This is a genomic window from Segetibacter sp. 3557_3, assembly GCF_004354985.1.
In the GTDB taxonomy this organism is placed as follows: domain Bacteria; phylum Bacteroidota; class Bacteroidia; order Chitinophagales; family Chitinophagaceae; genus Segetibacter.
Genome location: NZ_SMSK01000009.1, coordinates 57,672 through 115,342, shown reverse-complemented (window position 1 = coordinate 115,342; position 57,671 = coordinate 57,672). Strand labels below are relative to the sequence as shown.

39 protein-coding genes (1 of these 39 only partly in view) are annotated in these 57,671 nt (G+C 46.4%); 16 read left to right on the top strand and 23 right to left on the bottom strand.

What is annotated here, in order from left to right; genetic code table 11:
* Window positions 1-390: 390 nt before the first annotated feature.
* The 3 genes from EXU57_RS14680 (at window position 391) to EXU57_RS14670 (ending at window position 2,541) form a co-directional block, all read left to right on the top strand.
* Window positions 391-693 (top strand): hypothetical protein, encoded by a 303-nt coding sequence (locus EXU57_RS14680; protein ID WP_133268980.1) that lies wholly within the window; start codon window positions 391-393, stop codon window positions 691-693.
* Window positions 694-1,027: 334 nt separating this feature from the next.
* On the top strand, window positions 1,028-2,194 hold the full coding sequence (locus EXU57_RS14675) for a hypothetical protein (RefSeq protein WP_133268979.1): 1,167 nt from the start codon (window positions 1,028-1,030) through the stop codon (window positions 2,192-2,194).
* A gap of 32 nt (window positions 2,195-2,226) precedes the next feature.
* The gene (locus tag EXU57_RS14670; RefSeq protein ID WP_133268978.1) at window positions 2,227-2,541 is read left to right on the top strand and encodes an HPF/RaiA family ribosome-associated protein; all 315 of its coding nucleotides are present in this window, start codon (window positions 2,227-2,229) and stop codon (window positions 2,539-2,541) included.
* A 503-nt stretch (window positions 2,542-3,044) separates the two neighbouring features.
* Here EXU57_RS14670 and EXU57_RS14665 read toward each other — a convergent pair.
* The 12 genes from EXU57_RS14665 to EXU57_RS14610 all read right to left on the bottom strand — a co-directional run bounded on the left by EXU57_RS14665 (window position 3,045) and on the right by EXU57_RS14610 (window position 23,269).
* On the bottom strand, window positions 3,045-4,112 hold the full coding sequence (locus EXU57_RS14665) for an SDR family oxidoreductase (RefSeq protein WP_133268977.1): 1,068 nt from the start codon (window positions 4,110-4,112) through the stop codon (window positions 3,045-3,047).
* A 537-nt stretch (window positions 4,113-4,649) separates the two neighbouring features.
* Complete coding sequence (locus tag EXU57_RS14660) at window positions 4,650-6,482, bottom strand: CocE/NonD family hydrolase (protein WP_133268976.1); 1,833 nt, start codon at window positions 6,480-6,482, stop codon at window positions 4,650-4,652.
* A gap of 266 nt (window positions 6,483-6,748) precedes the next feature.
* Complete coding sequence (locus EXU57_RS14655) at window positions 6,749-8,386, bottom strand: serine hydrolase domain-containing protein (protein ID WP_133268975.1); 1,638 nt, start codon at window positions 8,384-8,386, stop codon at window positions 6,749-6,751.
* Window positions 8,387-8,437: 51 nt separating this feature from the next.
* The gene (locus EXU57_RS14650; RefSeq protein ID WP_133268974.1) at window positions 8,438-9,535 is read right to left on the bottom strand and encodes a mandelate racemase/muconate lactonizing enzyme family protein; all 1,098 of its coding nucleotides are present in this window, start codon (window positions 9,533-9,535) and stop codon (window positions 8,438-8,440) included.
* A gap of 15 nt (window positions 9,536-9,550) precedes the next feature.
* Complete coding sequence (locus EXU57_RS14645; RefSeq protein ID WP_243745604.1) at window positions 9,551-11,077, bottom strand: serine hydrolase; 1,527 nt, start codon at window positions 11,075-11,077, stop codon at window positions 9,551-9,553.
* Between the two features lie 211 nt (window positions 11,078-11,288).
* Window positions 11,289-12,455, bottom strand: a complete 1,167-nt coding sequence (locus EXU57_RS14640) for a serine hydrolase domain-containing protein (protein WP_133268973.1) — start codon at window positions 12,453-12,455, stop codon at window positions 11,289-11,291.
* A 170-nt stretch (window positions 12,456-12,625) separates the two neighbouring features.
* The gene (locus tag EXU57_RS14635) at window positions 12,626-14,047 is read right to left on the bottom strand and encodes a RagB/SusD family nutrient uptake outer membrane protein (protein WP_133268972.1); all 1,422 of its coding nucleotides are present in this window, start codon (window positions 14,045-14,047) and stop codon (window positions 12,626-12,628) included.
* Between the two features lie 20 nt (window positions 14,048-14,067).
* Entirely contained in the window at window positions 14,068-17,106 is a 3,039-nt protein-coding gene (locus EXU57_RS14630; protein ID WP_133268971.1) for a SusC/RagA family TonB-linked outer membrane protein, read from the bottom strand.
* 344 nt (window positions 17,107-17,450) lie between these two features.
* Entirely contained in the window at window positions 17,451-18,710 is a 1,260-nt protein-coding gene (locus EXU57_RS14625; protein ID WP_133268970.1) for a DUF819 domain-containing protein, read from the bottom strand.
* 134 nt (window positions 18,711-18,844) lie between these two features.
* Entirely contained in the window at window positions 18,845-20,656 is a 1,812-nt protein-coding gene (locus tag EXU57_RS14620; RefSeq protein WP_133268969.1) for an NUDIX hydrolase, read from the bottom strand.
* A 549-nt stretch (window positions 20,657-21,205) separates the two neighbouring features.
* The gene (locus tag EXU57_RS14615) at window positions 21,206-21,868 is read right to left on the bottom strand and encodes a hypothetical protein (RefSeq protein WP_133268968.1); all 663 of its coding nucleotides are present in this window, start codon (window positions 21,866-21,868) and stop codon (window positions 21,206-21,208) included.
* Window positions 21,869-22,069: 201 nt separating this feature from the next.
* On the bottom strand, window positions 22,070-23,269 hold the full coding sequence (locus EXU57_RS14610; protein ID WP_133268967.1) for a hypothetical protein: 1,200 nt from the start codon (window positions 23,267-23,269) through the stop codon (window positions 22,070-22,072).
* Window positions 23,270-23,625: 356 nt separating this feature from the next.
* Between EXU57_RS14610 and EXU57_RS14605 the strand changes: the two genes are divergently transcribed.
* The 5 genes from EXU57_RS14605 (at window position 23,626) to EXU57_RS14585 (ending at window position 35,879) form a co-directional block, all read left to right on the top strand.
* Entirely contained in the window at window positions 23,626-24,576 is a 951-nt protein-coding gene (locus EXU57_RS14605; RefSeq protein WP_133268966.1) for a UTP--glucose-1-phosphate uridylyltransferase, read from the top strand.
* 396 nt (window positions 24,577-24,972) lie between these two features.
* Entirely contained in the window at window positions 24,973-28,305 is a 3,333-nt protein-coding gene (locus EXU57_RS14600) for a UTP--glucose-1-phosphate uridylyltransferase (protein WP_133268965.1), read from the top strand.
* A 2,792-nt stretch (window positions 28,306-31,097) separates the two neighbouring features.
* The gene (locus EXU57_RS14595) at window positions 31,098-34,253 is read left to right on the top strand and encodes a kelch repeat-containing protein (RefSeq protein ID WP_133268964.1); all 3,156 of its coding nucleotides are present in this window, start codon (window positions 31,098-31,100) and stop codon (window positions 34,251-34,253) included.
* A gap of 473 nt (window positions 34,254-34,726) precedes the next feature.
* Window positions 34,727-35,143 (top strand): SRPBCC family protein, encoded by a 417-nt coding sequence (locus EXU57_RS14590; RefSeq protein WP_133268963.1) that lies wholly within the window; start codon window positions 34,727-34,729, stop codon window positions 35,141-35,143.
* 157 nt (window positions 35,144-35,300) lie between these two features.
* A complete protein-coding gene (locus EXU57_RS14585; protein ID WP_133268962.1) occupies window positions 35,301-35,879 on the top strand; it encodes a DUF1572 domain-containing protein in 579 nt (192 codons plus the stop codon).
* A gap of 948 nt (window positions 35,880-36,827) precedes the next feature.
* Here the strand turns inward: EXU57_RS14585 and EXU57_RS14580 are convergent.
* Together EXU57_RS14580 and EXU57_RS14575 are read right to left on the bottom strand one after the other, a co-directional pair.
* Window positions 36,828-37,229 (bottom strand): DUF4260 domain-containing protein, encoded by a 402-nt coding sequence (locus tag EXU57_RS14580; protein ID WP_133268961.1) that lies wholly within the window; start codon window positions 37,227-37,229, stop codon window positions 36,828-36,830.
* A gap of 66 nt (window positions 37,230-37,295) precedes the next feature.
* A complete protein-coding gene (locus EXU57_RS14575) occupies window positions 37,296-37,883 on the bottom strand; it encodes a Crp/Fnr family transcriptional regulator (protein WP_133268960.1) in 588 nt (195 codons plus the stop codon).
* Between the two features lie 491 nt (window positions 37,884-38,374).
* On the opposite strand from EXU57_RS14575, the gene EXU57_RS14570 reads away from it, so the two are divergent.
* Complete coding sequence (locus tag EXU57_RS14570) at window positions 38,375-41,161, top strand: outer membrane beta-barrel protein (RefSeq protein ID WP_165958150.1); 2,787 nt, start codon at window positions 38,375-38,377, stop codon at window positions 41,159-41,161.
* 33 nt (window positions 41,162-41,194) lie between these two features.
* Here the strand turns inward: EXU57_RS14570 and EXU57_RS14565 are convergent, their stop codons facing one another.
* Entirely contained in the window at window positions 41,195-42,154 is a 960-nt protein-coding gene (locus tag EXU57_RS14565) for a TIM barrel protein (RefSeq protein ID WP_133269067.1), read from the bottom strand.
* A gap of 405 nt (window positions 42,155-42,559) precedes the next feature.
* Here EXU57_RS14565 and EXU57_RS14560 point away from each other — a divergent pair, with 405 nt between their 5' ends.
* Both EXU57_RS14560 and EXU57_RS14555 read left to right on the top strand, forming a co-directional pair.
* Complete coding sequence (locus EXU57_RS14560; RefSeq protein ID WP_165958149.1) at window positions 42,560-43,303, top strand: methyltransferase domain-containing protein; 744 nt, start codon at window positions 42,560-42,562, stop codon at window positions 43,301-43,303.
* 78 nt (window positions 43,304-43,381) lie between these two features.
* Window positions 43,382-43,948 carry a hypothetical protein gene (locus tag EXU57_RS14555; protein WP_133268957.1) on the top strand — a complete coding sequence of 189 codons (567 nt, stop codon included), beginning with the start codon at window positions 43,382-43,384 and terminating at the stop codon, window positions 43,946-43,948.
* Between the two features lie 180 nt (window positions 43,949-44,128).
* Here EXU57_RS14555 and EXU57_RS14550 read toward each other — a convergent pair whose 3' ends face one another.
* Window positions 44,129-44,614: a hypothetical protein gene (locus EXU57_RS14550; protein ID WP_133268956.1), complete on the bottom strand. Its 486-nt coding sequence runs from the start codon at window positions 44,612-44,614 to the stop codon at window positions 44,129-44,131.
* A gap of 126 nt (window positions 44,615-44,740) precedes the next feature.
* A complete protein-coding gene (locus tag EXU57_RS14545; protein WP_133268955.1) occupies window positions 44,741-45,292 on the bottom strand; it encodes a cupin domain-containing protein in 552 nt (183 codons plus the stop codon).
* A 52-nt stretch (window positions 45,293-45,344) separates the two neighbouring features.
* On the opposite strand from EXU57_RS14545, the gene EXU57_RS14540 reads away from it, so the two are divergent.
* The gene (locus EXU57_RS14540) at window positions 45,345-45,980 is read left to right on the top strand and encodes a TetR/AcrR family transcriptional regulator (RefSeq protein WP_133268954.1); all 636 of its coding nucleotides are present in this window, start codon (window positions 45,345-45,347) and stop codon (window positions 45,978-45,980) included.
* Window positions 45,981-46,581: 601 nt separating this feature from the next.
* Entirely contained in the window at window positions 46,582-48,753 is a 2,172-nt protein-coding gene (locus tag EXU57_RS14535; RefSeq protein ID WP_133268953.1) for a GH92 family glycosyl hydrolase, read from the top strand.
* 79 nt (window positions 48,754-48,832) lie between these two features.
* Here EXU57_RS14535 and EXU57_RS14530 read toward each other — a convergent pair whose 3' ends face one another.
* The gene (locus tag EXU57_RS14530) at window positions 48,833-49,273 is read right to left on the bottom strand and encodes an SRPBCC domain-containing protein (RefSeq protein ID WP_133268952.1); all 441 of its coding nucleotides are present in this window, start codon (window positions 49,271-49,273) and stop codon (window positions 48,833-48,835) included.
* Entirely contained in the window at window positions 49,270-49,764 is a 495-nt protein-coding gene (locus tag EXU57_RS14525) for an SRPBCC domain-containing protein (RefSeq protein WP_133268951.1), read from the bottom strand. Before EXU57_RS14525 ends, EXU57_RS14530 begins: the two co-directional genes overlap by 4 nt.
* Before the next feature lie 358 nt (window positions 49,765-50,122).
* Between EXU57_RS14525 and EXU57_RS14520 the strand changes: the two genes are divergently transcribed.
* Window positions 50,123-51,121 carry a GlxA family transcriptional regulator gene (locus tag EXU57_RS14520; protein WP_133268950.1) on the top strand — a complete coding sequence of 333 codons (999 nt, stop codon included), beginning with the start codon at window positions 50,123-50,125 and terminating at the stop codon, window positions 51,119-51,121.
* Between the two features lie 28 nt (window positions 51,122-51,149).
* Here the strand turns inward: EXU57_RS14520 and EXU57_RS14515 are convergent, their stop codons facing one another.
* The 4 genes from EXU57_RS14515 to EXU57_RS14500 form a co-directional block, all read right to left on the bottom strand.
* On the bottom strand, window positions 51,150-52,064 hold the full coding sequence (locus EXU57_RS14515) for a helix-turn-helix domain-containing protein (RefSeq protein ID WP_133268949.1): 915 nt from the start codon (window positions 52,062-52,064) through the stop codon (window positions 51,150-51,152).
* A gap of 2 nt (window positions 52,065-52,066) precedes the next feature.
* The gene (locus EXU57_RS14510) at window positions 52,067-52,975 is read right to left on the bottom strand and encodes an NmrA family NAD(P)-binding protein (protein ID WP_133268948.1); all 909 of its coding nucleotides are present in this window, start codon (window positions 52,973-52,975) and stop codon (window positions 52,067-52,069) included.
* A 245-nt stretch (window positions 52,976-53,220) separates the two neighbouring features.
* Window positions 53,221-53,985, bottom strand: coding sequence for a type I methionyl aminopeptidase (map, locus tag EXU57_RS14505; RefSeq protein ID WP_133268947.1), 765 nt, complete (start codon window positions 53,983-53,985; stop codon window positions 53,221-53,223).
* 825 nt (window positions 53,986-54,810) lie between these two features.
* Window positions 54,811-55,065 carry a hypothetical protein gene (locus EXU57_RS14500; protein ID WP_133268946.1) on the bottom strand — a complete coding sequence of 85 codons (255 nt, stop codon included), beginning with the start codon at window positions 55,063-55,065 and terminating at the stop codon, window positions 54,811-54,813.
* Between the two features lie 470 nt (window positions 55,066-55,535).
* Between EXU57_RS14500 and EXU57_RS14495 the strand changes: the two genes are divergently transcribed.
* Together EXU57_RS14495 and EXU57_RS14490 are read left to right on the top strand one after the other, a co-directional pair.
* Window positions 55,536-55,829: a hypothetical protein gene (locus tag EXU57_RS14495; RefSeq protein ID WP_133268945.1), complete on the top strand. Its 294-nt coding sequence runs from the start codon at window positions 55,536-55,538 to the stop codon at window positions 55,827-55,829.
* A 144-nt stretch (window positions 55,830-55,973) separates the two neighbouring features.
* Window positions 55,974-57,671, top strand: the 5' portion of a protein-coding gene (locus EXU57_RS14490; protein WP_243745603.1) for a right-handed parallel beta-helix repeat-containing protein. Its footprint extends 339 nt past the window's final position; only the first 1,698 of its 2,037 coding nucleotides appear in the window; the start codon lies at window positions 55,974-55,976; its stop codon lies beyond the right edge, outside the window.

Sequence of the window (57,671 nt, the reverse complement as noted above, 5' to 3'; positions counted from 1 at the left end):
CTTAATGCATCAACTATTAGGTTTAACAAAGGAGCTTCAAGAGGGATGATAATACCATAGCGTTTTTTTGCGAAATCTCCATTGCTTGTGGCAGGCACGGCTTGTTGTTATTGTACTTCTTGATTTAATCTTATAAGTCGATGACTGCCCGAACGAGATATTACAACTGCATCGTGCCCGAAGTTAGATGGGTATTACCTATGCAGGTTAGCAATTTAAGGCTATTATAACGATATGCTTAGGCTGTTAGTTCAAAGCTCAGTTTTCCCCCAGGTGGCAAGCAGGATGCCATGCACTTGCGTACTATCCGGTATTTAGCCCGGTTTAGTGATTGCGCATACCCTTTAGAATCACCCACTACATTTCAGTTAATCTTCAAACTACAATTCTATGAACAGGTTTCTTGTTATTGGATTTGAGTTTCGTCAATCACGTTATCATTCACTTATTCTGTGTAAAACAAAAGATGATGGCGCAGAGTACCGCATTACAGTAATGCATGGCGACATCGAAAAGCAGCTATGCAATGATAACATCATCAGGGAAGTAAACGGCTGCCTTCAATTCGAACGTTCCGGCAATGAATTACAGAACCAGGTTAAAACGGAGATCGCCAGGGCTCTTGGTAACAGGATTGGAATACCCGTAAGAAACCCGGAAGGAATGGCTGACTCAGCCTTTATGGTCTCATGACCTGGGAATCTGCCGTGCCATCATGAATTGTCGCCAGACAGGAATTTGGACTTTGATTGGTCAGTTTCAATGAGAAACCAGGGTGGACCTTATGGCTGGTTGTTTAATTTATCGGCGGGTTGCTTTAAGGTGTTGTCACCCGTCTGCTTGTACACCGGGCCTGATCGACCTTACCAGCTACAATAGCCAACAATCAACCTGTTTAAGCACCATTGTTTTTCTACTTCTAACACAAAAACCTGGTGCTGGCGGCATCAACAATCAGGTCACTTACCGTAAACAGGTAATTGAAATATCAAACCCATTTTTAGATTATCATAAACCAAGAGGTTATATGGAAAACTTAAATCAAAATACCATAAACGAGTTAAAGACGGTAAGTACCGCGCCGTGTTTGTCGCTTTATATGACGACACATCGAAATCATCCCGATAATTTGCAGGACCCGATAAAGTTTAAAAACCAGGTGAAGCAATTAGAGGAGTCGATAGCACAATATAATTCTGCTGATGATTCAGCAGTGCTTCTTGCTCCTTTTGAAGCTTTGCTGGCCGATAAACAGTTTTGGGCTCATACGCTGGATGGCCTTGCAGTGTTTAGTGCCAGAGATTATTTTAAAGTAGTACGGGTTCCTGTTACATTTAATGACCTCGCAGTGGTTGCGGATAATTTTCATATTAAGCCATTAAAGAAATACCTCCAATCAGCAGACAGGTTCCAGGTACTTGGCTTAAGCCTTCGCGACTTCCAGCTATACGAGGGAAACCGGCACGCAATTGCCCAAGTTGATTTACCCGAAGACTTTCCCAATACAATTGAAGCAGCACTTGGAGCAGAACTAACCGAAGAACATTTAACGGTTGCTTCTTATGGTGGGGTAGGTGGAAACCAGGGAAACATGGTGCATGGTCATGGAAGTAGGAAAGACGAATTGGATATAGATGCAGAGCGTTTTTTTCGTGCCGCTGCGGATGTGGTTTATAAGGAGATATCCAAGCCATCTGGTCTCCCGCTTATTTTGGCAGCACTCCCTGAACACCATAGTCTTTTTCAAAAGGTGAATAAAAATCCCCTGCTCTTAAAAGAAGGTATAATGGTGAATCCAAAATCAGTAGATACTGAACGATTTTTACAGATGGCCTGGGATGTTATGAAGGTCGCTTATACGGAAAACCTAAAATCGCTGGCGAATGCTTTTGAAGAAGCAAGTTCGAAAAATCTGGGAAGTGATGCAATTGACCATGCTGCAAAAGCCGCGGCAGAAAGCAGGGTGGATGTTTTACTCGTAGAAGCAGATAAAGTGGTGCCGGGCATGCTGGACGAGGAGAACGGTACTATTAAAAAAGGAAGCCTGGAGCACCCCGAGGTGGATGATTTGCTGGATGATATCGGCGAATTGGTTAGCGCAAGAGGAGGAAAAGTAGTTGTAGTTCCAAAAGAATTCATGCCGACCGCCACCGGACTAGCAGCCACGTATCGCTTCGAGCTTGCAGGAAACTAAAAATATTATTACAAACAAATAAATACAAGCAAATGCATATTCAATTTAATACCGACAATAGTATAAAAGGAAGTGAAGCATTTAGGGCTCCATTAGAAGACACGCTTAATAAATCGCTTACCCGTTTTGCCGAACGTATCACAAGGCTTGAAGTACATATCAATGACGAGAATAGCCATAAACCTGGTCAGGATGATAAACGTTGTATGCTCGAAGCGCGACTGGAGGGAATGCAGCCGATTGCTGTTACCAACAATGGTGCTACAGAAGAACATGCACTTGATGGAGCAATCGATAAATTAAAGGTTGCACTTGATACTACCATCGGGCGGTTGAGGAACTACTAAGGAAGAAACCATGAGCCGTTTCCGGACACAAAGCCCTCATCAAAAATCATCTCCTGTTTCAGGTGTTCCTAAGAATACCTGAAACAACGGGGTGAGCTTTCCCGCGCACAAGCTGCTCTTCAGAAATGGATTGCTTCCATAAAAGATCAAGCTCCACAACCTATCAACCTTTCAACTTATCAACTTATCAACCTTCCTTCCCAATACCTCAATACCCAATAACTCAATACCCCAATACCTTATACCTATTGTTATGAAAGTATCAACATTTTCGTTTACGTAATTGAAGCGCAAGGGATTGAAGCGGCTACCCCGCTGAAGGCACTGCAGGGTTGCCCTGTGGCGGAGTAGTAGCGAAAAGCCCGACCCCTTGCGCAGCTTGGGGTTGCGCCCAATTACATTAGCGCACGCGCACTTGTAAGAGCAGTCATCCGACAGCTATTACCTGCAAATCCCCATACCCCATACCTTATTACCTTAATACCTTAAAACCCAATCTCCAATTACGGAATAAATCGATCTTCCCGCATCTGTGCAAACAAGTGGTAAAAAGAGTCCTCAGTTTTTTGGTAGGTTAAAAAGCCAAGCTTCCTGCTTTTAGACATATCTGTCATGACCTCGATCGGGCGCCCCAGATCAAGGTCGGTATGCCAGGCGGATGCCAGCTTGTTGAGATTGGATTCGGTTAAATTGTGTCTGCTTGCTATGCCCGACCATACTGCGTTGTATTTAGCCATTTCAATTTCCAATGGAACGATTGATCCTTCCCATCCAATCGCATCTATTTCGAACCAATTGGCTAGCTTAAACCAGAGTGAGCTCCAGCGAAAATAGTCACCGTTAACAACATTGAACGCCTCGTTATGTGCTGCTTGTGTCGTTGCTGCCCACATAAGGTGTTTGGCTAGTACACGGGCATCAGTTACATCGGAAAGCCCTTTCCATTGCGCTTCCGACCCGGGCCATCTGAAAGGCAATCCCTCTTCTTTGCAAATAGCAGCATAAACAGCGAGCGTAGAACCCATGTTCATCAGGTTGCCTATAGCCATACCAATAATTGTGTGGGGTCGATGAATGCTCCATGTAAAATTATCACGCGCGGCTGCGGCGTAAACTTCATCTTCCTGTGCATAGTAAAAGTTCTCTAAATCGAGCCTTGGTTGCGTTTCGGATAAGGGTGTTTCGGGTAAAGTACCCTCGCTGGCATAAGCATCGAAAGGACCGAGATAATGCTTAAGACCAGTTACAAGTGCAACATGTTGAACACTGCCTTTTGATGATAACGCATGAAGCACGTTACGGACCATGGCGCCGTTGACCCGAATGTTTTCCGCTTCAGTATCATTGCGCATCCAGCTGGTTATAAAAACATGGGTAGGATAAATGTCTGCCAGTGCCTGCGCAAGACTTTCGGGATTGAGCAAGTCGGCTGCAACAGGTTGGAGACCGTGGATGCTATTTCTACCAGCTCGCGATAAGCCATAGGTTGTGCAACCATTTGCAATAAGTTCCGTGGCAAGGTTGCTACCCACAATACCGGTTGCACCTACTACCAATGCAGTTTCAATCATAGAAAGTTGTTTGCCGCAATGATGCAATATCCACACCATAGCTTTTGGTGATAGCCAGGTATAAAGCAAAGACATGATCAACCCTGTTCTTTTTCTTCATAACATTTTGAACTGGCCCCAAAAAAATAAGATACACGCGCAACTTCAATAGTGCTGCGGGTATCCTTTAAGTACAATATCTTTCCCTTTCTACTAAAGCATTAAAGAACTTCTACCTAAAATGAAAAAAACACTCACCTGGTCACTTGCGGCAGTTTTGATGACATTCATCTTTGCACCGGTGGAAAGTAAAACCTTAAGGGCGACTTGCAGCGCCGAGTGCAAAGCCTGCAGCAATTGTAAGTACTGTAAACGTTGTTCAAAAGACGGAGGCACCTGCAGCGTTTGCAAGTAAGGTGCTTTCCCAAATAACCCGGAAGATCCCGACCAGCAGAGATCGTTAGAAACCCCTTGATGAAAATCTATAAATAATGCAGATTGCGGGGCCTGCACAACGCTAAAAATAAACTTAAGGATTGGTTACGGTAATCGCGTGATTTATGATTTTACAACCGGCAATTCGAGATAGGTGGCAAGCTGACTATTACAATGAATGGTTTGGGTGGCTTTTATAAAATCAGACGTTTTTGCTTCGAAGATATTAGGTACAAACTTCTGCGGATTGCGATCGATAACAGGGAACCAGGTACTTTGAATTTGTATCATCAGTTTATGACCTTTCAAAAAAGTGTGGTTGATATGGTGCAGATCAATCACGATTTCTTCGGGTTTACCCGGTACCATTGGCTGAGGTTTCTCGAAGCTTTTTCTAAACCTGCCCCTGAATACTTCCATTGCAACCGGGAACTCATAACCACTCATTTCAATATTGCGTGCGTCAAAGCCGGGGTACACATCAATGAGCTTTACAACAAAGTCGGCATCGGTACCAGTGGTGCTTACAAACAGGTGGGCCTTTACGTTTCCCGTGACCGTTAAGTCAGCTTGCAGGCTATCAGCCGTAAAGCTTGCCACGTCCGGACGTGTGCTTACAAAACGTTGGTCTTCTACCTGCCAGATCTTCCACCTGCTACCGGGAAAATAAGTTGGTTCAATGGGCTGTGTTCGATAGGGGACAGGTTTAGCAGGGTCGCTAATATAGCTTACGGCCGCTGTTGCCCCGGGTGGTTTGTTGAAACTGCAGGTGCCATCTGCCTGTGTAAACAGTCGCTTGATTTCAGCATCTTTTGGTGGCCATGCATTATACGATTTCCAGGTATTGCTGCCGGTTTGAAAAGCCGTAACCTCGGGTAATTTTTCTTTTTCAATTCCTTTTAGCCAAAAGTCAAACCATCGCTTTTGCATATCCTGGAAATATACCGCTGTTTTACTCCCAAAATCTATTTTGCCAAGGCTATCGCCTTTAGCTCCCGCCCACTGACCATGGTACCATGGTCCAAGCAATAAATAGTTCCGGTTTGATGTATCCCGCTTCTCAAGCTGACTATACATAACCTGCGGACCGTTCAGGTCTTCCTGGTCGTAGTAACCGCCTACATGCAATATGGGTATCTGCGGGTAAAGAATGCTGGAAAGCCTTGTTTGTCGCTTCCAGAAAGAATCATAATTGGGATGTGCTGCAAAATTGTTCCAGGAAGGAAGCCGGTTTTTGAAGTGGGTGGGGTTGACGTTTTTAAGCGGGCCCAGGTTCAGGTACCAATGGTAAAGATCATATTGAGGGAAAGGAAAACTGCTGTTCTTTTCTTTGTCGTTTTCAACCATGTAACTGTATTCAAAACCATAACTCAAGCGGAAGGCCCCGTTGTGGTGCATATCATCGCCCAGAAACCAATCAGCCGGAGAGGCCTGGGGAGAACTTGCTTTCAGTGCCGGATGTGGATCCGTGGTGGCATCGAGTGCGGTCCAGCCAAGATAGGAGATACCAAAAATGCCAGCCTTGCCATTGTTGTTCGGTACATTTTTTACCAACCAGTCTACGGTGTCGTAGGCGTCGGTGCTTTCATCAACCTTAGTCTTGTCCGTTAAGTGGTACAATGGCTTACTCATTTCAAAAAGGCCTTCACTTTTAAACTTGCCACGCATATCCTGGAAAACAAAAATGTATCCCTCCTTTGCCATTGCAGCAACATAAGGCACCTTAAGAATATCGTAACTATCGGGAACATCTGCACCATACGGCGTGCGTTGGATCACGATGGGAAAAGCCGTTGTGGTATTTGCCGGTGACAATACCACGGTAAAAAGTTTCACCCCATCGCGCATCGGGATCATGAACGTTTTCTTCGTGTATGACTGAATCGTTGCCTGTTGCGCATCCAGGAAACTGAAAGTTGTTACTACAGAAAATATAAGGCAAAAAAGCTTTTTCATAATGAGTTCATCTTGGTGATTTCCAATTTAATCTTGCCGATAAAACCATTGGTTAAAGGTCGGCAATGAAGTAAATAGCCTATGAAACAGGGTATTAAAGCCAATGGTAATTGTTGGCGGGTCGCACGCTTGTACTTTCAATCCCTACTGGCCAAGTCAATTAACGAGCAAGCCTAACTAATAACATTAATTGATGACTACTTATATCTGTCAGTGGTTTAGGAAGACTCATCCTTTCAACCCGTGCAATCCGTGTTCCGTTCTATTTATCTTTTTACAAAGGGGATATCCTTTATTCTTCCAGCAGATAACCCAAAACCACTAACCTTTTTGCTTGCCCGGTCGAAACGAATTTCACCAATGGCATTGCCGAAAAATTCATCGTTGCCGATTGATTTTAATTCATGTTCGCCATGGCGCATATGCTCGATAAATAGTTTATCTGCTTTGCGGTATACCCGGTACACGGCACTTAATTCGGAACTGTAATATTCACCCTCGTAGTCGCTGAATGTTTTTGGATTGGCAACAAAGGGAACGACCCGTGGCGCTTTGATGGCTTTATAGCTGAGTTGGTATACTTTACCGCGGCTGTCTTTATTAAAGGTCATTGCGGCGCCATAAGCGGGTACCCAAAAGCTGGAATCATTTTTTGCATCGAGCTGGTATTTATCTTCGTCCGTAGCCCGTGTCATGAGCACGCCGTTCTCGAAAGTGATGTTCACCAGCCAGCCCGGTCCGAGCTTGTATAAACCGGTATATGATTTCATGCGTGTGGAGTCGACCACTACGGTTGAGTCGGTATTGCTTACCCCCGGGGCAGCACTCGTTGACTGTGGTTTCAACTGATCCTTTAAAAACAACTCCGCCACTTCATCGGCTGAGGAGCGCGAAAAGGTAGCATGATTGGCCAATACAACTATGCCCAGGTTTTGATCAGGATAATAGTTGCTTACGCTACGATATCCCGCCCAAGAACCCGTATGCGACACATGCTTCACACCTTTGTATTCGCCCACGACCAAACCAAATGCATAAGGTATTCTTTCGCCATTATCCAAAGTGCCTGTTTCCAACATTCTTTTGTAAATGGGTTTGTTATCGCGTAAGGCTTGCAGAAAATGGATCATCCATTTGCCAAAATCATTTGCCGATGTAAACATAGAACTCGAGCCAAGTGCAGTCAGCTGGCTGTTTGCTTTAACATAGGTAGCATTCGCGGGATAATACGAATACGCGATGTTCTTAATGATCTTTCTATGGTTCTCGAGAAACTGGGTTGAACTCATACCGAGGGGAGTATAAATGTTATCCTGTGTCCAGCTACCAAAAGTTTTTCCGGAAAGCTTTGCAACCACCTGGGCGAGTAAATTATAGCCGGTATTTGAGTACTGGTATTTTGAACCCGGCGGGAAGTCGAGTCCATTTTGGCGTTTTACCATGCGCATGATGTCAGCCATGGAATACACCTCTTCTCCGCGCCACCCGGCAACAGCAAGCGCTTCGGTCCAGTCGCGCAAACCACTGGTATGATGTACCAGGTGATCAATGGTGATCGTCTTTCCAAAATCAGGTACTTCGGGAAGATACTTGCGGATATCATCTTTAAGCGACAGCTTTCCTTGTTCGATTAAGGTGGAGATGGCATATGCGGCAAATTGTTTCGAAACAGAGGCGATGTCGAATACGGTGTTGGCTGTATTGGGAATATCGTAGTCGAGACTCGCCAAACCATAACCTTTCGAAAAAACCATTTTACCTTCTTTTACAACTGCAATGGCGCAACCGGGGGTATTTGACTGGTATGCTTTAAAAATTGAGTCTATACGGTTGGCAATCTCATCAGGGCTTTGCCGGGCAAACAGGTTGGTCGAGATCAACAACAAAAAAATAAGCTTTTTCATTTCGTTTGAGCGTATAATGGAACGGTAGGGCTGGCAGGCCGGGTTTGTTGATTAGATAGAAAAGTTCTCGCACTTTTTCAAAAATGCTTCGTCAACATCGGCGCCGATGCCGGGGGTATCGTCGATGTCGAGAAAGTAGCCATGGTATTGCACCCCGCCGGTAATGGGGTCTTCCAGGTGACCCACCATACAGGTATCGAGATCGAAATACTGAATGGCAGGGCTGGCATAAACTACGTGAAGTTTGGCCGACAATGCAAGCCGGCTCTCCAGCATTCCGCCCATCATACATGGGATTGATGCCTGGGCCGCGAGTTCCTGGATCTTAAGCGCTTCGCTAATGCCGCCTGTTTTTGCCAGCTTTATGTTGATGGAATCACAGGCATTTGCAGCGATCAGTCGTTTTGCATCATGGTGATCATAGCAACTTTCATCAGCCATAATCTTCACCGGTGATCGCTTAACCAGCGCCGGTAACAACCCATCGTCATAGGCCCTTAAAGGCTGCTCACAAAATTCGATATTGTATGCCTGTAAAGCATCAAATGCGGTAACCGCTTCATCAAAGGTCCAGCCCTGGTTTGCATCCAGTCGTAGCGTCATTTCTGCACCTACCGCTTCCCTGATCCTGCTTACTCTGTCTATATCTTCGTTTACCTTTTTGCCTATTTTAATCTTCAGGATGCTGGCACCACTTTCCTTGAATTTCAGTGCGCTTGCCGACATCTCACCAGGGGTGCCAATGCCAATGGTAATATCAGTTTCTACGGTTCGTTTAGTACCTCCCAGGTATTGGTAAAGGGGTTTTCCGGCACTCTTGGCAGCGAGGTCATAGAGAGCCATGTCGAAGGCGCTTTTGATCGTTGTATTGTAAGCGCAATAATCATTGATCTCTTTCATCCTGGCTGAAATATCAGCCGCATCTTTGCCTTTGATAATGGCGGCGAAATCTTTAGCCAGCGCAAGGCAGGTGTCCTGTGTTTCACCTACGATCATAGGAAAAGCCGAACATTCTCCCAGACCATACAAGCCATCTTCCGTATGTATCCTGATCAGCACGTTTTGCGCAAATTTCATGGTGCCGGTTGCAATCGTAAACGGTTCCATGGGAATACTAAATCGAACGATGTCGGTGTGCCTGATCTTCATTCTTGCCTTGTTTAATTAGTTCTTCTTTGTGTAGTTATACGTATCGTAATCAACGAAATCACTTACCCTAAGCGGAAGTGAGCGCACCTTTCCTCCTGAAATGTCGAATGCGGTTTTAAAAAAACCATAATCGATATTATCGTAAGTGATCAGCCATTCGCCACCATCCATATACTGCAAGGTTGCACTTAAGTTAACATGGTTGTCAAAGGTCACTTTCAGTTTGTTTGCATCCACGGCTTTGATGCTGAGGTTGCCATCCAATGTATTGGCATAAGTACCTTCATAAGCTTTCATCGGCAGAGCAGGCTTTGCTTTGCCGATCCGGCTTTGATAAGCCTTAAGTGCTGTTTTTTCTGCTTCCATTTTCTCTAGGTGTGCAGGTAGTATGGTCTTACTTCTATTTCTATAAGGAACACCAAGGTAGGCATCGAGGATCTGGACCCTCAACATCTCAAAGAAGTTCTGGTTATCGTTATTGGTCATGATAACAATCCCCAACTTTTCCTCGGGAACAAAGCAGGTGTTGGTTAGAAAGCCAAAGACCCCGCCGGTATGCCGGTAAATTATCCTGCCTGCAAAATCCGATACGTTTACACCAAGTCCGTAACCAACAAAGCCGGATGGAAGCATGGGGTTTTTTTCGCTCGAAATGATCGTATTGATTTTCCGGGTTTCCTTCAGCACCTCCCACGGCAGAATTCTTTTACCCTGGTAATTGCCGCTATCCAGCTGCATTTGTATCCACTTACTAACGTCTTTTATGTTGCTGACTATGCCACCGGCCGGACCCAGGTTGTCGATTTGGTCGTAAGGCAATTCAGTAAGCACACCCGTAAAGGCGCTGGTGTAGGGTTTGGAAACATTCCGGCGGTTTTCAATACCGGCAATTACAGGATAGGTATTGGTCATACCCAATGGTGTAAGTATGGTCTCCTGTACATAGTTGCTCCACGATTTGCCGGTTACAACAGGAATGATTTCACCTGCGGCAACAAAAGCGCTATTTGAATATCCATAGTCCTGCCTGAACTGGCCTACGGGCTTCAGCAACCGCATATTCGAAATAATGTCTTTGCGGGAATACTTGGTGTTCCAGTTTGCAAGATCACCATGAAATGTTTTCAACCCGAGGCGATGACTGAGCAGGTCACGGATGGTGACCATGCCGGTAGTTAGCGTATCATAAAGGCGAAACTCGGGGTGATACCTGGTAACCTTATCGTCGAGCGAGAGCTTCTTTTGGTGCTGCAGGTTAGCCATTGCGGTACCGGTCACCAGCTTCGAATTGCTTGCGATGATGAAAAGGGTATTTTCATCCACCGGCTCCTGGGACTTTAAATCTCTCACGCCATAACCTTTCATCACAACAGTTTTACCGTCCTTGATGATGGCAATGGCCAGGCCCGGAATGTTCCAGTCTTTCATGCCGGTGGCGATATACTGGTCAAGGCTGTCGGTAACAAAGCGGGGTGTTTGTGCAAACAAACTACTGCAAAATAATGTTGCGGCGACCAGAAAAACAATGTGTCTAAGCTTCAACTGTAATACGTTTATAGGCTGATATAGGCTGAACAATTCTTCCAGAAAGGTTTTGGAGACCAGCTGAATCAATACTATGATGCTCCGGTTGTGTCACTCACTTGTACGGCAACAATGCTGTTGAGCGATGTTGACGATAGCCCTTGCGATATGTGCCGCCAAAACAAACAAAGCCCTTCAGCAACATTTATCAGTTCAACCGACGCATCATTTAGAACAGGTCTTTAGTGGGCCATTGCGTATTTGGGTTGTTGATGGCCCGCCAAATCAACTGGTCCATTTCATTTCCAAAGTTGGCGTCCATGCTGCGGGTGTTAGTGAGTATAGCCCAGCTGAAACCATTTGAGGCGCGTGCCAGCATGGTAGCGGTACCAGGCAGTGCGCCTGTATGCCACCAGTTGTTGGAGCTGTTTACCATCCAACCCATTCCATAGCTTGGGTTAGCGGATGAGCCCGTCGTCATGGTTTGAATAGAGGCAGCACTAAGGATATCAGGCCTGGTATTAAACCCATCTGCAGCAACAACCAGTTTCATCAGGTCTTTTGCCGAACCGATCCATCCACCATGGGCATCCATACGTGCGATATTATAGATATAGGGGTTTTGGCTGCTTTGCCCATAATACTTTACCTCATCGGTTTTACGCTCTGCTTCGGTGTTGCCACCGATTTGCATCCTGGTAATACCTAACGGAGCAAGAATAGCTGATTTTACATGTTCTTCATAGGTCTTGTTGCTCACCTTCTCGATTATTCTTCCGAGTATATTGTAGCCAAAATTTGAGTAAGCATAAGTTGTACCTGGTGTTGTGGTTAAGGGACGATTGTCGATCGTCCAGGAGATCAGCTCCCTTGAACTCATATTGTTGGCGGTAAACATCGGGTCATTTGCATCGTTTGTCCAGCCACCCGCGGTATGCTGCAACAATTGCTGAACCGTGATGTTGGTGATATTATTTTGATACGGTTGGCCGCCATATTCTGTTCCAAGCACGCCTCCGGGTCCAAACACCTTCGCTGACAAGGATAGCTTTCCTTCTTCAACAAGTTTTAAAATGGTTATAGCGGTTATTGGTTTAGAGAGACTCGCGATACGGAAAAGGCTTGCCGTGTCAACAGCCCTGGCAGTAGTCTGATCGCCAAAACCATAACCCCTGGCATAAATCAGTTTGCCATCCTTTACAATCGCCAGCGATAATCCGGGAACATTAAACCGGGCCATAAAGTCGCGCACACCGTCATCCACCTGAGGGATCGTATTACCTGTATTCACCGGTGGGGGAGGGTCAATAATCGGGTTTCCTCCGCCACTATCTTTTGAGCAAGCGGCAAATTGTACGGCTATCATTAAAACCAATAGCCACCTCAAATTTCTCATATCAGAATAAGTTTGTTCTTCTTTAAACTAGTGCGGTTAAAAATACAATACTGTACACTTCATCAGGCCGAAAAGAAAAGGAAAAAGCGGTTTTCCCGTTAAATTAACAAGGCAAACCGCTTTTCCATTGATCCGGGTGCTTCGGGAGCGTGACAAGTGTTTTGCTATCCTTAATAACCCGGGTTTTGCGCTATACCCGGATTTGCATTTTTTTCAGCAAGCGGGATTGGCAGTATTAATTTATTTGATGGGTAGGTGATAACCGTTGACTTATCGGACTGGATTAGGTTTACATTCATCTTTCTCCGGGTAAGATCAAAGAGTCGATTGCCTTCAAAGGCCAGCTCTTTCCTGCGCTCAAGCATGATCCGGTCGATTAATGCCTGGCCGGTTAGTGTTACTGGTGCAGCGGTGGGTTCAGCCCTTTGAATGATGGTATTCAGGTCGGCCTGCGCCAACGCATCTTTGCCGCCCTGTGCAGCTCTTGCTTCCGCACGAATGAGGTAAACTTCGGCGAGGCGGATTACTTTAACGTTGTCATCCTGTGTTGTTAGTCCTTTTGGATACTTCTTAACAATGTACGCTGGGTTTTCGGCATTTGCACGAACGCCCGGTTGTATCAGCTGCCTTCTAATATCAGTGGCAGCGTAGGTATCGTAAAGGTCTTTTGTTGCAAGTGCATCACCATAAGCAGTTTGCTCGTAAAAGAAACCTATACCATTAACCGCTGGGCGGTCTGTTGGTGTATTCTCTATCTCAAACAACGACTCAACACTAAAATCATTAGCCCAACTCGCGATATACTGTGCATTGGTCAAAAGGGAATGATTTCCACTGGCTATTACCTGGCTGGCAAAACTTTCGGCATTGGCCCAATCACCTTTGTACAGGTATACTTTAGCTAAGAGGGCTTTAGCTGCATCCGGGGTAAAGTAGCCACCCTTCTTTGCCACATTAAGCAAAGTGATTGCTTTGGTAAAATCGGCAATCACCTGGTCATATACCTCTTTAACCGTATTCCGTGCAGGAGAGATAATCGCCTTTTGCGCTGTAGTAATGATGGGCACCCCGGGATGGTTAGCGTCTGCAGTAAAGCTATAGGGCTGCGCAAACAGGCGAACAAGGTCGAAATGCGCCAGCGCCCTTGCTGCATACATTTCGCCGATTGCTTGTTTTATACCCCCCTCGGTAGCCGAATTAACCGGGAGTGCCTCGCCTGCTGCAATAGCAAGGTTAGCATTCGAGATCACGTTGTACATGGATGCCCATGCGCCCAACGCATTTCCATCATTACTCGAAACCGCAAGGTTATCGTAGTTCAGGTAAAATCCTACATTTCTCCTGCTAATGTATACGTTGTCAGCCATCAGCTCGGGCAGTAGCACAAACGTGCGGTTGTAGTAATCGATGCTTTGAAAATAGCTGTAAACGCCATTGGTGGCATTGGTTAACGATTTCAGATCGGTGATCGTGCCGTTAAGCGGGAGGCTTTGCGGATTGGTAAGATCAACAAAATCTTTGGAACACGATCCGGCCCCTGTAATGAGCAGTCCGACAATAGCCGTTTTATAAATAAGTTTTTGAAGCGCCATGATTTCGGGAATTATCTGAATTAGAATGAAAGGTTTAAGCCGGCAACAATTTGTTTGGATACAGGCACCTGCCCGTTGTTAAGCCCACCAAGGTATCCTTCAGGATCGTAAGGCAGCCTGTCGTCTTTTACATAGGTGATCAGGTTGTTGCCCCTCAGGTAAATCTGGGCATTTGTAACGAAACGCTTAATAGGAAGGTCATAGGAAATAGTGATATCGCGTAAACGGATATAGTCACCATCGTATAACCAACGGCTTGAGTGTTGTTGCGCTACTCCAGTCTGGGTTCCACGAAACACCATTTTAGGCGCGAATGCGATATCACCTGGCTTTCTCCACCTGTTCTCATACGTGGTACGGTCGATTGAACCATAAACATTTGTTCCCTGCGCTGCGTCTGACGATGTGAAATGGCCATAGTTATCGTATAGCTTGTTGCCGAAGTTGTAGAAGATCAAAAAGGAAAGGGAAACACCTTTATAACTAAAGCTATTGGTCAATCCGCCAAATACTTTCGGAAGCGCAGATCCCTGTTTTGCGAAGGCAGCATCGTTGTACACCTTTGTGGTGGTTTTTCTTCCTTCGTCGAGATACCACATGCCTTCTCCTGTTTGCGCGTCTACTCCTGCCCAACCGCGCATATAGAATTCATACATTGATCCACCTTGCTCATGCACAAAGAAGCCGTCAACAATCCGGTTCTGCTGCTGGGTAAGCGATACGATCTTGTTTTTTTGTGTGCTGATATTAAAGCTGGTGGTCCAGTTGAAACCGTTGCTGGTTGTCGACCTGATGTTTTGAGCCGTCAGGGAAACTTCCACACCCTTATTGTCGAAAGCGCCGATGTTATTAAACACCGAAGCAGGTCCGCCATTGGTGTACGATACCGGAACGCTGAACAACAGGTTAGAAGTTCTGCGCTGGTAATAGTCTACCGTACCGCTTAGCCTGTTCTTTAGGATAGAGAAGTCTACACCAATATCAAAAGGTTTGTTTTTTTCCCAGGTAAGTGATGCGTTTGCGAGACCTGAAACGGCGTAGCCAGGAACATTACCGTAGTTGAAGCCGGCGCTGTAGAATCCTTGCGCAGCATACCAGTTAGAGGGTTGGTTACCCGTTACACCATAACTCGCACGCAACTTCAGGCTGTTTACAAAACCAACAGACTCCATGAAAGCTTCTTTCTCCATATTCCAGGCAAAACCGATAGAACCAAAGTTGCCAAATCTCCTGTCTGCACCAAATGGTGACGCGCCATCACGACGACCGGTAAGGTTAACGAAGTACCTGTTTTTGTAGTTGAAACTCGTATTGAGGAAATAGGAGACCAGCGAACGTTCGAGCACAGCCGAACCTACAGCCAGTAACTGTGAAGCCGCATCCAGTGTTTCTAAACCTTGAGCAGCAAAATTCGCTTTTTCTGCCACCAACAATTTCCGATGGGTTCTCTGTGCTTCTTGACCCAGGATTGCTTCCGCGCCAAAGTCGCCAAACTGTTGCCGGTACTTCAGCAAGTTGGTAATGTTCCAGTTGCTTACCTTGGTAGAATAGTTTCCACCAACCCCATTCAATGCCTGTGCATCCACCCACTGGGGATCCCAATAAAGTTCTTCGTCACCAAAGTTGAAGTCGATAGATCCGCGGGACTCAATGGACAGCTGATCAAGAATTTTAAACTCGGCACCGAGGTTGCCCAGTGTTTGGTAGACCATCGAGTTTTTCTTATTCTCATTAATCAGTACTTCATTGTTGTAAGCTATACCGAGGTTATAACTGCCATCAGCATTATACGGTGAGTAAAACGGAGAGGTAAGCCGTAGGTTCCTGATAGGGTTTTCGCCCCACCATGCGGCCCGTACGGTATTCATGTCCTGGTAATTGAGTCCCAGGCCACCATTGATATTTAAACGTCTGTTTGCTTTATGCGTAAAGTTGATCCTGGTGTTCATTCTTTCGTAGTCAACTCCTTTTACAACTGCATCCTGCTTGAAGTAGCCTGCAGATACAAAGAAGGTTGTTTTCTCATTTCCACCTGAAGCGGACAGGCCGTATTGTGAAAATTTACCGCGGCGGATGATCAGGTCCTGCCAGTCGGTACTCACATTAGGGTTAAGCCCCTGTGCAACCAGGTAGGTTCGGGCGGCTTCTGGGGTTGAAATGTTTAATGACGGATTGTTCAAAACCCCTTCGGTTAGCAACTCGGTCATTTCCGCTGTATTTAAAGGCTTGTTCCGGTCCTTGCGGGTCATCTCGTTGTAGCCATGCTGAACGGTAGCTTCAATCTTGGTGCTGCCGGCAGCGCCTCTTTTTGTAGTGATCAGGATAACGCCATTACCACCTCTTGATCCATAAATGGAAGTAGCCGAGGCATCTTTCAAAACCGTGATGGACTCGATATCATTCGGATTAATACCGGCAAGGGTATTCGACGACCATGCATAAGCCGTAGCCGGAACGTCAACAACAGGGATACCATCAACAACGAACAGCGGGCTGTTTGATGCAGAGAACGAGCCTAACCCACGGATGTTGATATTAAGCGCTGCACCAGGCTGGCCGGAACCCTGGGAAACGATAAGGCCGGGCACATTTCCCTGTAAACTTTCCTGGAAGGAAGCTCGGGAGCGATTGGCAACAACTTCCGGTGCCACAGTGGTTAAGGAACCTGTATACGAGGCTCTTGTCTGCCTGCCATATGGAACGGTTACCACCACTTCATTCAGGGTGCGAGCAGTGGTCACAAGCCGGATCGTAAGATTCGACTGGTCGCTTACGGGAACCTCCTGGTCAACAAATCCAACAGATGTGAACAGCAGGGTGGCGCTACTGGCGGCACTAATCCTGAAATTTCCGTTTACATCGCTAAGGGTCATCTGGTTTCCGCCCTTAACGGAAACGGTAACCCCTTTCAAGGGTAATTCTTCCTTGTCAGTAATTACTTTTCCGGTTACCAGGCTACCGCCCTGTGCAAACAAGGCATTAACCATAAAGAGACTACAAAGCAACAGGAGTGCATTTGTTAGTCGCTTTGACAAATACTGTCTTTTTTCTTCAAACATGATTTCAGTTTTGTTTTGATAGATCAATTATTTATTTACCTGGAATATTGAATGCGAACATAAAAGTAGCACCAGCTTATGATCATCCATTTAGGGACAGACATCCGCTGCAATTAATTTGATGCTCTTAAGAATGAAATAAGAAAGAAATTTTTCTCGCCAAATCAATCGGGTAACTTGATTAGGAAAATAGCTGTTGGAATACATCCGCCTTCTTGTACCTGAGGTTATGATGCCAGCGCTTGTGGTAACAATATTAGCTAAAAAAAAGATTTAGAAATTCTTTTCACATATAATATCTTTTTTGAAGAAACCAAATGTTGTGGCTCCTTTTATTGGTACATCTATTTCGGCGCAACCAATTGCATCAATAAACCACATATATAGCCGGCATACGTGCCGATTGCCAGACCGATAATTGCCAGCAAAACCCCGATTGGTGCGAGCGAGGGATGAAAAACGGATGCAACAATCGGCGCCGATGCCGCTCCTCCAATGTTGGCTTCACTGCCAACAGCCATAAAAAAGAAAGGGGCCTTTATAAGCCTGGCCACGATGAACATCAGCACCAGGTGAAAGGATACCCATATAAAGCCGACCAAAAACAAACCAGGGTTACTGAAAATGGATCGTACGTCCATTTGCATCCCAATCGTGGCCACGAGAAAATACAGGAAAATGGTACCAATCCTTGACGCACCTGCTTCCTCGAGCTTTCGTGCTCTTGTCAGCGACAGTGTAATGCCTATGGCAGTTGAGATGATCACGATCCAGAAAAACCCGGAGGTCAGGTTGAATTTCGCAAGGTAAGGTGCGTTTGCGGTAATCCACGGAGCGATGATGTCGGACAGGAAATGTGCAAGCCCGGAAACGCCAAGCCCCAGGCCAACAATGACCATCAGATCGGTTATTGATGGAACACGGTCGCTTTTCTTGTACTGTCCAACCCTTGTAACAAGGTTGTCGAAATCGGTGGTATCCGCCTTAAATAACCTGTTTAATTTTTCCGCTTTACCCGCACCATATAAAACAAAGGCAAGGTTAAGTCCGGAAATAATGATGTCAACAGCAATGGTAGCTGTAAAGATGGCCGGGTTTGGTTTAAAGATTTCGAATAGGGCCACCTGGTTTGCTCCACCACCGGTCCATGTACCGGCAAGGGTGGCAAGCGCTTTCCAAACTTCGTTAGGGGGAGCGCCGCCCACAATGCCGGGTGCGAAGGCAGAAACGATTAACACAGCAATAGGCCCGCCGATAACAATGCCTATTGTACCGGTTATAAACATAAGCCCTGCTTTTTTCCGCAGCTTCCAGAATTCTTTAAGATCGAGACTGAGTGTAAATAACACAAGACTTGCCGGCAGCAAATAGCGTGAGGCAACAAAATACACCTGCGACTTATCGCCAGCGATGAGTCCCGTTGAATTAAAAAAACTTGGGATCAGGTAGCATAATAAAACGGAGGGAATAATTGCGTAGAACTTTTTGAAAAAGGGGTGATTGCTCTCAGCGGTTTTAAATACAAAGGCAAGTGTAATGGCCAGCAGGCCAAGTACTACAGCATCATTGGTAATAACAAGTAATTGAACAAGGGGGATAGCCATAAGCCGCGAAATAAAACGAATTTGAATTAGGGGTTTGCCGGTTTATTCCGGTCGGTTAATCAAAAGCATTCGACGTAACGCAAATGAAGATAATTATTCCGGTTAAGTGGATGTAAGACAAATTAAATAACGTGCTAATGATGCTGTTTTTCTCCGAGCGCAGCATATTTAAATAACCGGAAAGTAAAAGTTTGCTGGTCGCGAATATTCTTGGCAATTACCTCATGCAATTGCTCGTTCCATTTTGTGTATTGATCGATGAACTGATCCGATGCGCTTTTGTTGCCCTGGTATTGGATATCCAAAACTTTGGTCAGCAGTTTAGCAACCACCGGATGATATAGATCATAGTTTATGCGCATTTTTTGACTGGCAGCATCGTATTCCAACAATCCATTTTCAAGGTAAAAGTTCCACTGCATCAATTGCATGGTATTATACGGTTGGCTGCGACGGGGCTTATTGGTTTGAAGAACACGCCGTATGCCCGCAGCATATACTGACCGCAACTGTTCCCTGGTATAGTAGCCTTGTTTATGTAGTGCATCTGCAACAAACAGCGAAACCAGGTCTGCTTTCATTTCCTCGTAAACATCCCCGTTTTCTTGTAGGGCAGCATCGAGTTCCTCGCCATCTTTGGTTTTATCCACGCCCAGGTAATGCCCGATCTCGTGCCATAAGGTATAGTAAAACCCGCCCTCATAGGTTAGGTCGCCGGAATGTGCAGCTTGGGTGGCCACCTGGAACGACTTCAGGTTGGCGTTAAATACGTCGGGGTTTTGCAGGATGTTTGCCCGGATCATAATGGTGCGCCCGTACCGTCGGCCATATAAACTTTCATTGGGCAGGATAGTGGCAGAGTTGCCGCCCCGTGATTGCCCGAAGTCGGATATAACGTCGTAAACACCCACGGAGATATCTTCCTTAACCCGCTTGTGATTTTCATATGGAAGGGCATTTTCCAACGCCTGTATTCCCTGCAGCGCCTTCCTGAGGTTTTGGGTTTCTTCGCGACGGCTCTTTAAAACATTTAACGAGAAAAACGTCTTTACTCCATAAAGCGGATCATCATAGGTTTCGTATGAGCCGATCTGGCTATTCAGGTTTTTGAAGTTGCCGGTTACCCATGCTGCATCACCAGACTCGTAATCGTTGGAAAGCAGGTCGCGGCCGCGGTTTCTGAGAAAGCCGGCATATTCAGGATCATCTTTTTCAACAGCGATCGCCGCCTCGGTTAACAGCGTGTAGGCCCTCACCAGCTCATCTGCATAGGCAAGCGAGTACGGGACCGCATAAAACGCCTTCGGATTTACTTTAAGTTTTTGTAATTGATTTTTCAAGCCAAGGTGCAGCACGTCCAGCACCGGGTACTGCTGTAATTTACTGAGGTCCGACTGCAGGTTTGCGGCAGTGGTACGGCGCACCATTGTTCTTGGATGCAGGATCATGTTTCTTGCGGCGGGGTTAGCATTGAGAAACGCATCTAACTCCGCCTTTGTAGCATCAGCAGGATACATACCGCCACCATCGGGAGCATCGCCAACGGGTAAGAAGGGTAAGCGTTTGTTGTCGGTGGTTACTGCCACCGGGCCCTGGTTAAGCCGGTAAAGGCTCAAAAGATTTTGTGTGAGGATTGGCGAGCCCAAACGTTTGTCCCATTGTTCCAGCTGCGTGGCTGCCTGAACAGCGTTAGGATGACGCTGGCGTTCATACAGCGATTGAAATAGCTTACCCACTTCGTTTAACTTATCAAGCGCTTTTAGTTCACCCTGGCTTAAACCGGTAAGGTCAGGCCCGAGGTAGACCGTTTGCGTTTTATCGATAATAGGTTGACTCTTATCCAGTCCCCAGTAGCCCTGGGGCAGCTTTCCCGCGCGGGGTGAACCTGGCTGGGCAGGTAAATTCAATGTGCAGGCAAGGAAAAAAGGTAGAAAGATGGGTCTCATGAATCATTAAATCTGCTTGGTTTGCAACTTATAGCCGGTCTGAACCCAATATTAAACCATTTTCCTGGGTACAAGCGCCCAAATCAATACGGATCGATGCCGCCTATGGAAATTGCCCCCGTGTCGGGCGGTGATTATAACAAGCGTGCTGTTTTGCAGCCAACCAGTCAACATCAAATAGCCCGATGCCGGCGGTAAGCCTGGTTGATTACAAGCCGCATATTTCCTGGTGCTGGTCATTCGACGGACACGGTGAATGACCAGGCTGCAATGCATGAAGGGGGATGGCGATTGCTGGGTCGGAGTTGTTCGCGCAAGGGATTGGCAGTAGTAGCCTGGTGTGCGTTGGCGATTGTGCCTGGCCACCAGCTACTACAGAAAGCCCGGGCCCGCCATGGCAATTTTGCGGGCTGCGCCCAAACCGTTTTCCAAAAGGTTAAAAAATTCCCGCGGCAACCCCCCATTTTTTAGTTAGCGTTTGCAAGAGATTGCCAGGATACTTACATGACTAAGTACCCATTGTATATAATTGACCCTTGGCTGACTCGCCTATAGGTTCTTAATCCAGATATTAATATCGTGCGGCGCTACCTCATCGCCGCCAAAGTAGGGGTATAGCTGGTAGCCGGATGCCCGGGAGGTTGAGGTTGCTCTCGGAACCGTAACCGAAATACCATTAACCGTAAACACATAGGTATTACCCGCCAAACGAATGCTGCAAGTATTAGTTGCGCCGAATGTTACCGTGGTAATTTCCCGCTCGGGCTCGCGTACGCCGGCATTATACACGTATGCAAACAGGCGTAGCGCCCCGTCGCTCCACCGCCAGCCGATACGTGCACTTTGATGCTGGTGAGCATAGCCCTCCGAAAAGCCATAAAGTTTATTAATGTCGTATTGATTGATATTTCCAGGTCCAAGATCATATTGGGCCGTTTCGTCGAACCTGGCGGTAAACCGCATTTCGCTGACGGTGACCAATTTTAGCACGTTAGGCGTGCAATAATGCTGACCCCTATAAATCGTATACCTTACCTCAGTTGTAGTAGCGGGCGCTTTAGCTCCGGGAGGGGTTATGTCGACAGGGGTAGCGGGTTTTGAGGCTACTTCAGCAATGGTTTTGGCTCCGGATGGACCTGCAACTTCTTTCATATTGTTACTGCAGGCACACATAAAGAAGGCGATGAGCACGAGGCTGAACAGCTTTTTCATATAGCAATCGGGTTTAGTGTATGGGGATATGTTGAAAAACCGACCTTTAATCTAATCGTTTTATCGGGTTGATCCAAGCTTTGAAGGTGCAAATTTTAATGGGCTTTGGGGCTTAAAGCGCTTGAACGAAGCACAATCTGTGGCCGGGGTCAATGCACCGTTGACAATGGAAACGCCTTGTTAGCGATAATTACGGGGATGTCAGAGGCGACCAGGGGGTAGTTTACCTGCTTTTAGTAAGGCAACTTGCTCCTTGCTAAAGGCCGGATTAAAAAGGTGAGCGTTTTCATGATAACACCTGAACAGGTCGGTAATGTAATGCATACGTTCTTTCAGGTCGGCCCAATCGGTGGCTCCGCTTTGGAGCACGCTGTCGCGGGTAGGATCTACAATGGCCAGCAACGCAAGCAAATCCTGGTTGGTTACCTGCAGCAGGCTTGCCGGATAAGCCGCCAGCAGATCGCGGCCAAGTTGCAGGCGTAAATCAGGCGGAAAGGTAAGTGACATGAGGCGACCGGTAAGCATTTTGCGCAACAGGTGTTGTGCCCTTTGAACAAGCGCTTCTATGGCATGATCGAGTATTGCGGTTTTTCGAAAAAAGCTGATTAAAAACAAACCGGGGCTGCTGTTGAACCGGGTGTTTGGAAAAAGTATAGCCAGCAGGTTGTTTTTAACCCATTTGGGATCGATGTCGGCCGTGTTTAGCGACTCGAAAATTTCCGGCTGCAACCTGTTTTGTTCATGAAATCCAATTTCGATGTTGGCGAGGAACTGCGCTTCCGCCTTCTTCTTTACATCAGTTTCAAATAGTGAAGCATAGTAGCGGGTGAAAGCCCGCCTTAGGTATTCCTGGCCATCGGGGGGATTCCCGGGTTTAAGCTGGCTGCAAAAAGCATCGATATGTGCCTTGTTGTATACAGGATCGTAAATACAATGCGCCAAAAACGAAGCAAACAATCGCCCGATTTCCTCAAACACTTTTTTGTTGCCGCGACTAACCGCATTACCCGCCCTTTCTGCGGCAGCAGCAACCAGGCTACCCAGGGCAGACTGCCGGATCTGCTCTGCTGTTTGAGCTGCTCCCAACTGTTTAGCGAGCCTTGCAATAAGCGACAAGGCCTCACCTAGCCCAGGTTCTTTGTCCAACAGTGCCGCCAGCGTACGTTTCAGATCTTCGGTTCTGATGGTTTGCCCTGCCTGTTTCGATGCCCAGGTGGCGAACGTACACCAATTGGCGACCGGGCCGGTACGGGCTGCAATTGCAGCAGACAACTCCGAATAACATTGCGTAATCTGCAGGTTGCGAATAAAGGGGTTTGTAATTTCCGCAATCCTGCTTACTTCGTCAACAGTAGGTACGGGTGGTTCAGCATTGGCCGTTTTACTTACAACAGGAGACATTTTATGGGGATTTAATGATTGTTAGCAGCCAACCTGGTCCACAATCCGCATAGCCACCGATAAATATAATCAAATCAACACCATTTACTAAACAGCTTTAAGTTGAAATTTAAACAGCTGACAGACCAAATCATCCCCTTATTCGTTATTACACGAAAATAAAAAGCAAAAAAGAAAGCGGGTGAATGCGACGGGCTTGTTACGGGTGGCTCCGCCATATAGCAGTACCCAGGCAAGAACCCCGAAACAGCATTTGCTGTATCGGTCCGGTAGTGTAAAAACATTTTTACATTAAACAGGCTTCACTTTTCTTTGCTTCCACGAATCTCCATTTCCCAGTAACCCATTGTAGAAACATGAAAATTAAAAAGGCCGTAATAACTGCTGCGGCAAGGGGCGAACGACTGTACCCCGTGGCCGACACCATTCAAAAGGCCATGCTGCCTGTGATTGATACTGACGGCCTGCACAAGCCGGTGATACAGATTATTTGTGAAGAAGCATTTTCGAGTGGTATTGAAGAGATCTGCATCATATGTGCTCCCGGTGATGGAGAGCGGTACATCAACGCCTTCAAGTCTTTAAAAGACAACCTGAGCAATTCGTTCAAACAGGTGGAATGGGCACAAACCGAGTCGGGCAAAATCGATTATCTGTTGTCGAACATTCGCTTTATTGAACAACAGGAGGCACTTGGTTACGGTCATGCTGTTTATTGTGCAAAAGACTTTGTAGGTGATGAGCCATTTTTATTGTTACTGGGCGATTACCTGTATGTATCCAACCTGCTGCAGAAGCGATGCGCGCGGCAATTGATCGACCTTGCATCCCAGGAGCAATGTTCGGTTTCGGCGGTTAATCCCACCATCGAGCACCAGGTTACCCGTTATGGCACGCTTACAGGCAAACAATTGCCAAATACCCAGGGGGTTTACCAGATCGAAAAAATCATTGAAAAGCCTTCGTTGAGTGTTGCTGAGCTTGAGCTGCAAACACCCGGGCTGCGTGTGGGTTATTACCTGTGCTTTTTCGGTATGCACGTTTTTACCCCTGCAGTATTCGACCTGTTGCAAACCGAAATGGCGCAACAACCCGCCAACATACTGCTGACCCCGGTTTTGCAGCAACTGGCCCAAAACGAAAAATACCTGGCGCTGGAGATGAAGGGTAGCCGCTACGATTTAAGCGGCAGGCATGGTTACCTGCGTGCACAGGTTGCATTAGGTTTGGCTGGTGAAACGCATAATGAAACGCTTACTACCCTGGTTGAACTACTTGCCGAAGCAAACGGACGAAATTTCAGGTAATGCTTTTTTAAACAATAATACCAGCCGTAACAACACAGGCAAATGGTTAGCAGGATCACTGCAAACAAGGGAATGAATAGCGTGCTGACCTGTTTTTTTGGGCTCCCGGCATTTGCTTTCTGGTTATCATCGTTGCCGGCCGACTGCGCCGGTCGGACGCCCGCCCGGATGAACCGGTTCGGACGGGGGCGTCGCACTCTTGTACGGCAAACCAATGCTGAGCTGTGCCAATACAAATGGAGAATAGCAGGTGGAAATACGAGCAATGCAACAAACCGGGTAATGGCGGGCCTGAACGACACGCGATACTGCTTTGCAAGGTGTAACCACCCGGACTAAAGAATCGATTGACCGCGGAACGTATCAAATACCGGCGGTAATTACAACATATAACACATGAATGTTTTTATAGAAACCATAACCGCTGTAGACACCAGTAAGCGTAACCGTTCTTTTTTTGAGTTGAGCAAAACACTCACTCCAAAGGCACTGTTTGCAGCGCTTGTAGAGCTGGATGCCTTTCGGAAGTCGACGCCGAACCTGTACGATAAGGTAAGGGCAATCCTGTTTCTTTATGCTGGATTCCGGTTCTTTTTGCAGGAAGATGGGAGCACTCCTGCTGCGGGCAAAATTCCGTACGCCGGCTTCGAGGACCTGCTTGCGCGTCGCTTCGAACATGCGATCACTACTTTCCTCAAAGAGCTTGAACAGCATGGTCCGAATGCTACCCTGTTTAGTGCGCTTGCAGAAAGCTATCACCAGCTATCTTTCCAGATCCTCGCCGACCAGGTACGAAAAAGTGTGCGCTCGAGTAAAGGCAACCAATGGATGTTCAGGGTTGGCCACGAGCAGGAACATCCTATCCGGATACATCAGAAATTGTTTAAAAAAGAAGAGGGCTCGATATACTACCCGGTGCTGCACGAACATACTTCCGTGCGTATGGACCTTACCCATAGCGGCTGGTCCGACATATTTTTCCTCGGCATGGACTATCCCGAAGGTGCAAGGGTAATCAACCTTTCTATAAACCTGGGTGTGTTTGGCCGTGATAAAGACATTCGTCCACCATTACACAGTTATGTAAGGGTTATTTCCGAACCCGTACTGCGGATCACCAGTATCGACCTGAACACGACCAAAGACATTACCGACCTTGCAGACCTGTTCAACTTTGGTAATGACTACCTCAGCCTCATCAAGGCAGGAGTAATCGCCTCGGGGTTAATACCACCATCTTTTGAAGGAACCAACCAGTCTTTACCCAACATACTTGCGCGTATTGTTTCGCCGGGAATGGGCATCGAACTCGTGACCAAGGTAAACGACATTCCAAAAGGCTCGCGTTTCGCTGTTTCTACCAACCTGCTGGGCTCAATCATCAGTTTGCTGATGCGTGCAACAGGACAAACCCAGCAGCTTGAGGGCGGACTTACCGAAAGTGAACGCCGGCTGGTTGCATCACGGGCAATCCTGGGAGAATGGATCGGCGGGTCGGGAGGGGGCTGGCAGGACTCCGGAGGTGTTTGGCCAGGGATCAAAGCGATACAGGGCACATTTGCACAGGAGGGTGATCCGGAATTCGGTATCAGTCGCGGTACCTTACTGCCGCGGCATCGCGTATTGCAAAACGGTGATGTTCATCCCGAGATGGCTGAAAAAATCAACCAGTCACTCGTATTGATGCATGGTGGAATGGCGTCAAATGTTGGCCCGGTGCTGGAAATGGTAACCGAAAAATACCTGCTTCGTGGCGAACGGGAGTGGAGTGCCCGCCAGCAAACCAACCAGATTTTTGATAACATCCTTGCTGCGATTAAAGAAGGCGATATCAAAAAACTCGCTACCAATACGGAGAACAACTTTTTCGGGCCCATCAAAACAATTATCCCATGGGCCACCACTTATTATACAGAGCAAATCATCAGCAAAGCAAAGCGTGAATTTGGCGACGATTACCTCGGCTTTTTGATGCTGGGCGGTATGTCTGGCGGGGGTATGGGTTTGTTCGTAAACCCGGCCCGTTACGAGGAATATAAGGTCAGGGTGCTTGACATATTGGGTAAGACCAAATCTGAGTTGTCTTCATCATTGCCGTTTGCCATGGAGCCTGTGGTGTACAATTGGAACATCAACGAAAAAGGTACCTGGTCAACCCTGCATACTGGTGGCGACGCGCTGATGCCTGAGCAATATTATGCCATCCAGGTGTCGGAACTGGTGCGTAAGGATCCCGCTACAATTGCTTACCTGCGAAGGGCCGAGATCGATTATTTTACCACGCACTGCGAAGAAAATAATCTTGCTTACCCGTTGTTGCGCACGATCGTGAGCAACTTGTTTAAGGTTTCCGATCCTACATCGCAAACCAACCGTGGAAACGAAAATGATAATGCTGACCGGATCAAAAAAGAAAACGGCTTCGACTTTATACAACACGAAGAACTGCGTGCCGACCTTCAAAAGGGTAGGATAGGGCTTTCGCGCAACCGCCTGCCCGTTGATACGAGCATTGAAGATATACAACTGGGAGATGTTGGATTACTCGAGGAACAACCCAACCGGGGTTCCGGCACTTCGGCCATTAAAACGGGCAAGGTTGCCGTGATGAGTTTAGCCGCGGGTATTGGTACCCGGTGGACCAAGGGTGCCGGGGTAATTAAAGCGATTAATCCCTTTGTTGAAATGCAGGGTGTGCACCGCAGCTTTCTTGAAATTCACCTCGCCAAAACAAAAAAGGTTGCCGCCGAACATGGGGCCACCATCCCGCATATTGTAGCTACCAGTTATCTTACCCATGCTGCCATCGGTAAAAAGCTGGGTGAAACCAACAACTTCGGTTATGCCGGGCCGGTGTATCTTTCTGAGGGCAGGTCGATCGGGCAGCGTTATGTACCTATGGTTCGCGACCTGCACTTCCTTTACGAGGAAATGCCGCAGGAAACACTGGACGAGAACAAGCAAAAGGTTCGCGACGCAGTGCGCCGCACCATGATGGGATGGGCAACAGCGAAAGGCGAAGGTTCCGACTATGTTGACAATATCGCCGCGCAGCGCTTTTCACCATTGGGACATTGGTACGAAGTATCGAACCTGCTTCGCAACGGAACACTGGCAAAACTGTTAGCGCAACACCCTGAGGTGGAGACCATGATGTTACATAACATTGATACCCTTGGTGCGGATGTGGATCCTGCCGCGCTGGAATACCATTTAAACTCCGGCAACGTGCTCACCTTCGAAGTAATTGCCCGGCGGATCGAAGACCGGGGTGGTGGACTGGCGCGTGTAAATGGCCGTCTTCGTTTATTGGAAGGATTGGCGCAGCCAAAAGAAGAAGACGAACTGTCGCTAAGTTATTACAACTCCAACACCACGTGGATACAGATAGACCCGCTGCTAAAGTTGTTTGGACTCAACCGGAACGATCTGCAGCGAAATGACCCTGACCAGCTTTCGAAAGCGGTAAGAAGTGTTGCCCAGCGCATACCAACTTATGTAACGATTAAAGATGTGAAATACCGTTGGGGCCATGGGCAGGAAGATATTTACCCTGTGGCGCAGATGGAGAAATTGTGGACCGATATGACGGCGCTCCAGGATCTGAAATGTGGTTACCTGGTGGTTCCGCGCACACGTGGCCAGCAGATGAAAGACCCTGCACAACTCGACTCCTGGGTTACCGATGGAAGCAAGGCTCATGTTGCGGGCTTGTGCCATTTTGATTAACGCTCAGGCAGGTTTTGCAATAACAAAACGCCCAGGACCATATCAATTAACTGATTGCAAGAACCATCAGGCGCCCTGTTGCCGTATTCATTTTTTTTATGGACCGGGCATTGTTGCATGGATCAACTTTTCTTGCCCGCCCGGATGAACCCGGTTCGGACGGGCGTCGCACTCTTGTACAATTTGTCCATTATTCGACGAAGCATTTTTGCGCAGTAATATGCCTGTTTGTAGTAAGCGGCTGCGATACAAAATTATCTCTGAAATATTAAAAATAAGCGCCTACCCGTAATGATCAGGTTACGGGTAGTTTTTATTTGGGATTGCCACATGCGTGTACGATACGCTATCGCGGTTGCCCGAACATGGAAAGCGTTCGACTACCGGCGGTAAAAACATCCAGGTTGTTTAGCATTGTTTCTCGCTTCTATCTCCAACGCCGAAGGCCCCCTCTGCGAACTCACTTAAACCATGAACTGTAATTTGCTCTGCTACCTCTGCGTGTATTCCTTTGCGTCTCTGCGGTAAAAGGCTGTTCACCGCCGACGGCGTCCCTCTGCGAACTCACTTAAACCATGACCTGTAATTTGCTCTGCTACCTCTGCGTGTATTCCTCTGCGTCTCTGCGGTAAAGGGCTGTTCACCGCCGAAGGCGGTAATGTCTTTTGATTAGAAAACAATCGTGTCGAATGCACAATAGGCTTCTATGGAGCCGGAAAGGGGAATTGCGTTTTGTGCAGAAGTGTTTTCCTCTGCCATCTCCAACGCCGAAGGCGTCCCTCTGCGAACTCACCAAAGCGTTTTGGTGTCTTCCTCTCAGCGTTCTCTGCGTGTATTCCTTTGCGCCCTCTGCGGTAAAGGGCTGTTCACCGCCGAAGGCGGTAATGTCTTTTGATTAGAAAACAATCGTGTCGAATGCACAGGAGGCTCCTATGGAGCCCGAAAGAAATTATTTGTTATCTGTTCTATAAACAGGGCGCTCCTATGGAGCGGAAAGCCAGATGCTAAATTTTAAAACTGTTTACTAATGAATAATGATGCTTTTTATAAACGCCGAAGGCGTCCCTCTTCGAACTCACTTAAACCATGAACTGTTATTCACCTCTGCTACCTCTGCGTGTATTCCTCTGCGTCTCTGCGGTAAAAGGCTGTTCACCGCCCAAGGCGGTAATGTCTTTTGATTAGAAAACAATCGTATCGACTGCACAGGAGGCTCCTATGGAGCCGGAAAGAAATTATTTGTTATCTGTTCTATAAACAGGGCGCTCCTATGGAGCGGAAAGCCAGCTGCTAAATCTTAAAACTGTTTACTGATGAATAATGATACTTTTAAGATGCTTTTAGCATTGAATAAAATTGCAGGGGGGAATTACGTTTTAGGATGTAGAATGTGCAAAAGTGTTTTCCTCTGCCATCTCCAACGCCGAAGGCGCCTCCTCTGCGAACTCACTTAAACCATGACCTGTAATTTGCTCTGCTACCTCTGCGTGTATTCCTCTGCGTCTCTGCGGTAAAAGGCTGTTCACCGCCGAAGGCGGTCATGTCTTTTAATTAGAAAACAATCGTGTCGAATGCACAGGAGGCTCCGATGGAGCCCAAAAAAAATTCTTATGTTATATGTTCTTTAAACAGGACGCTCCTATGGAGCGGAAGACCAAATACTGGAATTTCGAAACTCTTTACTAATGAATAATAATGCTTTTAAGATGCTTTTAGCATTGAATAAAATGGCAGGGGGAATTACGTTTTAGGATGTAGAATGTGCTGAAGTGTTTTCCTCTGCCATCTCCAACGCCGAAGGCGCCTCTCCGCGAGCTCACTTAAATCATGAACTGTTATTCATCTCTGCTACCTCTGCGTGTATTCCTCTGGGTCTCCGCGGTAAAAGGCTGTTCACCGCCGAAGGCGGTAATGTCTTTTGATTAGAAACCAATCGTGTCGAATGCACAGGAGGCTCCGATGGAGCCCAAAAGAAATTCTTTGTTACCTGTTCTATAAACAGGGCGCTCCAATGGAGCTGAAAGCCAGATGCTAAATCTTAAAGCTGTTTACTAATGAATAATGATTTTTTTTAAAACACACTTAGCATCGAATAACATGGCAGGGTGAATTACGTTTTAGGATGTAGAATGTGCTGAAGTTTTTTCCTCTGCGATCTCCAACGCCGAAGGCGCCCCCTCTGCGAACTCACCAAAGCGTTTTGTGTTTTCCTCTCAGCGTTCTCTGCGTGTATTCCTCTGCGTCTCTGCGGTAAAAGGCTGTTCACCGCCGAAGGCGGTCATGTCTTTTAATTAGAAAACAATCGTGTCGAATGCACAGGAGGCTCCTATGGAGCCCGAAAGGTGAATCGCATTTTGTGCAGAAACGTTTTCCTCTGCTATCTCCAACGCCGGAGGCGCCCTTCTGCGTGTATTCCTCAGCGTCTCTGCGGTAAAAGGCTGTTCACTGCCGAAGGCGGTATTAAAATCCCTTAGAGAGTCAAACTACTTTTTTTACACCAGTTACTACTGCAATAACAATAATCGTAGTTCCACTTTTAATTGATTAAATTCGTTAGCGATCGATTTCGCATTTACCAGTCGTGCCGAAGTATGTTTAGTCCTCCATTACTTAAATGATTTCAACGTAAAAGTTTGTACACCTGCATAATGCAGCCGTGAAATGGGGGATATGTATGGATTTCAACTGAACTCGCTGGCACTGGTTATATGTATTAGTCGTTCTCCTTCGCGCACATGTAGAAAGCATTACTGGTCAAAACTCAGTATCTGTAATATATCAATCCGCACTACATGAAAAATTCTACTTGCCGCTTCCTGTTTTTTCTCTCCTTCATTTGTTTTTCTTCCGCTTATTCCCAAACTTTTCAGTGGACCTGGGTAAGCGGTGATAGTATCATTCAGCCAGCCGGTATCTATGGCATGAAAGGAGTTCCTTCAATGACCAATAAACCCGGGGCAAGAAATGGCGCAGTTAGCTGGAGGGATCAAAAAGGTAACCTTTGGCTCTTCGGCGGATTGGGACGAACAACTCCTACTGCCGGCGCAGGTGCCGATCTGAATGATCTTTGGAGATACAATCCCCAAACTTACGAGTGGACATGGCTACATGGAGATTCGCTCATCAGGCGGCCGGGGGTTTATGGAACCAAAGGGGTCGAGGCCGCTGCAAATAAACCAGGCGGGCGAAAGGCAGCCGTAACCTGGACCGACAACAGCGGTAACCTGTGGTTATTTGGTGGGCAAGGTTATACTGCACCAAATGTTACCGGCTCGCTGAACGATCTTTGGAAATACAATATTTCAACCAACAGGTGGACATGGATTAGTGGCGACAGCGTGATTTTTCAATTCGGTAAATACGGAACCAGGGGTGTTCCATCTACCGCTAATTTCCCGGGATCAAGGTCAGATGCCATTAGCTGGACAGATGCAACCGGCATGTTCTGGCTCTTCGGTGGTTGGGGAATGTCGACACCAAGCGGTGGTCAAACCATTGGTGGTCCTGAGGTGGGTGCCCTCAACGATTTGTGGAAGTATAATCCGGCTACCAACCAATGGACATGGGTAAGCGGCGACAGCCTGCGTTTCCAGGTGGGTATATATGGCACAAAGGGTGTTCCGGCTGCTGCAAACAGGCCGGGCGGAAGGCAATCCCTTGTAAGCTGGACAGATGCTGGTGGTAACTTATGGTTGTTTGGGGGACAGGGTTATAGTTATCACTTCTCGCGCTATGGCAGCCTGAACGATTTATGGAGATACAACATTGCCAGCAACCGCTGGACATGGGAAAGTGGCGACAGCCTTCCCTACCTGTCGCCTGTTTACGGGAGTTTGGGTGTACCCTCAAATGCAAATAATCCGGGCGGCAGGTATGAGTCGGCCGGCTGGCGGGATGGAAGCGGAAATGTGCTTTGGTTGTTTGGCGGCGGAACTACCAGGGGTAATCGAAACGATCTCTGGAAATTTGATCTTTCTTCAAAACAATGGACCTGGGTAAGTGGCGATAGTATAGCCGGAAGACCCGGAATCTATGGAGCAAGAGGGGTACACACCGCTGCAAACCGGCCGGGAGCAAGACAAGGGGCAGCAGTAAGCTGGACCGACGCGGATGGAAATCTGCTGTTATTTGGTGGTTTTGGTTATACGACAAACCTTATCAACAACAGCTACCTGAACGACCTTTGGAAGTTTACTTTGTCCTTCCCATCTCCACCAAGAAATGCCTATGCAAGTGAAGGTAGCATAACTTCTGATGCAGGAGGATTGTTTGATGTCATTGAAGCGATCGGGTTCCAGGAGGATGATAAGCTGGTTGTTGCAGGAACAGGTGCAGGAGTAAACTTTTCGGTGGCGCGTTACAATACTGATGGCACTACTGACAGTACGTTTAACGGTGGACACGTATCTACTGTTATCAACGGAATGGAGAGCAGGGCCTTTGATGCAGTAGTATCTGCAGGCAAAATCATTGCCGGTGGAACAGTGTTCAACTCCAATGGAATGAACCCCGATTTCGCCCTGGTGCGTTATAATCGGGATGGCAGCCCGGACAATACATTCGGAAACAATGGGATCGTTACCACTGATTTTGGGGGCGGCGATGACCAGGTAAAGTCTGTTGCAGTTCAAACCGACGGTAAAATAGTTGTAGCCGGGTGGGCTTCTAATGGCGACAAATACGACTTTGCTGTTGCCCGTTATCTGCCAAACGGAAGTCTCGATCCATCGTTTGACGGCGATGGTAAAGTCATTTTGGCTTTTGATGGAAATATGAGTAGCAAAGCCGCCGACCTTGCCATTCAGCAGGACGGAAAGATCGTCGTTGCGGGTAAAGTGTTTAACGATACGGGCAGCGACTTTGCAATAATGAGGTTTAATCTCAATGGTAGTATAGATAATAGCTTTAATGGCAATGGCAAAGTAATTACGGATATCAACGGACGCTATGATGAGATTAAGTCTGTTGCTATCCAACACGATGGAATGATCGTAGCAGCCGGCAATGAAACCGAACCCGGTGCGGCAACTCCCGTTGGTAATGTAGTGCTAACCCGGTATACAACATCCGGTCAACTCGACAGAGGCTTTGACGGAGATGGAAAAGCCATCACTGATCTTGAAGGAGAAGAGGATAAGGCAACAGGAATAGCGCTGCTGGGCGACAACAAAATTATCGTATCAGCAATCGCAGAAAATAATGATTTCAATATCATTCGTTATCATTCAAACGGTAGCATCGACAATACATTTGGTACCGCTGGAATAGCCAAAAGAGATTTTGACAATCGACCTGATTTTGCCCAGACCGTGCAGCTCCACAACAACAAGGTTTATGTTGCGGGAAGAACCCTTAGTACTACCGGGGACTATTTCGCCATTGCAGTTTTGGAAAATAATTCTGTTTTACCCATAAGGCTAATAAGCTTCACCGGTAGCAGGAACAACAATAATCATGTTGTATTAAATTGGAACGCAGTTGTCGATGGCTTAAAAGGGTTTACGATCGAGCGCAGTCAGGATGGAAGAAATTTTGCCGCTATTGGAAAACTAAGTGTTAGCAGCAATGCTAACCTGGCATCAAAATACACCTTTACCGATCCGCAGCCGCTCCAGAATGTAACAAACTACCGGTTGAAATTGATGGATACGGAAGGTGGATTTACGTATTCTAATATCCTTACTTTAAAACCGGGACAGGCGGGCAAGCCATTTGAGACTTTCCCGAACCCGGTAAAAGACTATTTACAGGTTCAGTTGCAACTGCGAGGGATGTTGAATATTTTTATATCAGACGCATCGGGTCGAACCATCAGGAAACTCAGTGTCGAATCAAATGGGGACCTGATGACTATCCCAGTTGATGTTTCAGGATTTATAAAAGGCACATACATCATTAAAGTTCAGGGTGAAGGGGTAAGCTATTCAAGCAAATTTGTAAAAAGCTGATCACGGGTTAAAACACGTTCAAAGGGTTGTTTTTCTGCAACCCGTTAGTTACCCTGTTTGCACAATCGATTTGCCCTTCAGGTTATATGGTAAAGGCCCCGTCGGGCTGAACCCGTATGAAAGGCTGCCCATTGTTCTTTAGAATGCCAGAAGTCGGAGATAAGCTAATTGTCTAGACGACGTAGTTTCGTTATTGATCAACCAATGTGATTATATAAGAAGTTAATGGACCCAGCGATTGTAAATCGTTGTGCCGTTCCCCGCGATTTATTGGCAGTCGCACTCCCGTCCGAATGGCTTCAGCCGAGGGGCTTGTACTGCATATTATTACGGGGCCAATCAATCGAGCAAATTCAACAGAAAAAGTCCGCAATCCCGGCAAATCAATTTGAGTTTAGGTTTAAATTTACCGGCTCGAATTTGATTAGTACGCCCCGACTTGCAAGGTTTATTACAACTTAATTCTATAAGAAATGGAACAAACAAAAGTTACGATTACGGCAAACATTCAATCAACGATTAACAAAGTTTGGGAATACTACACCAAACCTGAACACATTACCCAATGGAACTTTGCAACCGACGAATGGCATTGTCCCTCGGCTTCAAACGATATGCGCGTTGGCGGCAAGTACGCTGCACGGATGGAAGCAAAAGATGGAAGCTTTGGCTTCGACTTTGAAGCTACCTACGACGAGGTGATTGACCAAAAAAGATTGAGCTATACATTGGGAGATGGCAGAGCTGTTGTCACTGACTTCGAGGACGAGGGAGAAAGCACCAGGGTAACCACAAGCTTCGATGCCGAAAACCAAAACGATGTAGAAATGCAAAGGGCCGGTTGGCAGGCAATCCTCGATAACTTCAAAAAGTATGTTGAGCGTTCCTAAGGAGTGGCTCATGCCGTTTAGGTAAACGCCTTGCTGGTGGACGTTGTTGCGAAAACACTATGGAATGATCAGTGCCCATATTTAGCCTTGGCGCTATATACATCTTGCAGCCTTAGATTCGCGTATACGTTTTCACTTACCCTCAAAACCTGTTGGTATGACAAACGACTATTTAGAAAGCACAAAAAAGCAGTTTGCGTATTACAAATCACTTGGTGAAAAAACGTTTTCCCAGCTTCCGGACGACAAGTTATTTTGGCAATACAACAATGAAAGCAATAGTATCGCCATGATTGTAAAACACCTCTGGGGTAATATGCTTTCCCGTTGGACCGACTTCCTGGAGAGTGATGGCGAGAAAGCCTGGCGAAACCGTGATGCAGAGTTTGAGAACGATATTTCCGGTCGGGAGGAACTGCTTTCGAAGTGGGAGGAAGGATGGGCCTGCTTGTTAAATGCATTAAACGCTTTAACACCGGCTGACCTGGAACGGATCATCTACATCAGGAACCAGGGACATACCGTTACCGAAGCAATCAACCGGCAACTTGCACACTATCCCTATCACGTCGGGCAAATCGTATTCATAGGTAAATTGGCTTGCGATCAGGCCTGGGCCTCGCTCTCCATTCCGAAAGGCAGCTCTCAAACCTACAATGCAGATAAGTTTGCGCAACCGAAAGAGAGAAAACATTTTACCGAGGAATTTATTGGTGGGCAGAAACCGCAGGTATAAATAGTATCGTCATGTTTTGGCCGGTCGTCATTGCGAGTGGTTAAACTGGGACAGCCAAAATAGTGGAATGACATGATGCTAGCAACTTGATAATCAAACAGAAAGCGAGCATGTCATTATAAGCGCAGCGAAGCAATCCCCTGTTGTAGCATCGGGAGCGCAACCGTCATTGCGAGTGTAATGAAGCAATCCCTTGTTGTAGCATCGCGAGTGCACCCGTCATTGCGAGTGTAACGAAGCAATCCGTTGTTGTAGCATTGAGAGTGCACCTGTCCGTCATTGAAAATGTAACGAAGCAATCCCATGTTCTACCATCGGGAGCGCACCCGTCATTGCGAATGTAACGAAGCAATCCCTTGTTGTAGCATTGAGAGCGCACCCGTCATTGCGAGTATAACGAAGCAATCCCATGTTGTAGCATCGCACACTTACTCCGTGGCAATACCCACGCGCGAGCCCGGCCTCGCGTCATTGCGAGTGTAACGAAGCAATCCCCTGTTGTAGCATCGTTCACGTCCGTCATTGCGAATGTAATGAAGCAATCCCTTGTTGTAGCATCGAGAGCGCACCCGTCATTGCGAGTGTAACGAAGCAATCCCTTGGTGTGGCATCGGGGAGCGCACCCGCACGTCATTGCGAGTGCAACGAAGCAATCCATGTTCACGCCCGTCGTTGCGAGTGTAACGAAGCAATCCCTTGTTGTAGCATCGCGAACGTAAATAATTGAGATTGCTTCCTTCGTCGTAATGACGAAAGCAATCCATGTTCACGCCCGTCGTTGCGAGTGTAACGAAGCAATCCCATGTTGTAGCATCGCGGACTTAAATAATTGAGATTGCTTCCTTCGTCGCAATGACGGAAATGAGATTGCTTCCTTCGTCGCAATGACGAAAGAGGGATTGCCTCCTTCGTTGCAATGACGAAAGAAGCCTGCTTCCCAGCTGGCCATCAGGGATGCACGAAAGCAGCTTCCTGCCGTTTGTCAGCATCATGTTCTTTGCCAATTATTCCAAGGTGGGTGTACTTAAATCCTTCCGACAATTTTAGCCCATAACCCATCATGCGATCAAAAGCAGAATGTCCATATAACAGTACCCCAACAAACACCAATGTGGGTTCCGTTAAGAACCAGCCAGCGAGTAACAACAGTATTGCAGTTCCTTTGTGATGGAAGAGATTATAACATACCGCCCCGACCCTGCTGTTCCATAAATAGCCCAGCATACTTATATCCGGGAGTAGAAATAAAACCGGCCATATATACCATTCGAACCGGAACGGTAACAAGTATAAACCCAGGATTGCAGCGCAAAATTGTGCGATTTCCTCAACTTTGATCAACGTTTTCATAACAATTAATTTGTAACCCAAAGTTGTTTCAGCAATCCGCGAAAAACGATAACAAAAGATAAGAAATCATTTTATCGTCCGGTTGCGAATACGGCTTAAACTAACCGGTGTTATGCCCAGGTAGCTTGCAATCAGATGCTGCGGGATCCGCTCTATGATTTTCTGCTTATTACCTTCCAGTAACTGCCGGTATCTTTCTTCGGGAGTCTGCATTAGCAGTGCAACCATCCGCTCTTCCAGTCCGATCGCAAGGTACTCGGCTAGCAATCGGCCAAATCTTTCCCAGGTATGACTAATCGCATAAAGCTCCACCAGGGTTTGGTATGGGAATACCAGCATGGTGCAATCGGTTAACGCTTCAATCGAAAGCTGTGAAGGTTGTTGTGTGATGCAGCTGATGTAAGCGGCCACAAAGTGATTTTCAAAATAGAAATACGTTGTTTTTTCCTCTCCGTCCTTAGTGTAGTAGTGCCGCATATTTCCTTCCAACAAGAAGCCGACTTCTGTTGCTTTTTTTCCTTCTGTTGCAAACAAGCCGTTTTTCTTTATTGTTCGAATGGATAAAGCTTTTTCCAACAGCAACCAATCTTCCGAAGAGAGTGTTACAAAACGTTCTATCGCTGCTCGTAACTTCTTATATTCTGGAATATCCATAGATATTTAATCCTTTGACCTTTTGTTAGAAAATTCATCTTAGTTGATCCTCGCCTGCGATCCAAATCGCCATACAATGGCTTCCGTTTTTGTACGAGCTTCTCTTACAGCAACCTGCCTGATTCTTCCAGGCTATGAATATTCGTATTACATGTAGTTGAATTAAGCCCCTGGCCGGCCTAATTTGCCCGGTAATGGTAAACCGTAAAACCCCGCCCGGCTGTAGCCGTTCGGAAGGGAGTGCGACCCGCCAATAAATGAGGGCACGCGCAATGAACTACACTGGAAAACCCAGGGATTGGTCCAAAAGATTGCTTAACTAAACGACATTGAATTGTAATATACTGTTGATGCCGGTAATCAACTTGCATTTTGCTTTATTGAACATAATTCACCGACGTTTTACCGCTCATCCCCAAATCGGGGGTTTTTTAAGAAAATTATTATATTTAAAAACACGCATTCCTTGTAAGCCACCACAAAAATTCCACATGAATTTTCCTAAGGTACTATTGGTACTACTTACCATAACTATTTCAACGATTGTTCATGCCCAGTCTAATTCTGGTACCATAAAAGGAAGGCTGCAGGACTCGGCAAGTAAGAAGGGTTTATCGCTCGCAACAGTAACGGTCTTCCGTGCAAAAGACACCTCCATACTTACATACAGGCTGAGTGATCAAAATGGTGAATTCAAGGTTCCGGCCTTACCCCTGAACCTGCTATGCCGGGTCATGATTTCTTTTTCGGGCTACAAAGTTTATCGAAAAGAGTTTGAGTTAACGAAAGACAATGCCCAGCTTGATTTTGGCACGATCACCCTGGCTGATGATCCAAGGTTGTTGGATGAAGTTTTCGTTACCGCCGAACGACCACCGGTAAGTATCAGGAAAGACACCATTGAATTTAATGCAAGTGCATTTAAAACACTTCCAAGCGCCCTGGTAGAAGACCTGTTGAAGAAGCTTCCGGGTATCGATATCGATCCGGAGGGCAACATCATGGTAAAAGGTAAACAGGTAAACAGGTTGCTCGTGGATGGGAAAGAGTTTTTCGGCGGAGATGCAAAAATTGCCACCAAGAATCTACCTGCCAACATTGTCGATAAGGTACAGGTGATGGATGATAAGGAACAGATAGAACGTAACCCCGATATCGCGCCTGCCGACATTGGACAGATCATAAACATCAAACTGAAGCGTGCCATAAAACAAGGTTGGTTTGGAAAAGCCTATGCGGGTGGAGGCACCGATAGTCGTTACGAAACCGGCGCAATCGTAAACGCTTTCCGGGATACTACTCAGGTAAGTTTTCTGGCCTACAGCAATAATGTGAATAAGGCCGGTTTTGGCATCAACGACCTGCAAAAAATTGGCGGCTTCGACAGGAGCGGGATCAGTTCCATGTCGGTAAGCAGCCAGGGAGGGTTCGCCATTAATGGCACCTCGTTCGGTGGGGGTGGCCAGGGTATTCAAAGGTCAACAGGTGGAGGTATAAACATAAACCACCAGTTTAGAAAAACACTAACGCTTAACCTCCAATATTTTTATGGTGACGTCAACAGCGATTTCGAGTCGCTCACCAATCGCCAACGTTTTCTACAGGATACCACCCAGGTGGTAAGGAGCAGCGGGGTAAACAACAGCTTCAGTGCAAATCACCGTGTCGGCGGAACCTTAATCTGGAAAATCGACTCTTTAACAACCCTGACTTTCCGCCCCGGATTGACGCTGACCAAAAATAGACTGCAACGAAATTCTTTTACCGATATCTCGGATAACTTCAAAGGCAACCTTAACTCCGAGGAAAATACGCAAAACAGTAAAGAAACCTCCGGCAATTATTCCCATTCGTTGTATTTGAACAAGGCCTTCAAAAAGCGCGGAAGGATGTTGATGATCAATAACAACCTTTCCGTAAATGATAACCTGAACGATCAGTATTTCGACCTGGTAAATGTCTTCTACCTGGACGGTACAACTATCCGGTCGAGCCAGCTCCGGCAACGGCAAACCCCAAATACTAACGGGTATCTAAATGCCGCGTTTACAGAGCCGATTACGAAGGCTATCAGTCTCCGGTTTGGTCATACGGTTAACTACACGAAAGAAAGCAATGCACTGAGTCCTTTCAATCGAAATGGAGCCGGCAAATACATAGATCTAATTGATAGTTTGAACAGCAAAATTGCACGGACCCTAATCCAGAATACAACCAACGCGGGCCTCACCTGGCGAAAGAAAGACCTGATGCTCACCGGCTCGATGAACATGCTCTTCCTCGACTACGACAACAGTTATCTAAAAACAACACCGGTTAACCGGAGTTTCAATTATTTATATCCTTCACTTACGATCAGCTTTAAGGGAATGCAGTTGAGTTACGCGGCCAATATACGTGCTCCTTCAGCTTATGATCTCCAGCCGGTGATCGACAATACAAACCGGCAATTTCTGTTCCGTGGTAATCCGGCACTAAAGCCCCAGTATGCACGCAACCTTTCTTTTAATTACTTTAAATTCAAACCCGATGGAAGTTCCTATTCCTTTTACATAACCGGGAACAGGTCGGATAATGCCGTCATAAGGGAGAACACCATTGATAAGTCGGGCATACAGATCTCACAGCCGGTAAACGTTAGCGGGCTCAATAGTCTTAACGGCTCCATAAATTATACAAAGCAATACAAGTTCAATACAAACTTCCGCTTGTCGCTAAGACCCGGCATTTATGGTAACTACAACGAAGGAGTAGTGTCGTTTAATGGCAACAGGAGTGGCTCCGAAACGGTGAACTATAGCAGCTCGTTAATGCTGGGTCTGAACTGGAAAGATATCATCGAGTTGAACCAGCGCTACGGGCTCAATATGAGTAAAACCAGTTATGATAATAAAAATTACTACAAAAATATCGAAGTGATTACGCATTCCGCGGAGTCCGAAATCATTATCAGGTGGCCCAAACATATTGTCTGGGAAACCCTCATCAATTACAGTTATAACCCGCAGGTAAGTCCGGGTATCAGAAAAAGTTTCGTGCGCTGGAACGGAGGGGTAAACTATTTATTCCTTAAAGAAGACAAGGGACAGTTGAAGATTTCGTTTTTTGACCTGCTGAACCAGAACATCAGTGTTTACCGGTATACCACCGAAAACTCTATTTTAGATTCGCAGACAAGTACCCTTCGCAGGTACTTTCTGCTAAGCTTTATTTATAACCTGCGAACATTTTCTCCGGGCAAGGTTGGTGGAAGAGACAGGTCCTTCTTTTTGTTTTAACGGCTGCTGCTTTAGTGTCCGTCTGCTTGTTGACTACACATTGCTTAACATCTTTTTCAACGTGTTTAAGTCTCTTTCCATGGCACTGAAAACGTCTTCTTTCGCTATGCTCAGTTGCTTTTTTCCGGTCTCCGCTCCACCAAGCGGATATTCAAAATGGATCGACATCGGCCCGCTGAGCTGGTAACGTTTGGCCAGGTCAAAGAATTGTTCGAAGTCAACCATGCCTTCTCCGAGCGGAACAAGTTTATGCTGCCAGCGATCCTTCTTCTCCCAATGAAAGTCTTTGAGGTCAAAGCAACGAGCATGGTTTTTAACCAGGTCTAATCCGTTTACCCACGAATAACCGCCTTCGCCCGTCGCATGTTTAATATCATATTGAACACCCAGCCATCTTGGGTCAATATCCTTCAGGACCTCCCATAAATCCCAGACCGATGATCCTAACTTATTGCCCGAGTGATTTTGGTAAGCACCATGAATTCCGTATCGCTGATTTAAGACGGCCAGGTCGGTAAGGGTTTTTCTATGGCGCGGCAGGCTTGCTGCTACTCCATCGTTCCGGTCAAAGTCGAGATAACCCGTCCGGTAAAACCGGATGCCCAAGGCACCCGCCGTTTTCAAAATTGAGGTGGTGAGCGGGTCCGCAGCATCAAAGATATCTGTAGCAATCATCGGCACCTCCAATCCCGCTTTACGTATCGTGGCAACCGCCCCAGGCAGTTCTTTTGCTGCAAGCCCGGGTTCTATATGACCGCCCTTGCGAACCGTTAAGTCTATGCCGTCGTAACCCATCTCCGCCACCGCAGTCGCCATATCCGCAATGTTTAGCCAGTGTAGGTGCTTAGAGAAAACACAGATGGGGCTGGCAGGCATCGAAGGCGCTGCTCCTTGCTCCGCGAAAGCCGGGTTGGTTAGCAACGAACCGGCCGCAAGAACGGCGCTCGTCTTAATAAAATCACGGCGGCTTGTGCTAAAGTGGTTGTTGTGCATACATTTCTTATTGGGGTTAGCTTACTTACATCAGGTGAGTATCCCTGTTGTGGCAAAGAAACGGGGCCTTACAAAAGAACACATTATCGCGATAACCTATTGCCCTAATGTAGGTGATGGGGATTTGGGATGCCATTACAATGTTCATGGTTAAAACGGAGGAGACGAAACCTTTGATCCTGAAGCAAACCCTTGTATTTTTCCAGGCATGCCAGGACAATGTGCGATGTTCCAATAGTATTGCGTAGCAACTTCAATTATAGCGGATGTCTTATCTTCAGCCTTATATTTAACCCCTAAAGTAAAAAGGTAAGTCTTAGCGAATTGATGACCTGTTTTACTTGCCTGGTTTACCCGGCCGGTTACTTTAGTTATGGCACTGATAAAACAAATGGACAACCGAAAATGAAAACTAATAAGCCCATTCACCATTACGGCGCCGAATTCAATACGAGTGCAGCTGATATCATTGTTCCTTATATTACCGGGATCTTTCACCCCACCAGCGTTGTTGATATCGGCTGCGGGATAGGAACATGGCTGAAAGTTTTTGAAAACAACGGCATTACCGATATGCTTGGGATCGATGGGCACCACGTATCCGATAGCGGGCAACTACTCATTCCAGCCGATAAGTTTGTGGCGACCGATCTGAATACGATTGACCACAAACGTTTTGACCGAAAATTTGACTTGGCAATTTGTTTGGAGGTGGCTGAACATCTGCAAGAGGCATATGCAGATAATCTCGTAAATACGTTGTGCAGCTTTAGTGATGTAATGTTGTTTTCGGCTGCCATCCCTGGCCAGACCGGGGAAAATCATGTCAATGAACAATACCCTACCTATTGGGCCAAAAAGTTCCTGCAGCACAATTATGTATTTGTTGATTTGATCCGGCCAAAGTTTTGGAACTCGCCCGAGGTTGAATGGTGGTACAGGCAAAACGCCTTTGTTGTGGTAAAGCGCAGCGTAGCTGAAACTTTTCATTTCACCCCATGGGACGAGAAGGTTTATGTGATAAAAGAAATGCTGGAGATGTATACCAGCGGATCGGTAAAGTACATCAACTCCGTACCGTCAAAAACACTATTCAACTTGTTGGTTGACCGGCTGGGAAGTAAGATCAGGCGGCACGTTAAATCATGAAGAATATCCTGACCTTTTGTACGGGTTTATGACCATGGCGCATCCAACATTTGCCTAAAGCAATTAAAACAATTCACTTTGAAACCAATATTGATTATTACGTTTTTGTTTTGCTATTTCCTCAATTGTTCTGCCCAACAAGCTTCAGGAGACAGCGCGCTAAGGTCGTTAGCAAAGCTCGACATTGGCTTTCAGGGTGTTGGTTTGGCATACGAGGCCCGGATGGGTAAAAGGACAACACTTGAGCTCGCAGCGGGTGCAGGCGGTGGTTACGACGTTTCTGAAGATGGTGTTGGGTATGAATGGAACATTCTTCAACCGGCATTTTATGCCATGGTAACACCAAAGTTGTATTATAACCGGATGAAGCGCATACAGAAAGGCAAGAGGGTTGAAAACAATACCGGCAATTACCTCGGACTCAGGTTAAAGTTTGCATCGGGAAGTATCGCATCAAACGATTACCTGCGCAGTGCGGCACTCTTCAATGTGCATTGGGGCATGCAACGCTACGTGGGTCGCCGCTGGATCCTAAATGCGCACTTTGGGGCCGGCTATGCCCAGGACATCAACAGCATCTTTGGAACAATATACCCCGCTATTGATTTCAAGTTTTCTTATGTGTTCACAAGACCGCGTTCCTAAAGCAACCAGGTAAGTTGAGCTGTTGCAATTATAACAAAACATAGTCCAGAAGCTGGCCGCTTCTGCACTATGTTTTGGTGATGATGGTTGTGCCTTAACCAACAGATTTTTGCTCAATCACAACCCCACGGCAGCAATGATTAGCAAATCCTAAAGGTGAAGAAGTAATGGGCTAAGCGCTCAATGAGCTGGTGTAACAACGGGCTTGTTTGCTTTGGTTAGTCCGGTAAACAAGCCGAGTGCCATAACGATGAGTATTACCAGGTGCACGATGCTTAGTGTTTCCCAGGTTGCAGCCCGTCGTGTTAATTCAGCGTTAGTGATTTGCGCATACGAAGCAGTGGTAATGCTGATCAGCTCAGGTACAAAAAAGACCGCTGTTATAATAAGGATAACAATATAACTGCTTAAGACAAGTAGTAGGGTTCTTCTACGTTCAGATCTCCAGTGAAAAACCAAATTAAGCGCAAATAGAAGGAGATTCACGGGATGGATGATCTTCCAGAACAATGCCGGATTTAACCCATACTTACCCTGGAACATACTTAAAGAAGCAGGTGGGCCGGCTGTCCATCTTGGTACAACGTTTAGGTGTTCGTATACGGCACCACCAATAATGATGGTGAAGGCAAGGCAACAAATGGCGTAAAGCATATCTTTTTTCATGATGATGAGTTTTGTGGTGAATGATTGTATTTAATCGTGGGTTGCACGTGCCAGGCTTATGCAAATTGCTGGTGCGGCATTATATTGCGGCCCACAGCAAAACGCGCTTATTCGCGGGTTGTGTAATCAATGGATTGGTTCAGGTGCGTTTTCAAAGTGTTTGTATTTACCCAGCATCCTTCCCAACTGGTAGGTAATGGGTACCACAACTTTCTTTACAAATAGCGGCATCTCAACCATGGCGTACTCCGAAGCGTAGCGCGTCATCAGGTAAGCTGCATCAAAGGTTTCCGGACGTCCAGAACCGGATTTATTTTGAGCCGCGTAAATGGAGCTAAGGAAAAATACGGAAGTATTTACGGGTTGCATCCAGCCGCTACAATGAAGTGGTGTTTCCCCGGCTGCCCAAAACCGGTGTGCCACCCCGCGTTTGAATTCTACTGAGTCTCCCGGCCCTGCGTATTTGGGCTCCTCACCAAGTACCTGGTAGCCCATCTTTCCGGATATTACGGTTAAACCTTCGTCTTGTTTCAGGTGGGTATGCATAATGGGGCCACAGCCCGGCTGGCAGAAGGCTTTTACCTCTACACGGTCGCCCTCCGGTGTTTGTACGATCCTTTCGAAAATGATCTTTTCACCAACGCAATTTTCAATGGTGTGCGGAAATATGTAGTTCATGATGTATTTCTTTTTCGTAAAACTATTTTACATTTGGACAATGTCCTAACTCATGACGAATACACGGGGTAAAATACTGGATAAAGCGTTAGAAATGTTCAATGAACGGGGGATTGAATATGTCGGATTGCGAGAACTTGCTGCCGTTTTGGGTATCAGGGTGGGTAACATTACCTACTATTTTGCAACCAAAGATGACCTCGTTTTCGAGTTGTCGCAACAACTCAGTAAGGCCAATGCTGAAATCATCTTTGTCGACGAAAACATCACCATGACCGGTTTCCTCGAAATGCTGAACCGTGTTTATTTAAACCAGGTTAAGTTCAGGTGCCTGTTATTGAGCTTTGTTCATGTAATGGAACAAAACAAACTGGTAGCGGCCGCATACAAAACGACCCAGCGAAACAGGAATGCTACCATTAGTGCCAACATCGGGAAGCTGGCTGCTTCAGGATACCTTGATTTAAAAAATGATGAAGAACAGGACTTTTTGGTTTCCACTCTTGCCCTCGTCAGTAGGTTTTGGATTTCAGAAGCAGCAATTTCCTTTGCACACCTAAGCAGCCAGGAGCAGATTAGGCACTATTTACGACTGGCCGGCAACTTGCTTATCCCTTATGCGACCGCTAAGGCGAAACGGCAAATCCGCGATTTTCTTTCTACAGGTCAGCTTGCATCGATCAGTTAATTAGTTGGCAGAACTGCTTAGCAATGAATTGTTTTTTTGGCACCAGCTTCAGGAACACCGTTGGGCTCCGGTTGTGTCACTCACTTCAGCGTCAACAACACTATCGAGCGAAAATAAAGCAGCCGTGTAGTAAACAACCACCCAAAACTTAGCCGCAGATAAAAATTTCGATAAACACTTATTCGGCAACCAATGTCGTTTAGTTAAGCCGATTATGTAATTTGTTTGCCCAGCTACTTCCAATGGTACAAGAGTGCGACGCAACGATGTCCTATAGAATTCCTGTGGCCGGGTCCATAAAAATTTGCTTAAGTAAACGGCATTGATTAGGCAATATTAATTTTTACCGCATTCTGCAGGTTTAAGTCTCCTAAGTCCTCGCCTCCGGGTTCAGTGGGAAATTTTCAAGTTTGTTGCTACCTGTATATGCAATCAATTGTTTTGTATGGTTCGGATCCTGATGGTATAGAGTAATCCAAAATCCCGGTTTTCGCGGACTTTAAGCCCATAGTAATACTGCACACAGTATCGGCATTCCCATAATTAATCAGGTCTTTGCATGTATATTTAATTGTCCAACGATCTGCTAATCCGCACTGACATGATATCGAAAACAAAAGCTTTCGCACGCCGTATTATTTATTGGTGTCTTTTCTGTGGCTCCATTATAACCGGTACTGGCCAGCCAATGACAACATACACCCGATACGTAAATACTTTTGTGGGCACTACACCACTCACCGACTCTGCAATTCTTGGTTACAACCTGCCAAAAGGTTGGCGATCCTGGGCCGGGCTCACTTTTCCCGGCAGTTCTTTACCAAATGCCATGGTACAGCTGAGTCCGATGACGGAGTATGGTTCAGGCGCGGGCTATGAATACGAGGACTCCGTTATTTTGGGCTTTACCCATACCAACAAGGGTCACTGGAACCTCTGTAATATACCAGTCCTGCCGATGTCAAACCCTGGTACAAAGTTCGGCTCAAGGTTCACACACCAGCAGGAGCGTTCTTCACCGGGCTACTACGGGGTATACCTTCACGACTATAAGGTCGATGTGAGTCTGACGTCTACTTTAAGATGCGGTTATCACAGGTACGTGTTCGACAATAACAAGGGTAGACAAATGCTGTTTGACCTTGGTAAGGCAAACAGCCGGGTATCAACCTGGAAGATTGAACAGGTTAACGACAGCGCCATCCAGGGTTTCCAGGGCGGTGAAAATGTATACTTCTATGCCAGGTTGAATGCAAAGATTAATAAGCTGAGCAAGGTCGATGAGGGGCAGCGAAGCGGTTACGCAATTGTACACCTAACAGATGACAGCAAGGCGCCGGTTGAACTAAAGATAGGTTTGTCGTTTGTCAGTGAAGAAAATGCAAAGCAAAACCTGGAGCAGGAAATCGGTAACAGGTCGTTTGATGAAATACGAAGGGATGCCAATAGGACCTGGGAGAATTTGCTGTCGACCATACAAGTAAAGGGCGGAACCGACAAACAAAGGCGGATGTTCTACTCTTGCTTGTATCGGTCATTTTTATGGCCGGCATTGCGAAGCGATGTAAATGGTGAATACAGGGATGCAAAAAAGAATATTACCCGCAGCGATTTTAATTATTATACTGAACCCTCATTATGGGATACCTATCGCAATAAGGATGTCCTCCTTGGCCTCGTTACGCCACGGGTAACGCTTGACGTAATCAAATCGATGAAGGATGTTGGCGATAAAACAGGCTATATCCCAACATTTTTTCATGGGGATCATGGCGCTTCTTCTATTGCCGGTGCCTACCTGCGGGGTATAGATAACTTCGACATAAAAGGTACCTACCAGGCACTTCTTCGTAATGCGAATGCTAGCGATGGGCCGCGCCCCGCACGTCCTTATGTTGCAGAATACATTAGTAAAGGATATATCTCCGAACCGCATGTTGCTAATCCGCATGTGGAGACCAAAGCCAAAGCCGGGGTTTCAAAAACGCTGGAGTATTCCTACGACGATTATTCGGTTGCAAGGCTCGCACAAAAGCTTGGCGACACTGCCAATTACCGGATTTTTATGGCAAGGTCGAAGCATTATAAAAACATGTTCGACCCCGCCACCAGGTTCATGCGGGGCAGGCTTGAAAATGGCGACTGGATAACACCCTTCGATCCCCAATACCCTTACTATGAATACATGTATCGCGAAGCAAATGCATGGCAGGTTTCCTTTTTCGCTCCCCACGATATGCCGGGCTTAATCGGTTTATATGGCGGTCCAGAGGGGTTTGAATCCAAACTGGACTCGCTGTTTACAGTTCCCTGGAATCCAAACCATATTGCCCGAAACGTTGAAACGATGATCGGTCAATATTGCCACGGCAACCAACCCGATCATGAGGCACCTTTTGCCTATATGTTTATTGGGAAGCCGGAAAAATCACAAAGGATTATTGACTACATCTTAAACAATCTCTATGGAATTAAAGACGGCTTAACGCTTGCCGGGATGGACGATGCAGGGGAGATGTCTGCCTGGTACGTCCTGAGCGCTTTGGGGTTATATACTTTTTCGCCCACCGATCCTGAATACCTTGTAACCGTTCCGTTATTTGATGAGGTAAGATGGAAAACCAGCACCGGCAAGTGGCTCACCATTAAGAAGCCGGGCCGAGGCCGCAAGTTGACTGCCATAAAGGTTGATGGCAAATTGAACGAAGGATATTTTGTGTCGCACGATTTGTTCAAGAACGGTGGACTAATCAATATTGAAACAAAGCAATAAGCCGTTACGAACGGGGAAGGGCCGTTAAAACAGTTTTTCCTCGCTTGTTTATTGATTGCCTTTCTGAAGTATGTGCTGGTTATTTTGCCGGGTTGCCTTTCCCTTCGGTTAAAAGTTGAAACAAACTTCCATTTATAAAATGATCCCAGCCCTGCACACATTTTTCATAACATTCAACCGAAGAATTCAGGCCTATGTGCTTAAACTTTAATGCTGTTTTGTCGTTCTGTTGCGCCAGTTCAAAACTGATAGTCGTATTGTTCCACTCTTCTTTATCTTCAAGAAAATTGAGTTTGCTTTCAATTACCAGCCAAACTATTTTCTGATCTGGCACCAGTTCGACCAATCTTTGTTTTGAGTAATGAGTATCGCCAAACTGCACCGTAAACTCATCATGTAGATTTTGCGAACTTCCCTTCATGTTCTCGGTCCACCACTTTGAAACGTTGTTGATGGTTTTGAATACGTCTTTTTGTTTGGCTTCAATGGTAAAGTAGGCCTCGTAGTCCGGGTTGGTCATGACTTCAGAATTTTATGGTGTTCCAATAAGGCTTCGTTAAAGCTGCTTTCGTGTTTATTCGGTGCGCCTTCACCGGTCGTAATTAAGCGCTTGAGGCTATGGTTGATATAGTTGGTCCATGCGGTGCTGCAGGTTTTGAAACATTCATATTCCGGCACCAGGCCAAGCTGTTTAAACTGTAGTTGGGTTTTGTTATCTAGGGCAGTAATGTCAAATAACAATTTATTGCCGGTCCATTCACTGGGGTCATTCGTGAACTTGAAATAGTTTTCGAGCACCAACCAGGCGATCCGCTTTCCGGGTACTACTGCAATCAATTTCAACCTGCAAATATGAACATCCTTGTACCAGTAAGTAAATTCGTCGTTTACGTTCTTCGTACTACCCTCAATATCTTCTGACCACCAGGCACGGACATCGGTGATCGCATTAAAAACTTCCAGTGGCGACTGTTCAACAGTAAAGAAAGTGGTAAAGTCAGGCATAAGCATTTTGGACGATTTAAATAATGAACGTAGTTGGCTCCGGTGCAGGGAGATTCCCTGAAATAGGCAATCGGCTTTGCTCGCTTTCACTTGGGAACGTTTGGTAAAAGTAGACGGTATGATTGATCCACCTAAGGTGTAAAATAGACTTTGTAGCGGGTTGATCCGGACATTGCAATATTGTACCTTCGTTTGAAAGCCCGGCCAATTACAGAATTAAACCTGTGCAAGGTGCAGTGTTAATTTTATGCTTGTCCCAACTTCGCTAAAGTACATTCATACCGGCAGCATTACGCAACGGAGCAACTGCTTAGCAAAAGAAATCACTGATAAAATGATATTGTTTACACCCACCCCTTTGTAAATGAAACATCTTACCATCCTGGTACCCGAAGGTGAATACAATAACCTGAGCAGTATTGTGGGCGCTTACAAAATATTCAACCGTGCTAATACCTATTGTAAAGAGGCACGAAGAAAAGAAGTCTTCAAGGTTGAACTTGCGGGCATTTCAACATCGGTGGAATACTACGAAGGGTTATTTGCGGTCAAGCCGCACACCACCATAGCGGGTCTTCAAAATACCAATCTTATTATCATTCCGTCGCTAAATCACAATTATGAACGGGCGGTGCAGGATAATGGACCAATGATCGATTGGATAGCACAACAATATAACAACGGGGCTGAGGTTGCAAGCATTTGTACCGGGGCATTCCTTCTTGCTTCAACCGGTTTGCTGGATGGAAGAAGCTGCTCCACACACTGGGCGGTTGCTGAGCAGTTCAGCACCTTGTTTCCAAAAGTAAATCTGCAGACAGACAAACTGATCACGGATGAAAACGGTATTTATACAAATGGTGGGGCTTATTCGTTCCTTAATCTGATGATCTACCTCGTGGAAAAATATTACGATCGGCAGACCGCCATTTTTTGTTCAAAGGTATTCCAGATAGAAATAGACCGGCAGAGCCAGTCGCCCTTCACGATCTTCACCGGTCAAAAATTACATGGCGACGATATGGTCAGGCAAGCACAAGCCTATATCGAAAGTAAGCTGCACGAAAAGATTTCTGTTGAACACCTTTCGACCCGTTTTTTGGTGGGCAGACGAAACTTTGATCGGAGGTTTATCAAAGCAACCGGCAATACTCCTGTTGAGTATGCACAACGGGTAAAGATAGAGTCAGCGAAAAGAGCATTTGAAACAAGTCGTAAAACGGTGAATGAAGTAATGTACGAGGTGGGTTATTCAGATGTAAAGGCATTCCGCGAAGTGTTCAGGCGAATTACGGGAATGTCGCCACTTGATTACAGGAATAAATACAACAAATCGCTGGTTGATCAGGAAATCAGGCGATGATTGCTCTCTGAACATGTTGGTAAACAATTCAGTTAAAAGACTGCCTGAACTCAAGCGGGGAAAGGTTTGTTTTGAGCTTAAACAGTTTGCTAAACGATTGCGGTTGTTCAAAGCCGAGTTCATATGCAACTTCACTTACGGAAAGGTCGGTAATCGATAACTTTTCTTTCGCCTTGTCAATGAGCTTATCCTGGATATGCTGCTGTGTACTTTTCCCCGTAAGGGTTTTAAGCAAGCTACTCAGGTATCCTTGCGATATGTTTAAGGAGTCCGCGACGTAATGAACCGTAGGCAGTCCCCGCTTTGCCAATTGATCACCTGCGAAATATGCGGTAAGTAGTTCTTCCAAACGGTTAAGCACACGGTGATTGCTGATCTTTCTTGTGATAAACTGGCGCTCGTAAAACCGCTCCGAATAGGTGAATAACAATTCAAGCTGGGCAATGATGACTTGCTGGCTAAACCTGTCGATATTAGCCCGATACTCGTTTTCAATATTCTGCATAATGCTTAATATGGTCTTTTCTTCCTTTTCGGAAAGAAACAATGCTTCGTGTACCGAGTAACTGAAATATTCGAATTGCCTGATCTTTTGAGCCAGGGGAGTGTTCCAGAGAAAATCAGGGTGAACCAGTAACGACCACCCTGAATGTTTTACATCTTTTTCGGCATGTATGGAGAATACTTGTCCCGGGGAAATAAAAAACATTACACCCTCATCAAAATCATATTCCTGCTGTCCATATTTCATCTTTGCATGAAAACATCGTTTGAGTGCAACCGAATAAAAGCTGTGTACAATATTGACCGGCTCACTTTCCGGTGTCGTTTTCATCTGATCGAAATTGACCACGCTGATGAGCGGATGTTCCGGCCTTGGATATCCCCTCAATTGGTGAAATTCGGTAATGCTATTTATGGTTACGGGTTGTTGAGTTGCCACAACTAACTATTTTCTGTTTTATGGTATACCCCGGCAAATTCCTTTGCAAAATCCTTAAGTTTAGTCTTGCCCATTACTGCAGGTTTGTTATGGTAGTAGTCTGCCAACAGGTTACCCGTATGAAGACCCTCATACATTTCAACAAGGCCTTCAGCAATTTCCGGGTTCATTCCCGCAGACTTTAAAGCCGTTTGCATTTGTTCATTCGAAATCGTATTCCACTTCAATCCAGGTTTTCCGATGGCTGCACCCAGCACGGCAGCAGTTTCGTTGCAGCTTACTTCTTCACTTGCTACATACCGGATTTTTCTACCCTTAAACGGTGTCAGGAGTTCCTCGGCTACCGCCGCGGCAATATCGAAAGGTGACACCCAGGGAACCATGTCGTCTCCGCCATAATTTGCGGCAATAACCCCTGCGCTTTTGATCATGTCTACATAACTGTATAAGTTGTAGTAGAAGGAAGTGGGGCGCATGAAAGTAACGCCGATTTCAGGTGATAGTTCATTCAGGATATCTTCAACGTGGTGGGCACCCAGCAGTATACCTGAACCTTTTTCAAGATCGGCCCCGATGGTACTCAGGTGTACCAGGCGTTTTACTCCGGATTGTGCAATCGCGTTCGCATAGTTGCTGCCGAGTCCTCGATAGTAAGCAATTAGGTCGAGGCTATGATCGAAGTAGTTATTGGGTGGAACCATACTATATACGGCATCCGCACCGGTGAACGTTTGTGTAAGGAAAGAGAGGTCTTCCAGTGAGCCGATTGCGGCTACGGCGCCGAGTGCTTCAATTTCTTTTTGCTTAGCCCCCTGGCTGCTGATAACGGTGACCGCATGACCCTTTTCAACCAAACTTGTTGCCAGTGGCTTACTGATATGGCCCAATGAACCGGTTACAATAAATTTCATTTTGCTGTTTTTTGATGAACTGCAAAGCTTTGTAACCTACACTCAACAGGCGTAGCCAGATCTGCGTTTGTTGTAGTCAAAACAAATAAACGTTTCCGGCAGCAGGACAAAAAGATCCACCTTTAAGCGTCAGACAGTTTAACCCGCCATGCTCAACCCCACTCCATTTACGGAGATTTGGAGGGAACCTAGGGTCGTCTAAAAGTTTCATCCTGGTATTGGTAAGTTAGCAGCAACGCTCCCAACTAGTTCCAGATCCCGTTCATTTCGGTAAGGATGATTGGCGCTTGATCGGTAACTACAATAGTATGCTCGTGTTGTGCCATAAATCCGCCCTTATCTCCAACCATTGTCCAACCATCGGCCAGCGTTTCGGCATAGGTCGACTTCGTGGTGATAAAGGTCTCGATAGCCACAACCGAGTTTTTCTTGAACCGCCGAAAATTCATTTTGTCACGGTAGTTGGCAATTTCGCTGGGTTCTTCGTGGAGGCTCCTGCCAATGCCATGACCGGTCAGGTTTTTTATTACCCGGTAGCCCTTTTTACGCGCCTCGCTTTCGATGAGGAAGCCAATGTCGGATATTCGAACGCCCCCTTTGATGTTGAAGATTGCTTTTTTAAGAATTTCAGCGGAGCTGTCAACCAATTTCTGGTGTTTGTTGATGTCGTTACCAAGTACAAAGGAAGCCCCGTTGTCTGACCAAAAACCATCCAGTTCAGCAGAAACATCGATATTGATCAGGTCGCCTTCCTTGAGTTTGGTTTTTTCAGAGGGAATGCCGTGGCAAAATTCATGATTCACACTAATACACGTCCATCCCGGGAACTTATAGGTAACAAAAGGTGCTGACTTTGCGCCCATACGGCTAAGGATCGCTGCGCCAAACTCGTCTAATTCTTTTGTGCTCATGCCGGGTTGGGCATATTTCCGCATCTCCCCAAGCGTATGCGCAACCGCCTCGCTTGCCTTTTTCATTCCTGCTAACTCTGACTCATTGTTTATCGACATCTAAACCTGGTTTTGTGATTGAAGGGGGTTGTAACGCAAATTGCAAGCGAATGTCGGAACTATTTTCATTATGATATGCTGCTTTCCGGTTATCTAAGATGGCCATTAATTCTTTGATAATGTCTTAAACGCCAAACGGAAAGAATGGCCTTCCGACAGTATAGGCCGTTGTGTAGTGCTAAAGCCCAAATAATTAATCCTGTTCAGAATAAGTCGGAGATGCAGTAACCAAACACACTACACCTGTTGGTACATCAGGGTGAAATCCGCGACTTAGGGCGTTAACCCTGCAAAGGTATCTACCGCGACTCGCTTGTCCTGAATGAAATTTCTTCTTAGAACAGAGACACGCGATGGAATGGATCAAACGTTGCCTAGTAACCACATGTTCTGCCTTTTCTCAGCGTGGATTTGCAGTACAAGCGAGCCCGTCCGAATGGCTGGCCGGGCGGACGTGGCAACGATGTTCCACAAAGCAGTGCGGCTGGTCCCAAAATAATTCTTGTATAGCCAACATTTATGCTGAAGACGGAGCATTGCATATTTTGGAACCCAACAAACATACGGGAGTAATCTACAGGCCTGGCGAGGTTTGAATTTCAGCGCTAGAAACCCCTGTCATTCCTCGCACCGGTATTGATACTTCGTTGCATCGCTTTAACCGGTTTACGCGAAAAAGCCCCGGCAAACCGGAATAAGCCCTTGTTAGGACATAAACGTTGCCCGTGCTTCTCTTGTTTATTGCGGACAGTTGTAAATAAAGTGTATGCTATCCCGGCGATCGCCGTTGTACATAGTCTCTTCCAGGTGCGAGAAAGTGGCGGATCAGGGTAACAGCTTGCCGAGGTCAATCAAATCCAGGTATTTGTCGAGCTCTTCACCATCTTCAAAAAATTTAATGCTCTTTGCCGAGCCCTGTGTGTGGGTGAGTATTTCGATGTAGTAGCCGTCGATGGCATATAAAACGGCCTTGGTGGTTGAGGTTGATACGGAGGATAATGGTATTGCAAAATCGGAAACCGTATTCAGCATTTCGTTGATGCTCAATGAACAGAGGTAAGCCGGTGTAATCTTTCTCATAGCGTTATGCATTAGGCTGCTGTTGCAAAAACATGATCCCGCCAAACCTGTATTCGTTGCTTGTGCGCTGCAACATCCCGACTTTATTGCGTGCGGGGAAGCAGTTACGGAAAAACGACAATGCAGTATTCTTTAATCGTTCACCGGGGCAACTATAGGCAGGTATGATAATCAGCGGGATGGTTTGTTTGTCAGGCTAATGACTAGGATTCTGATCGAAAGTTTATTGCTGAAGTATAATCGGCAAAATAAACTTACGACCGGGAGTCGGGCAGGCTTAGGGAGGTGATCCCGTGCGCATAAAACAGCCCGGTATACGAATTAAGGCCGCAACCCGGCGGTGATGTTACTCCGGGGCTATTCTGCCGGTTTCCACGATATCTTTGTTCTCCCTTTTTTACCTGTTAAAACAGCTAATAAAAATCCGATCCGCTTGCACAGAAATTCGATCTTTGTCGCAAAACACCATCATGCCATTAAACCCGCAGATTTACCGCATTACAGAAGAAAATGCAGAAGTTTTTACTTACTGGGACCTGTTAACGCTGGACGGTAATGATCCGTCGAGCTCTCCCTACTTTCTGCCTAAAGATGAAGAACCCGATGGTGCCTCATTGGATTGGATTGGGCAGGCTGTGAAACAGCAGGCCTGGGAGGAACTTACCATGGAAGAGGCGGGATTAACCATACATGATTTTCTGATTGTTCCTTCGCAGCTGACGGCTGAACTCCAGGAGGAACTACTGCAGATGGGACACAGCTAAGTTGATGTTTTGTAAGGTAATCCGGAAGTTGCAGCCAGTTCAGGCTGCGAGGTGACCGTTGCTGGTCACCTGAACTGCGCCTGTTACCAGATTGGCGAAACCGGTAAGACATTGCAGTATATTCAATACTAACGGAACAAACGTATGCCCGACAAGATGATTGCTTTGCTGGCATTGATGATCTTGATGATCCCCGGCAATGCACAGGATCGCTTTTATGTTTCACCAGAAGGTAGCGTTGCCAACCCGGGTACCCTGGCTAAACCATTGGGTTCCCTTCAGGCAGCACTTTCAAAGGTGACCATGGCAAAAAGCAAGAAGGTCGTCATCTACTTACGCGGAGGCAGATACCATACCACCAAAACCATAGCGCTTACTCCTGAACTTGTAAACAATCACGAGCTTGAGATAACGACTTATAACCATGAGGCGGCAGTTATCTCGGGGAGCACCAGGCTAAACCCCGTGTGGAGGTCTTACACCCAAACGATCCTGCAGGCTACGCTCGTGCCCGGTCTACAGCTGGACCGGTTGTTTTGTAATGGCAAACCGCTTCTGATGGCACGTTATCCCAACTTCGACAGTACGGCAGCGTTCTTAAACAGTACAGCAGCAGACGCAATAAGTGCACAACGGGTGAAACGTTGGGCAAATCCTATTGGTGGCTACGTGCATGCTTTGGATACGGCATTGGGCGACTTGCATTACCGGATTAAGGGTAGGAGCCGCGACAGTCTATTGCTTGAAGGTGGCTGGCAAAGTAACCGAACTGCAACAATGCACAAGGAACATCGCTTTGTTGAAAATGTATTTGAAGAACTGGATGCACCCGGGGAATGGTTTTACAATCCCGCCACAGGCGTACTGTACCTGTACCCGCCAGATGGATTAAACATTAAAACTGCGGTATTTGAAAGGTCAGTACTTGATGATATCATTCGGGTAACAGGCAGCGCGGAAAATGCGGTTTCAAACATCAGCATCAGCGGGGTTATGTTCACTGGTACCAACCGCACGTTTATGCTTCCGAGGGAGCCTTTGCTTCGAAGCGATCTTACGATCTATCGCGGTGGAGCAATCGTTACCGAAGGGGCAAGAAACATTACCATCAGCAATTGTACTTTTGAATGGCTCGGTGGAAACGCGGTGTTGGTAAGCAGGTACAACCGGAACGTTGCCATCGAACACAACCACATGCACGATATTGGAGGAACCGCTATTGCATTTGTAGGTGATCCCCGCGCGGTACGTATACCTGCATCTGGATACGCGGCCTTAGTTAGGATTGACAAGATGGATAAAACGCCAGGGCCAAAAACCAACAATTACCCTGCATTGTGCCGCGCAACCGATAACCTTATACAACACCTGGGCTCCATAGAACGAATGGTCGCAGGTGTGCAGATCAGTATGGCCCTGGATATCACCATAAGTCATAATACCATCCATGACGTACCCCGGGCCGGTATCGAAGTCGGCGACGGTTGTTGGGGTGGTCACCTCTTTGAATACAATGATGTTTATAACACTGTTCTTTCAGGCGGCGACCATGGCGCATATTCTTCTAAGGGAAGAGACCGTTTTTGGCTCCCCGGCATAACGGATGTAGATGCCCTGGTGGGAAAAGATCCCGGGTTACCCTTGTTAGATGTAATTAAACCTATAACCATCCGGAATAATCGTTTTCATTCCAAACATGGTTGGGCTATAAACCTCGGTGACGGCAGCAGTAACTACCGCGTTTACGAAAATCTTTGCCTGAATGGTGGATTGAAACTCAGCACAGGATTTTACCGGGCTCTGCAAAACAATATCCTGTTGAACAGCACTTTTCATCCGCAG

Excerpts from the sequence above, each read along its gene's own strand:
- EXU57_RS14605 (WP_133268966.1), top strand. The coding sequence starts at position 23,626 with ATGAAAATTAAAAAGGCCGTAATAACTGCTGCGGCAAGGGGCGAACGA.
- EXU57_RS14600 (WP_133268965.1), top strand. The coding sequence starts at position 24,973 with ATGAATGTTTTTATAGAAACCATAACCGCTGTAGACACCAGTAAGCGT.
- EXU57_RS14590 (WP_133268963.1), top strand. The coding sequence starts at position 34,727 with ATGGAACAAACAAAAGTTACGATTACGGCAAACATTCAATCAACGATT.
- EXU57_RS14630 (WP_133268971.1), bottom strand. The coding sequence starts at position 17,106 with ATGTTTGAAGAAAAAAGACAGTATTTGTCAAAGCGACTAACAAATGCA.
- EXU57_RS14545 (WP_133268955.1), bottom strand. The coding sequence starts at position 45,292 with ATGAACTACATATTTCCGCACACCATTGAAAATTGCGTTGGTGAAAAG.
- EXU57_RS14550 (WP_133268956.1), bottom strand. The coding sequence starts at position 44,614 with ATGAAAAAAGATATGCTTTACGCCATTTGTTGCCTTGCCTTCACCATC.
- EXU57_RS14510 (WP_133268948.1), bottom strand. The coding sequence starts at position 52,975 with ATGAAATTTATTGTAACCGGTTCATTGGGCCATATCAGTAAGCCACTG.
- EXU57_RS14565 (WP_133269067.1), bottom strand. The coding sequence starts at position 42,154 with ATGCACAACAACCACTTTAGCACAAGCCGCCGTGATTTTATTAAGACG.
- EXU57_RS14500 (WP_133268946.1), bottom strand. The coding sequence starts at position 55,065 with ATGAGAAAGATTACACCGGCTTACCTCTGTTCATTGAGCATCAACGAA.
- EXU57_RS14580 (WP_133268961.1), bottom strand. The coding sequence starts at position 37,229 with ATGAAAACGTTGATCAAAGTTGAGGAAATCGCACAATTTTGCGCTGCA.
- EXU57_RS14620 (WP_133268969.1), bottom strand. The coding sequence starts at position 20,656 with ATGAGACCCATCTTTCTACCTTTTTTCCTTGCCTGCACATTGAATTTA.
- EXU57_RS14610 (WP_133268967.1), bottom strand. The coding sequence starts at position 23,269 with ATGTCTCCTGTTGTAAGTAAAACGGCCAATGCTGAACCACCCGTACCT.
- EXU57_RS14665 (WP_133268977.1), bottom strand. The coding sequence starts at position 4,112 with ATGATTGAAACTGCATTGGTAGTAGGTGCAACCGGTATTGTGGGTAGC.
- EXU57_RS14525 (WP_133268951.1), bottom strand. The coding sequence starts at position 49,764 with ATGCTTATGCCTGACTTTACCACTTTCTTTACTGTTGAACAGTCGCCA.
- EXU57_RS14655 (WP_133268975.1), bottom strand. The coding sequence starts at position 8,386 with ATGAAAAAGCTTATTTTTTTGTTGTTGATCTCGACCAACCTGTTTGCC.
- EXU57_RS14560 (WP_165958149.1), top strand. The coding sequence starts at position 42,560 with ATGAAAACTAATAAGCCCATTCACCATTACGGCGCCGAATTCAATACG.
- EXU57_RS14595 (WP_133268964.1), top strand. The coding sequence starts at position 31,098 with ATGAAAAATTCTACTTGCCGCTTCCTGTTTTTTCTCTCCTTCATTTGT.
- EXU57_RS14680 (WP_133268980.1), top strand. The coding sequence starts at position 391 with ATGAACAGGTTTCTTGTTATTGGATTTGAGTTTCGTCAATCACGTTAT.
- EXU57_RS14520 (WP_133268950.1), top strand. The coding sequence starts at position 50,123 with ATGAAACATCTTACCATCCTGGTACCCGAAGGTGAATACAATAACCTG.
- EXU57_RS14675 (WP_133268979.1), top strand. The coding sequence starts at position 1,028 with ATGGAAAACTTAAATCAAAATACCATAAACGAGTTAAAGACGGTAAGT.
- EXU57_RS14570 (WP_165958150.1), top strand. The coding sequence starts at position 38,375 with ATGAATTTTCCTAAGGTACTATTGGTACTACTTACCATAACTATTTCA.
- EXU57_RS14540 (WP_133268954.1), top strand. The coding sequence starts at position 45,345 with ATGACGAATACACGGGGTAAAATACTGGATAAAGCGTTAGAAATGTTC.
- EXU57_RS14585 (WP_133268962.1), top strand. The coding sequence starts at position 35,301 with ATGACAAACGACTATTTAGAAAGCACAAAAAAGCAGTTTGCGTATTAC.
- EXU57_RS14625 (WP_133268970.1), bottom strand. The coding sequence starts at position 18,710 with ATGGCTATCCCCCTTGTTCAATTACTTGTTATTACCAATGATGCTGTA.
- EXU57_RS14530 (WP_133268952.1), bottom strand. The coding sequence starts at position 49,273 with ATGACCAACCCGGACTACGAGGCCTACTTTACCATTGAAGCCAAACAA.
- EXU57_RS14640 (WP_133268973.1), bottom strand. The coding sequence starts at position 12,455 with ATGAGAAATTTGAGGTGGCTATTGGTTTTAATGATAGCCGTACAATTT.
- EXU57_RS14615 (WP_133268968.1), bottom strand. The coding sequence starts at position 21,868 with ATGAAAAAGCTGTTCAGCCTCGTGCTCATCGCCTTCTTTATGTGTGCC.
- EXU57_RS14535 (WP_133268953.1), top strand. The coding sequence starts at position 46,582 with ATGATATCGAAAACAAAAGCTTTCGCACGCCGTATTATTTATTGGTGT.
- EXU57_RS14660 (WP_133268976.1), bottom strand. The coding sequence starts at position 6,482 with ATGAAAAAGCTTTTTTGCCTTATATTTTCTGTAGTAACAACTTTCAGT.
- EXU57_RS14495 (WP_133268945.1), top strand. The coding sequence starts at position 55,536 with ATGCCATTAAACCCGCAGATTTACCGCATTACAGAAGAAAATGCAGAA.
- EXU57_RS14670 (WP_133268978.1), top strand. The coding sequence starts at position 2,227 with ATGCATATTCAATTTAATACCGACAATAGTATAAAAGGAAGTGAAGCA.
- EXU57_RS14650 (WP_133268974.1), bottom strand. The coding sequence starts at position 9,535 with ATGAAGATCAGGCACACCGACATCGTTCGATTTAGTATTCCCATGGAA.
- map (WP_133268947.1), bottom strand. The coding sequence starts at position 53,985 with ATGTCGATAAACAATGAGTCAGAGTTAGCAGGAATGAAAAAGGCAAGC.
- EXU57_RS14635 (WP_133268972.1), bottom strand. The coding sequence starts at position 14,047 with ATGGCGCTTCAAAAACTTATTTATAAAACGGCTATTGTCGGACTGCTC.
- EXU57_RS14575 (WP_133268960.1), bottom strand. The coding sequence starts at position 37,883 with ATGGATATTCCAGAATATAAGAAGTTACGAGCAGCGATAGAACGTTTT.